The following is a 57,671-nucleotide window of genomic DNA, read 5'->3' as shown; positions in this document are numbered from 1 at the left end:
CCGCCATGTAAATTTACAAATGATTTAACAAGAGATAGTCCTATACCACTACCTTCACTTTTTCTTACCATTATATCATCTATTTGAGTAAATCTTTCAAATATATTTTCTAGATGTTTTTGTTCCATACCTATACCAGTATCTTTTACAGAACATGTAAGCATCTCTTTTGATTTTTGAACATTCACATATATATTTGTATTTTCTTTTGAAAATTTAATAGCATTAGACATTAAATTCAATACTATTCTTTCTATTTTATCTGGATCAACTGACATTATTACTTCTTCTTCATTAGTATCAAAAATAAGATCTATGTTTTTAGTTGATGCATATGGTACAACTGAATTTACTATACTTTCAATTAAAAATACTACATCTATATTTTTAGTCTTTAAATCCATAAATCCAGAATCTATTTTTGCTATATCTATAATGTTATTTGTAAGTCTAATCAATCTATTACAATTTTGTTTAATTATACTAGTTTTTTGTATATTACTTTCAAGATAATTGCTTTGTTCTTTTCTTATATTCAAGTCTAATAATTGATTCGAGGACATTATAACTGCTATAGGTGTTCTTAATTCATGACTAATATTTGATATAAAATTATTTTGAGCTTTATTTGTATTTTCAGCTAATTCCTTTGCTTTTACTAGTTCCTTTTCATAGTGAAGTCTTTTTATCACATACATTATAAGTACTATTATGACTATTATAAGGCTTATTAATAAGACAATGGTTGCAATGACAACTTCTTTATAGTCTTTTAATACATCTATCGGATCATTATATATTTCACTTTTTTTTGGTATATCCCATTTTTTGATATTATGCTTTTTCATTGCGTTATAATTAAATGTATAGTGATTTATAGCATCTCCATTTACAATCTTCCTTTGTGGCTTTTGACCTTCAAGCAAAGATTTAACCATTTTCCCTGCTTCTTCACCTTGATTGATGTGGCTAATAGTTCTTCCTCCTATAAATCCTTCTTTTACATGATAATCTAGAACTCCGTATACAGGAACATCAGTATGCTCTAATATAAATTTTGATGACGCTTCTATTCCCAATACATTTCCCTCTTTATCTCTGTATGCATAAAGAACTAATAGTACATCATCATCCGTTAATTTCATTAAACGTTTTTCAAAATCTTTATATGTAATTTCTGCTAATGATATATGTTCAAAATTAAGACTTTTATATTCATTTTTATAGTTATAAAACTCCTTTATCTCAGTGGCTACTTCAGTTGGATTATCAGTTATAGCTATTATATTCTTTCCACTATGTAGTTTACTAATCAAGTCTATATTTTCTTTTATAGATGGGAATTCTGTAACTCCGTAAGTATCCTTTTCTTCATTTGCTTTACTTACTAATTTAATTTCACTTACTCCTAAATATACTATCGGTATATCTTTAAATAACTCATTCCTATGCTCTAATGAAAAATTTAAAGCTCTATCATCTCCGCATATAACAACATCAAATTTTTTATAATTTTTTATTTTATATTTTATTGAATTATAAAAATTTTCTTCATTTTTTTCACTATAAAATGTTTTTGTATCCATGTATTCAATTTGTAGTACTACATTGTCACCAATTTCTTTTTTTATTCTATTAACTTGATCATCAAATGACACAAAATTTGGATTATATGAACTGATATATAAAACATGTTTAGATTCATCTCTTGAATCCGCAATTACATAATTGGTGATTGTTATAATGCTAATAATTAATACTATAATTCCAAATATGAATCGAAAGCTTTCCCCTACTTTTGTACTTTTCATATAAAATTCCCCCTCGTATAATTTTACAAATTATACGTTTTCATTTTGATAATATTATATCATTTTAAGTAAGAAATTTAAATATTGTAAACTAATTTAACATTTTTTTAATTTTTTTAATGGTTAATGTATTTTGCCGAAAATTTATTTTATAAAAAAAGTATTTTAAATTTATAATATATAAATTTAAAATACTTTTTTATCTTAAAATTTCAACAAAATTATCTGTTGATATCCTAAAAATTATTTTGTTATTTATTTAAGTTTTGTTTTATAATTATCTAATACAATAAATATATCTATCATAAAAACCAAACATAACAATTACTATATACGGAATCATTATACACGCAAACAACATAAATTGATTTTGCACAGTTTTTGACTTTCCAATTATTTTTTTTCTAAACTCAGGAATTGATTTTTTTAAGCAACTGAATACTAGATAACCTAGTATTGTACCAAAAGTATTAAGTATTAAATCATCTATATCCGTAGCTCTAACTAAGAACAACTGCGTAAATTCAATAAATAATGATATACAAAATCCAAGTATTGCAATTAACTTTAAATTATCTAGTTTATTAAATAATATTGGTGCTAAAAATCCTATTGGCATAAACATTATAATATTGCCTAAAATATTTATCATTGAATGAAGCGTTCCCCCACCTTTAACCATTTCAATCATCCCAATAAAAGGTATAATCTCTATATCATGTATATTTATAGTAGTATTAAATCCACTAATAGGTGAAACTCCTGTTAGAGAAAATACCATAACCATAGTTATACAAAGCAGTGTAATTCCTATTTTATATGTAGAGCTTAATTTGGTTTTTTTGCAACTTATATACATTATGATGATAACAATTAATAAGCTTATTAAAATATCCCTTCCTAATATTTGCATCTAAATGCCCCCTTGTTAAACAAACTTTATTTAACTATATATTTATATTTCATCATTTGTTAATATGTTTGGTGAAACATATGTTGTTGAGTCATTTCTTATTATTCCTGAGTATAAATTTTTCTTAGTATTTTTGTCTATAACGTATAAATATTGTCTATTTAATGGAGCACTTGGTCCTGTTTTCTCTGCATACTCACTAGAGTCAATTATTAGATATAATTTATTATCTATATATCTCATGCTTGTTATAGATATTCCATCTTTATTATCATCTACACTTATATTGTATTCTTCATTTTGATTTATCCATTTTTTATTTTTTAAATCAAATGTAGATAATTTCATAGATAATTTATTTTTATTAACAATATCATTTGTTAATAATATTACCTTATCTCCCTCAACATAAAAATTACTTATATTATTATTAGCTTTCATATCAAAAGGCATTTTTTCTGAATTAAACTTATTATTTTTAAAATCATAACTCATTAATTCAAATTTTCTCTTCATATTATCTTTATTTGAATCATCTATACTTTCTTTTATAAAATAAAGTGTATTTTCATATTTAAATGATATGTCACTTAGTGAAGCTAGATCTTCTTTATCTGCTACTACTCTACTTGCTACAAGCTCCGATGATTTATTTTCTAAATCTAATTTATATATATTGGCTAAACAACCTTTGCTAATTGAAATTGTTTCTTCTTCATCTAAGTACCCCGGACTTTTATCTATTCCAACTAATACATATAATTCATTATTATATACTATCGTTTGACTTACTGAATTATTGTCATTATTATTTTTAAATTTATAATTAAGAGGTATTTCATAATAATTATCTTTTTTAGATTTTAAATCTCTACTTGTCACATTTGCATATAGCTCTCCATAGTCACTAGTCTTATAATCTTTTGATGCATGTATCTCACCTATGCTGTTTTCTGTCTTATACATATTTTTACTATCATTAACTGATTTAAATATATCTCTATTTTCTCTATATTCTTTTTTAAGTGGAAGTGATCTTACTGAATCTTTTGAATGTTTTTTTACATCTATATTATCTTTTGATATTTTTACTTCTGATGTTTTATAATATCCATTATGCTCTTGGTATACTACATTTACATTATCTAAAACACTTCTATTTCCACTTATATCTTTAACTTCATAATCTTCCTTATTACTTATTCCTATGCTTACAGTTGTTAAAAGCATAAGACCTACTGTTGTAACTAATACTATTTTTGATGCTTTTTTATTCATCCTAAATCCCCTCCTCTATATATATACTTTTTTATTTAAAAGTGTATATGATAATCCTACTGATACTATAAACAGTCCTATAAAGTAAATTATATGTCCAATTAAATTTCTATCCGAGAATGGAGTTATTGAACCTATATATGAGAATATAACTATTGATGCATATACGTATATAATTCCTAGTGCTATTCCTACTGTTTTAATTTTGAAAGACTTTTGAATCATAACTGCTGTAAATATTACTAAAACAGCAAGTATAACACCTATTATATCTATCATTATAAAATCTATTAGATATGGTTGTATTAATGTTAAATTTCTAATAACACCATTTGTATTGAATGCAAGATCAAATATTTCTTTCATGGGTATACTTGTTACTATTTTTAATATTAAAATATCAACTCCCCAAAATAACATTTGCATTAGCATAACTCCAAATATCATAACTACTATAGTTATAGCTTTTGCTATATAAACATTAAATTTATTGTTTGGTAACATAAATAATGTATATCCTGTTTTATTTTTTCCTACAAAATCTCTATACCATATAATTAGTGCATACACTAAACAAATTAAAACTGCTAAACCTAATAACAAGGTTGTTGACTCATATATATTATAAATATGTGTCTCGTATAAGTATTTCTTTGCTTGTTGAAGTTTCATTAAAGCTAGGCTTTCTTTTGATTTTGTATCACTTGCAACTGTCATTATTATATTTCTAATATGTTTTGTAACAACACCTATATTACCAACTAGTAAAATTGATAATAGTGCAAGATACCATTTATATATTCTTTTTAATTCTATATCGTATAAATTTAATATATTATTCACCCTTATAAACCTCCCTCATCTTGTCAATTATAGACATTCCTTTATTTTCACGAAGTTCTTCTGCATTGAACTTTTCTACTAGTTTTCCATTATTTATTAGGATTACATCATCTACTATCATTTGAATTTCAGCAATTTCATGAGTAGTTATTACTATACTTTGCTCATCATTCATATATTTTGCCATAATTCCTATAAATTCTTCTCTTTTAAATATATCTATTCCTGAAAAAGGCTCATCTAAAAGAATATATTTTGCATCTTGTGCAAATCCAAGTATTATCTTAACTCTTGCTTTGTTTCCTTTTGATAGTTTACATATACGTCTGTCATCAGTTAAATCAAACATTTTAAGCATTTCATATGCTTTTTCTTCATTCCAATTTTTATAAAAGTCCTTCATAAATTCAAAGCTTTCTTTTATAGTCATCTGTGGAAAATGTATATCTATATCTGGTACAAAAGCAAGTTTATTATATGTATTGTAAGTTAATTTTTCTCCGTCTATAAGTATTTCGCCACTATCTAATCTAACTAATCCACTTATGGCTTTTAATATTGTTGATTTTCCAACACCATTTATACCTAATATGCATGTTATTTTTCCTTCTTCAATAGTAAATGATATATCATCAAGTGCTTTGACTTTTCTATATCTTTTACTTACATTTTTTACTTCTATCATAACTTTTCCTCCTAGTAAGACTCTTTTATGATTTTAATAATTTCTTCTTTTTCAACATCTATTGCTTTCATATTTGATATAAATAATTCCAATGATTCATGTATAAGATCTTTTCTTATTTTAGATATTATTTTTTCATCAGTAGTTATTTTACTTTGATGTGTTCTAACTGTATTTATTACTCCCATCTCTTCCATCTCCTTATATGCCTTTTGCACAGTATTTGGATTTACCTTTATACTTACTGCCATCTCTCTTCTCGATGGTACAGGGTCCCCTGGCTTAAGCTCTCCTTTTACTATTTGTTGTCTCATATATCTTATAATTTGAAGATATACTGGTTCTCTATCATTTGCGATAAAATTCATATATACACCTCCGTGTCACTGTATTATTAAAGTAATACACATTATATCTGTATTATATATGTAATACACTTTTATTTGCAAGTGAATTTTTTATTTTTTTGTAAATTTTATTATTGCTTTATCACTTTGCTATTTATTGGTAATTTATATATAATTAATTTGAGTACAATATTTTTAATTTTATAAAGGAGATATTTATGTTTACACGAAATGTAAGCCTTGTTGATGAGGCTAAGAAAAGTAAAAAACTTCCCAATATAATTTGGGGTATAATATTGCTGCTTATTTTTATGTATGGCGGTAATTTTATCGGTCAACTTATTTTATTACCATTTTTATTAGCTTTTAATAACTCTGAATTTTTTATTTTAAATCAAGAGCCAATTATTTTAATGGTTTCTTTAGTTTTATTTGCATTTTCATCATTACTTGTGTTTTTTAGAGTTAAAGTCATTGAAAAAAGAAAAATTTCATCTATCGGATTTGCTAAAGATGCTTGGCTAAGAAAATATCTAATAGGCTTTTTAATTGGTATTATTATGATGGGTATAATTGTTTTAATTCTATATGGATTTGGTTATATAACAATTGATAAAAATCCAATTCAGCCTGTTGGTATATCTTCTTTACCAGTTATTTTAATATTTTTAGTTGGTTGGATTATTCAAGGTGGTACTGAGGAGATTCTTACAAGAGGATGGCTAATGAATGTATTAGGTGCTAGGTATAATATAGTGTTAGGCTTAATCATTTCTTCTTTATTATTCTCATTTATGCATTTATTAAATCCAAATGTAAATTATATTGCTGTAATAAATATAGCTTTAGTTGGTTTATTCTATGGACTTTGTGTTATTAAGACAAATGATTTATGGGCTGTTTGTGGAATGCATAGTGCTTGGAATTTTGCTCAAGGTAACTTATTTGGATTTGAAGTTAGTGGTAATAATGTTCCCGTTGGAAGTTTGATGGATTTTAAATTAATTGGTAGCGATTTTGTTACAGGTGGACCTTTTGGTCCTGAAGCTGGTATTGTTAGCACTATTATTTTAGTTGCTTCTATTTTAATTTTATTGCTTTTAGATAAAAAAGGATGTTTTAAAAAGTCCTCTATATTGTAGAATTATATAAAAAGCTCTTACGACTAAAATAGTCATAAGAGCTTTTATTATTTTTCAATCTTTATAAAATTTTAATCTGTTAACCTTTATGTTAACTTAGCTTTTACACAAACTCTTTTTTTACCGTCTTTTGTGCAAGTAATTATAGTCATTTCTTTTTTGCTATAATCTTGACTTAAAACATCAAAATCATCTGGTTCTATGACTTCTTTTTTATATATTTGATATTTAAATTCTCCATTTAATGCCTTTATAACTATTTCTGTTCCAATTTCAACATCTGCCAATCCTTTAAATACCTCGTTGTATAAATTATTTCTATGACCTGCTAATGAGAAATTACCAAACTGACCAGGCATTGATGTTTCTATAAAATGACCTACACTCTTTTTAATTTGATCTTCTTGTGTATCCTCTACAATTATGTGTTGTACTCCAAGGTCTTCTATTTCAATAACTCCTATTTTATCTCCAGGCTTTATACATTTGTATATTTCTTTTACGGATTTACTTTTTTTTGTATCGATAGTTGGTATGTCTTTTTCTAAAAATTTATTTACCTCTTGTTTACTTGATTGTTCAAATAAATATTTGCCACCAACTCTAACACCTACTATACAGCATCCTAATACTATAAGGGTTATTCCTATTATTTTTCTGTACTTGTTTTTCATGTTAATTTTTATTCATCCTTTTTCTTAGTTAATGCTGCTCCAGCCACTATCATAGTTGCTCCAAGCCCTGTTATCATAGCACCATCAAATCCAATACCTGTTTGTGGCAATTTAGGCTTTGTAGTTGTAGATGAATTATTATTGTTATTGTTGTTATTATTTGTTTGAGTTGAATTTTCACTTTCAACTTTTAAAGTACTCTTAATTAATTTTACATTATATTCTATATCTTTCTTTTTAATTTCTACATAGCTTTTTACTTTTATATCTGCATATATATTTGGTATTTCAAATTTTATTCTCATTCTACCTTTTGCTAAGTGACTAGATATAGTTTCATATGACACTTGTTTGTCATTAACATCTATTCTTATATTTGAATCTGATGCTACTGCATCTATAAAATCAAATATAGCATATGTTTTTCCATTAACTTCTTCTATAAATGTAATATCATTTAACTGTTCACTACCTAATGCTTTAGCTTCTTCACTTAATGCGATAATATCATTTTTTATAGAACTTAATTTTCCACTTGTTGATGGTTTTTGTAGTATCTGACCACTACGAGTATATGTCTTATTTGTAGGATTTAGATTATTAATCGTATTATTATTAGCTGAATTTTCTACGTTATTTACTTTTACTGTGTTTTCTATTGAACTCAGTTTCCCTATATTAGATTTAATATTTTTCACTTGAGATGTTTGATTTTCTGTTTTTTCTAGGTTTGCTTGTTCATTTTTATTAGCTTGAATATTTTTATCTACTGGCTTTGTATTATTATCTTGTGGCTTATTTGTATTTTCTTCTTTACTTGTAAATTCTTCATTTACAGATTCTTTAACTAATACAATGTCATATTTAGTTTGCGTATTTAAATCAGTTATGTTCTTTTTAACAGTTATTTTATCTTTTAATGAACTGACTTCAAATTTTACACTTGTATTATCTTTGTTTAGTTTATTTTCTATTGTTTCATGATTTACTACCTTATCATTTACTAGTATCTCTAAATTGCTTTTTTCATCAATTTTTTCATTAAAGCCTAGAGTTACATATATCTTTCCTTCTTTTTCTTCTACATGACTAGTCTCACTTAGATTTTCTCTATTTAGTTTTTTTTCATTTTCTGATTCATTTTCTATTATTATTTTATTTTTAAATATATATGTCTTTGTTTCTTCATTGTTATGTTGTTTTTCTATTTTTAAATTTTTCTCATTATTATTTATAGTTTCATTTGCACTAGCTAATAGTATGTTTCCTCCAGAAAAAACTACTGTAAGCCCTATAGCTAAGCATTTATTTTTCATTTTTTTTAAAGCCATATTTCATCCTCCCAATTGTTTACCACTTAAACTTTGTTTTATCCATAATTAGTCCCTATAGTCTATATTATATTATATTTTTACTACCATATGTTGTAATTTAATTCATTTACAATATTTCCAAAAATACTATTTTTTAAAATCAATTTATATGTTTTTGTGAATTTATAAGTTATCATAATTTACTTATCTGTAAAAAAGTCGCTTCGCTTAAGCCACTGCGTGGGCGATACACTTCCTATAGCCAACGACTTCGTCCGTTGCTAAAAAATATAGAGCCATTGAGTGAAATTTATTTTTCACTCAATGGCTCTATTATAATTAGATTATTATTTAAAATTAATTTGATATTAAATTAAATATCTTATCTACCATATTATCTAACATATCATTTATTGTTTGCTTTATGCTAAGATTACCTTTAGACTTATAATCTTCAATATAACTAACATCCACATATCCATCGACATTATCATCTTTTATCTTTATCCATCCTGGCTTAGTTGATCCATCTATAATCGCATTTACCTTTTGCCCACTTTTTAATTCTTTAATTATTTTTGCATTTAAAGAAGGAGTTTGCCTCATATACAAAGTATCAACATTGTCTACAACTTTTACTTTTTTACTTAGAGTGTTTATGTTTTTTATATCTTTGACAAAGTCTCTAGAAACATATCCTATATTGCCATTGTATCTTATTTTTAACCATTCATTAGGATAACTAGCTATTACATCTAATACTGCATCTTTACGTACTTTTGAAATTCTTTCATATGTTGTGTCAGGTCCACTTCTCATATTTAAAGTATGTATATTTGCTATTACAAATTTACGTTTTTTTTCATCTAAATTTTTAATACTATCATCATTTACTTTTATATGTTTTTTTAACACATAGCCTACTTTACCTTCATAATTAATTTCATAATACTCGCCTACAGCTCCTATTATCTCAACACTAGAACCTGTCGTAAGGTTTCCTAGAACATTATCTGTATCTTTAGCACTACCCCTTACATTTAATTTATCATAGCCTACAGAAACTTCTCCCAATGTACTTGCATATCTATCTATTGTTTTTATATATTTTTTATCACTATAGCCTTCTTTATCTTTGTACTTTATTTTGCACCAAGTATCATTTTCTTGTACTATTTCTATTTCAGAGTTTTTTTCTATCGTAGTTAATACTTCAGATTTAGCATCCATTACTGTCCTTAAATTAACATTTTCAGTAGTTAGGGCTTCTTTAGATGCTGCATCTACATTTATAACTGTTGTACCAATCAAAAGTATAGTTAATACTATTTCCTTAAGTTTATTTTTAAATTGTAAAAATGTTTTGCTCATAGTTATACTCTCCCATTTGCTGCTATATAATATCATCTAAATACTATTATACACGACATATGCTAGTTTTAAATATTATATTCTACATTGTTTGTGCTAATTAATGTTATATATCCCTTTTGATGCTAAATTGAATAATTTAAATGATTTAAAATTCTTACAAAAAAATACTTAATTTATTAACTTTCATAAATCAAGTACTTTTATATCAATTTATTTTATTTAAGCATTACAGAAATTTTTATTAACTTCTATAGGAATAACTATTTTATCTTCTAGTTTATATTCTTCACCATATATACTAACATTTATTGACTTATTACTTATATTTGATATTTTAACATCTTCTTTATCAACTTCAATCTTCAATAAATTATCTCTATAATTTATATTAAAACTATATCCATCCCAATTTTGTGGTAGTTTTGGTGCAAACCTAAGACTCTGTTCAAACGTTTGCATACCTGCAAATCCTTGCACTATTGAAAGCCATGCCCCCGACATTGAAGTTATATGAAGTCCATCTTCTGTGTCATTATTATAATTATCTAAGTCAAGTCTAGCTGTTCTTGAGTAAAGTTCATAAGCTTTTTCTAAATTGTCTATTTCACATGCTATTATAGAGTATATACTTGGTGATAAAGATGATTCATGAACTGTATATGGTTCATAGAAATCAAAGTTGCTTTTCTTCTCTTCTTTACTAAATTTATTGCCAAAATAGTACATTCCTTGTAATACATCTGCTTGTTTTATAAAGCATGATCTAAGTATTTTATCCCATGACCAGTTTTGATTTAATGGTAGATTTCCTTTTGGTAAATCTTTAACTTTTATAAGTTCTTTATCTAAAAAATCATCATGTTGAACTATTATATCTAACTCTTCATCATATGGTAAATACATTTTAGAGCTTATTTTTAACCAATTTTCTAATTCTTCTTTATTTACATTATTTCTATTTACTGATTGTATATTTTCTTTTTCTAACCATTTTATATTGTTAACTGCGTATTCTAAACACCATTTTGCTAGGTAATTAGTGTACCAGTTGTTGTTTACGTTATTATCATATTCATTAGGTCCTGTAACACCATGAATCATATATAAATTACGTCTTTTGTTTAAATGTACTCTACTAGCCCAAAATCTTGCTACTTCTACTATTACATCAATTCCTTTTTCTTTTATATATTCAAAGTCACCTGTATAGTTTGTATAGTTATAAATTGCATATACTATACTTCCATTTCTGTGTATTTCTTCAAATGTTATTTCCCATTCATTATGGCATTCTTCTCCATTGAATGTTACCATTGGATATAGTGCTCCACTTAGCCCTAATTTTTTAGCATTTTCTATTGCTTTGTCTAATTGATTGTGTCTATATACTAAAAGATTTTTTGATACTTCTTTTGGTGCTACTCCTAAATAAACTGGTAAACAGTATGCTTCTGTGTCCCAATAAGTTGCACCTCCATATTTTTCTCCTGTAAATCCTTTAGGTCCTATGTTTAATCTAGCATCTTCACCATAGTATGTTGAGAATAATTGGAATAAGTTATATCTTATACCTTGTTGTGCTAATGTATCACCTTCTATTTTAATATCAGCACTTTTCCATCTTTTATTCCAAGCATTCATATGCTCCTTTAATACTGTTTCATAGCCTTTGATTATTTGATTGTTAAGTATCTCTTTTGACTTTTCTATTAAATGAGCTTCGTTATGATCTCTTGTAGTAGTTATTGCAACATACTTTTCTATAGATACACTCTCATCTTTTTTAATATCTAATACTATTTTATTTTCACTATAATATTCTTTGTTCATATGAGTATTTTCTTTTGGTTCTTTATTAGTTTTTATACTCATATTTGCGCATATTGTAAATACTTCTGTATTAAATGGATTATCTTTAGTTCTTGCAACTACATTCCCATGTTTTTCACTAGATTCAGTGCTTACATTAACCCAAAAAGCTTCTTCATAATTAGAATCTTCATTTTTCACATCACTATTCAAATATGGTGTAAACGTTATCTCTCCATCAAAATTTAATGCTTTAACTTCATATTTTATAACACCTAATTCTTTAGTTTTTATACTTAAAAATCTAGTTACTGAAGCTTCTATTTTCTTTCCATTTATATCGGCTACAAACTTACGAGTTAGCACTCCATTTTCCATATCTAATTCTCTATAAAAATCGATTACTTTAGCTTTTGCTAAGTCTAATATTTCACCATTTATATATACATCTATTCCTATGTAGTTTACACTATTTGGAACTTTTCCAAAGTAATTTGGATATCCATTTTTCCACCAACCTACTCTAGTTTTATCTGGATACCAAATCCCTCCTATATATGAACCTCTATGACTATCGTTGGTATATGTTTCTTCATAATTACCTCTCATCCCCATATACCCGTTACCTAAACTCATTATAGATTCTGCTAGTCTATTTTCATCAAATTCTATTTTATCTTGAATTATCTTCCATTCATTTATATTATCAAATAAACGTCTCATAAAAAATCCCCCTGAATTATTCATATTTATATATTTGTTATATACTTACAAGCCTTATATGAATTTACTATTTGATTGAAATCTATATTTTGTGTATTTTCAAATACTATATTTGCTTTACTTAAAGAATCTTTATCTCCAACGCCTACTGAGTACATGTTGGCACTGTTTATAGCATCAATACCTGCCATAGCATCTTCTATGCCTATGCTATTTAGTGGATCTACATCTAAGCCATTTGCTGCCATTATAAATATTTCTGGATTTGGCTTACTATTTTTACACTTTGCTGCATCTGCTATAAAGTCAAAGTAACTATTTAGTCCTAGGTTATTTAAAACCATAGTTGCATTTTTGCTAGCTGAGGCTAGTCCTATTTTTATATTATTTAATTTTATCTCTTTTAATAAATTTTCTATTCCCGGTAATATATCTTTAGGTGAAATATGCTTAATTAGCTCAACATAATATTTATTTTTATCATTAGCTAAATCTTCTTTTTCTTTTAAAGTAAACTCATTTTGTTTATTTCCTTTAATTAATATTCTTTCTAAAGACTCCATTCTACTTATGCCTTTTAAGCTTTCATTAAACTCTTCATCTATTTCTATATCTATTTTTAATCCCAACTCTTTCCATGCTAAATAATGAAATTTAGCAGTGTCTGTTATAACCCCATCTAAATCGAATATAAAAGCTTCTATCATTTATTATCTCCCCGTTTAATCTTATTTGTTGCTAATAAAAGACTTTCTCTCAACAAACTCAGTATTCACAATATAGTGAGTAGTATCACTATCTTTATTATCTTCTAATGTTTGTATAAGTAACTTAGTAGCTTGATATCCTAGCTTATCTGCATTTATATCAACAGATGCTAGCGGTGGTTTTTGATGCTGTGCTAATTGAGTATTATTAAAACCTACTACTGCTATGTTTTTAATTTTTTGTCTTTTAAGCTCTTTTAAAACTCCAAATGCAAGTAAATCATCTATTGTTACAATGGCAGTTATGTCTTTATTTTCTAAAAGATATTTACATGCACTTTCTCCTTCATATTCCTTAAATTCGTCTTTGTGTACAACTAAACTTTCATCAAATTCTATATTATTCATTTCCAATGCTTTTTTATATCCTTCAAATCTATCTCTAGACATGTTTAGATTTTTCATAGCTCCTGCAAATCCTATTTTTCTATGCCCTTTTTCTATTAGCTGATTAACAACTTTGTACATAGCTTGAAAATTGTTATTATCCACCCATAAAACTTCATTAGGATATTCGGGTCTTCCGACTACTACAAATGGAAACTTTTTATCTTTTAAATATCTTACACTTTCATCATTTTCTCTTACCCTTAAAAGTATTACTCCATCTACTAAATTGCTACTTGTCATTTCTTTTATATTTTCAACTTCATTTTCTTCATTTTTGCTAAAAGCATAAGTTATATAATAGTTTTTACTTTGTGCATACATACTCATACCCTTCATAGCATTTATAAAAAATGGATTTGCAAGTAAATCATTAGCATCACTTGGAAGTACTACCCCTAATATTCTTGTTTCATTTTTTGCTAGACTTCTAGCTATTGGATTTGGTTTATAATTTAGCTTTTTTATAGCTTCATTTACTCTTTTTTTAGTTTCATCACTTATTCTTGGATTATCTGATAATACTCTAGATACCGTCGATGTTGCCACATTCGCTTCTCTAGCCACATCTTTTATTGTAACTTTCATTTTTTCCTCCCATATAACAGTACTTAATAATTAATAAGCTCTACTGATATTTTCATCTTATATTAATTAAAATCTACTAAATACTTATATTAACCATTTTAATTTTATTTTAGGCAATATTAAATAACTCTAAATATATTAAAAAGTATTCGTAATTAGGATTTATAATTTTTAATTTTTTGTTAAAAATTATGGCATCTTCAAGTTTACAGTATTTCCACAGAATTTCAATACAACTAAACCATTTTTATCCAATTTGTATATATTAATTACTATTTTTCTAACTATGCTAGCTAAATGTGTATACAAACAATTAAAAACTTATGCTGGAAGGTGATTTTTAACTAGCATAGCTATATTAAATATATGAGTTAACTTTGCCTATTTTATACTTCCTGATGTAACACTCTTTATTATGTGTTTTTGTGCAAAGAAGTAGAATACTAATACTGGTATTATTGTTAAAACTAATCCTGCAAGTGCTAGATCCCATTGCTTTGTATATTGTCCAAAGAAGAAGAACATTGATAAAGGTATAGTTCTAGTTTCTGGTGTGTTAATTACAAGTGATGGTAATAAGAAGTCATTCCATATCCAAACAGTGTTAAGTATTGCAACTGTTATAGATATAGGTTTTAAAAGTGGGAATATTATATATCTAAATGTTTGCCACTTACTACATCCATCTATTAATGCAGCTTCATCAAGCTCTTTTGGAATACTTTTTACAAATCCATGATATAAGAATATTGCTGAGGCTGATCCAAATCCTATATACATAAATATAATTCCTGGTACATTAAGAAGGTTTAATTTACCCATTATATTTACAAGAGGTAACATTATTGATTGGAAAGTTACTAACATTGAAGCAACTAAAATAACTAATATTATATTACATATCTTTGAATTAGTTCTTTGTAACATCCATGCTGCCATAGATGCAAATAATATTATAAATAAAACACTTATAATCGTTATAAACAATGAGTTTCCTAGTACTTTTATAAAATCTAGCTTTTCCCAAGCATTTGTATAGTTATCTATGTTTGCTGCTTTAGGTAGAGCTAATGTACTTTCAAATAATTCTCCTTTAGATTTAAATGAGTTTACAATTACTATATAAAAAGGAGATAAACAAATTATTGCTAATATAACTCCTAAAATATTCATTCCCCATTTTGATACTTTGTTTTTCATTATGCTTCCACCTCACCTTTTTTAGTAATATATACTTGAACCAAACCTATAACTGCAACTAATACAAAGAATATTACAGCTTTAGCTTGTGCTAAATTTATTTTATTAAGTGAGAATGCTGTCTGATAAATATTTAGTGCTATCATTTGAGTTGCATTACCTGGTCCACCGTTTGTTAGTGCTAAGTTTTGATCAAATAATTTAAATGAGTTAGAAAGTGTTAAGAATAAACTTATTGTAAATGCTGGTCTAACCATTGGTATTGTAATATTTCTTAGTCTTTGCCACCAGTTAGCTCCATCTATTTTTGCAGCTTCATTTAATTCTGGTGGAACATTTTGTAGACCTGCTACATATACAACCATAACGTATCCTGCCATTTGCCAAGCTACTATGATTACCATTCCCCAAAATCCTGTTGTCTCGTTAGATAACCACCCCATAAGCCACTGTTGACCTAAAGCTTCACCTATTCCATTGAATACATTTACAAATATGAATTGCCATATAAATCCTAGAATTAAACCACCAATTAAATTTGGCATAAAGAATATTGTTCTTAGTAAATTACTTATTTTCGATTCTCTAGTTACTAGAAGTGCTAATAAAAACCCTATAACATTTATAACTATTACTGATGCTACAGTGAATTTAGTAGTAAATATGAATGAGTTTCTAAATGACTCATCTGAAAAAGCTTTTATGTAATTTTCAAATCCCACGAAATTTATTTCTGAACTGATCCCATTCCAGTCAGTGAATGAATAGTATATACCTAATACTAAAGGTATAAATATTACTAACGCAAATGCAAATAAACTAGGTCCTACAAAAGCCCAATATGCTAGGTTATTTTTTTTACTTCTTTTAGACTTCGTTTTTTTATTGTTCATTTTATTAGTAGCTTTATTTTCATCCTTAACTACTTCAGTGTTAACTGACATTACGTTTCCCCCTTAATGGATTTTTTAAACTCCGATTATATTTAACTTCTCTATCTTACTCTTATTTCTATAATTTTAAGATAAGGGGCTACCTTAAAGTACAAGTACAAACTTACTCTAAAATAGCGCCCTATAGTTAATTTCTACTTATATATTATTTTCTTTCATCTGCCCAAGTTTTTTGTGCATTTTTAACTAAATCATCCCAGCTCATGCTTCCATCTATGTATTTTTGAATATCAGCACCAACTACATTTTCTCCCCATCCACTTGGATATCCCATGAATACCCATGGCATAGTTTTTCCTTCATTAGCATATTTTAATACATCTGCTGATAATGGATCTTTTGGTTGTAGTGCATCGCTTTCATATCCTTTAAATGCTGGTATAAATTTGAAGTCTTCTATTATCATTTTCTTACCTTCATCTGAAGTGTATAACCAATTTAAGAATTCCTTAGCTGCTTTCTTTTCAGCATCATCTTTATTTTTATTTATAGACCAATACATTGGAACACCTACAGGTATACAATCTTCTTTAACACCTTTTACTGGCATTGGTAATATTCCAGAATTAGCAGCTATATCTTTGTTAACTCCTTCTATTCCTCCATATGCCCAGTTACCCATTTGTACCATTGCAACTTTTCCAGTTGAATATTTTTGTTCTATTTGCATAGCATAGTCAACACTATTTATAGATCCATTTTTTCCATCTGGTTTGAAAGCATATTTAACTTGTAAGTCTAATAAATCTTTTAATTCTTTGTTGTATTTAAATCCTAATTCTTTAGCTTCATATGCTTGTTTTCCACTTTCAAACTCATTAGCTAAAGCTGTATTTAATAAGTGAAGTCCTGTAACCCACTTTTCTTTACCTGGTACTGCAAATACTGAATCAAGTCCTAAATCACCTTTTTTAGAATCTAGAGTTTCAACAGCTTTTTGTAGTGCATCATAGCTTGTTATTGTAGCTGGGTCTATTCCAGCTTTTTTAAATATTTCTTTGTTATATATAAATCCATATCCTTCTTGGTTAAATGGCATACCGAATATTCCATCATCAGTTGTAACTGAACCTAATGTTCCATCAAATGCTTCTTTTACCCAAGTCTCATCTTTTAAATTTTCTAGCTTTCCATCCCAGTCCTTAACATCTTGTGGACCACCTACGTTAAATATTGTTGGCTCTTGTCCTGATTGGAATTTAGATCTTAAAGCCGCTCCGTAATCATTACCTCCACCAACTGTTTCTATGTTTATGTCGACATTAGGATTTTTTTCTTCATAAACTTCAGCTGCTTTTTCTAGAGCGTCCTTAGCCTCTACTTTAAATTGGAAAATATCTACTTTAACTTGATCTCCTTTTGCGTCTTTAGATGTATTACCTCCACTTGAACTACATCCTACTACACTCGATGCTACTAACATTGTTACCGTAACTAGACTTAATATTTTCTTTAGTCCCATGTGAAAAATCCCCCTATTTTTTATTTTTTAGACAATCGCTTGCATCGTCTTTATAATTGAATTGTAGCACGAGAAACTTTTTTGTGCAACCGTTTTCTAGATAAATTTTTTATAGTTTTTATTAAATCTGTATAGCTATTTATTAATATACAAAAATATCCTCCCTAACAAAATGTTAGAGAGTTAATCTTAGCTATTTATTATAAAAAGAAGATATACTCCAATTATTAAATAAATAGCTATTAATACAAATTTTAGCATCTTTAATTTTAGGTACAACTTTTAAAATAATATTTAGGTATTAAATTATATTCTTTTTATGACCCTAGGTGTATATTAAAATATACTACAAAATCAATATTATACTCATTTAACTAACTCCAATTAGCCATTTATTTTTAAGCCTTCTACTATACTTAATTTTACTAATTTGTTTGTAGATAAATATGTTGCTAATATGCAAATTATTATTGTAACTATGCCAAATTGAAGTATTTCATTTATTGGTATACTATAAGACAGACTATTTTCTGCTCCAATTACTTGAGCCCCTGCTGTATTTATCATATATGCAAATTTAAAATTACTTAATGTTGCTGATATAGCAGATAATATTGTACTAAATATAGCATATATAATACTTTCCTTAGTTATCATCTTTTTAATATCTCTTATACTCATACCAATAGCTCTAAGTGTTGATAGTTCTTTTATTCTAATCATAATATTAGCTTTAATTATGCAAATTATATTTATTACTGATATTATAAGTGTAAGAATTACTGATACTAATACTTCTTTTTTATTTTGTTGTGATTGTTCTATATCATATTTCTGATACTTATATTTACTTTCTATTTCTTTGAACGAACTATTTTTAACTAATTTTTCTAACTCTTTATGTACTTTTTTATTGTCTTTATTATCTAATTTTACTGATACTTTATTGTAGTTTTCTATATTAGTTATACTTTTAAAATCATTTTCATTTAATATCACTTGAAATAAAGAATCCATACCTCCATCTTGAGTTACTACATAATCTTTGTTTAATAAACCAGCTACTCTTACTTTTTGATCTTTATACTTTAAATTTCCATTTTCATCTACACAAACTTTAACTTGTATAATATCTCCTACTTTTATTTTCTTTAAAACATGTGTATCATTTGAATATTGGTCTGATGAGTAAAAATGATTTGAAATTAGTGCACTAGGATAAGAATCATTTTTATCTATATATTCATCATTTATATTAAGTCCAGATTCTATATACTTTTCAAGGCTTTTTATAAAATTTTTATTATATCCTTTTATACTCATATTTACTTCTAAATTATCTTTCTTTTGTGATATTAGTGATTTAGCCTCATCTGTAATACTATTTATATTAGTTTTTAAATATGCACTCGTATTTATACTAGGCATAACTTCTCTAATATTATCCATCTCTGATATATTATCAATATAACTTTTATTATAATTAGCATAAAATTCATTTGAATTATTACTATTATGTTTTAAAATAACATCAGTATCTCCCATTGATATTATTGGCAAGCTACTGTTATCCAAATTTTCATCATCATTATAAAATGCCATCTTGCTAATAAAAAGCGAACCTGCAAGGCTTATAGAAAGTATTGATAAAATAGTTTTACTTTTATCTCTTAAAATATTTTTAAAAGCCATTTCACCTGTTAGTCCAAATATTTTTTTAATTAGTCTATGATAAAATCTATCCTTTTGATTTTTTGTGTATCTATTGGTAGTTTTCATAGCTTCAACAGGAGATATTTTTGATGCTTTATGTGTTGATAGTATACTACAAATAAAAACTACTATAGTGGCTAATATTAAAGGCTCAATTATACTTTCTTGGCTTACATAGATACTTTTATTTTGTCCATAAATACTATTTATACCTATCAAAGACACTACATATCCTACGCCAAATCCTATAACTAGTCCTATAATAAGAACTATTAAGCTTTGAACAACCATCATATATTTTATATTTTTCTTTTTCATACCAATAGCTCTAAGAACTCCAATTTGATTGGTTCTATCAATTAATATAATATTAAATATATTGTATATAACTAATCCTGCTGATATCATTGGAATTAGTTTATTAGTTATACTAAATTTAGTCATTTTTCTATCCTTATACTCATTTAGAACATTACTAAGACCTACATTTAATTCAAAGTCACGTATATTTAATCTATACTTTCCTATAAATTTATTTGCCATAGTCATACTAGGATTTTCGGTGTTAAATTTTAAAACTCCACTATGAGATAAAAGTTCATTTGGTGTTATATCTTGACTAGTTGAAAGTTTAGTAAATCCTTTTACACTAAAAAATTCATTGTCCTTATAATAATCCTCTGGCTTTTGTATTATTCCAACTACTTTAAATTTATTAGGTTTAGTGTAAATTTGATTTTCATTATTCTTATCTACATATTTTTTAATAACATTAAAATTAATTTCTTGATTTAATTCATTGCTTAAATTCATTTCTCTTAATGCTTTTTCTTCTATTACTATTTCATTATCATTTTTAGGGAAAGATCCTTTTATCATTTTGTATCCATAAGCATCTAAAAAATCTTTATTATAAGAATTTAAATTTATAGAAACTCCATTTTTATCTACAATATCACCAAAGTTTATTACATCATAAATTTCTTTTATTTCTTTCTCATTTTTTAGATTGCTACTTACATCATTACTTAAATTGCTATACTCTACATGATAATCACTAAAATTTTTATAGGCTTTATCAATATTTATCTTACTTTGAGTCTCTGGTATAACATTTAAAGTAAATATAAGCATTACAGCCAAAGATATACTAGTTATAAGAGCTAGAGTTTTTCCCTTTTGACTTATTAAATATGCTACTGCTAACTTAGTACTAACTTTCATATCTACCTCCCAGTTATTTCTATAAAATTAAAGGGCATTACCTTTTATATTTAAAAAGATAACACCCTTTAACTTCGTACTCAATAGATATAACGCAACTGGTACTTTAACCGTTGCAACTGTCATGTATTTTATTTAAGTTGTATATATATTGTAGTTGTAAATTTATTTTCATCAATTTGAATATCTACTTCTCCATCATATTTTTTAATTGATGATTTTATACTTTCAATGCCAATACCATGTAGATACTTGTCCTTTTTACTAGTTAATATCTTATGATTTTTTGATATAACTTTATTAGTTTTGCTATTTTGACACCTTAAAATATAATATGATTTTACGATTGTTCCTCTTATATTTATATATTTTTTGTATTCTTTATCTTGGATTTTTTCACATGCTTCTATTGCATTATCTATTAAATTCGAAAATATACTTGATACATCTATCATCTCTATAAAATTACATTTTGAAAAATCTATATTACAGGATAAATCTATATCTTTTAACTTACACAATTTACTTTTTTCATTTAGGATAATGTCTAGTATTATATTTCCCGTATTATATGTATTTTTAAAATCATTTATTTCTTTATTTATACTATTTATATAAGTATCTCCCTCTTTATTTTGATTTTGAATTATATTAATATTTGTAATATGATTATTTATATCATGATAAAGCCTTCTTACTTTTTCTTGAGATTCTTTGATATTTAAATAATAATTATACTGCATATCAATTTTTTCATTAAGCACTTCAATCTTAGCTTTTTCTTGAGTTGATTTTAAAAATTTTATAAGTGAAAATATAAAGATTATATTACTAGCAACTATTATATATGGTAATACTAAATCTCCAAAATTGATAAATGGCATACATAATTTTAATTGCTTTATATTTATCTTATTATTAGTAACTACATTATAAAGTTCATATATATTATCAGATGCTTTACGTAAAAATAATATTATTAGAGCATTTATTATTATTGTTATTGTAGTATAAAGGTAACACTTCTTATTGATAGATAAATTTTTAAGTCTATTAAAATGATATGCAAGTAATAAAATGGTCAAATTGATTATTATAGTATTTAAAATATCAAATTCAATATCCCATCTAAAATTAAATATCTCTGTCATAATGATATAAATATCCAATATAACAATATCAAGAGTAACTTCTATACCTTTATATATTAAGCTATATAATACGGAATAAGATAAAGCTTTTTTTAAGCTAAAAGAATATGAAATCTTGCAAATCAAAACGAATAAAATTATCGATTTTATTATAGCTTTTGATATAACATAATATTTTGTTTCAATCTTTATTAATAAAACCACTAAAATAATATTTATTATATTAAGAAATATACCTTTCGCTTTATATTTATATCCCATTCTTTTTATCATAACAAAAAGTGATAATACAAAAAATATACTGTTAACTAGTTGTATAGCTGAGTAAATTTTAAGTTCTAGCATAATTTTTCTCCCATAGATCGAAAGAATTTAATTTTAAAATCTTTAAATCTATGTCTGCTAATAGGAATTTCTTCTTTATTTTCAAGTTTTGCAGTGTATTGTTTTATAGTATCTACATATTCTATATTTACTAAAAAGCTTTTATGACATCTATAAAAATTGTGACTTTCTAAACTTTTTTCTATCTTATTCATAGTACTTTTAATTTGATAATTTCCTCTAGTCGTATATATAGTCAAATCTCTATTTTTTATTTCTATGTATGTTATTTCATTTACTTTTATCTTTAAAGCATCACTTTTATTATCTACTAATATATATTTATTTTTATCAGTTATCTCATTTATACAGCTTGTTATATGTTTTTTTAAATCTTCATATTTTAATGGCTTTAATAGATATCTATACGCTCTTACTTCATATCCTTCTTGGATATAATCAACTAATGATGTAGTAAATATTATCTCTGCATTTTTATCATCTATTTTTCTTACTTTTCTTGCAATATCCATCCCATTTATTTCATCCATTAATATATCTAGTACAAATATATCTACATCATTAGGATAATTATCAAAAAGCTCTTCTCCTGAGCTAAATGTAATTATTTCATATGACAAATTAATTTCATCTAATATTTTTGTTAAGTAGTCTTTTATCAACTCTCTTTGATCTTTTTCATCTTCACATACTGCTATTTTTAGCATTTACTTCCTCCAATGTTGCTTCCCCTTTATACTTGCCATATTAATTATATATCAATAATATAGTATAATTCTAGTTATATGCTTTATAAATTTACAATAAAAAAGCCTGAAATGAAATTTCATTCCAGGCTTTTTACTTTATTTTTATATAATTTCAACTATATAAATAGGTTTAATCCAGAATCTTCTGTTGCTCCTAAGTATGCAGCAACTCCTCCTAATTCTACTCCATCTATAAATTCTTCTTTTTTAATTCCCATTAAATCCATACTCATAGAACATGCAACTACTTTAACACCCATGTTTATAGCGTTTGTTATTAATGTATCTAAATCATCTACATTGTGCTTTTTCATTATTTGCTCTATCATTTTAGGACCCATTCCAGCCATATTCATTTTAGATAATGGAAGTTTTCCTGTATGAGATGGTAACATTACATCAAACATTTTTTCCATAGTATCTTTTGATACTTTAGGTCTATCTTTTCTCTTAAGTATATTAAGTCCCCAGAATGTAAAGAACATTGTTACTTCTTTACCCATTGATGCAGCTCCAGTTGCTATTATAAATGATGCTATTGCTTTATCTAAGTCACCACTGAATACTACCATTGTTGCTCCATTTTTTTCTTTTGCTTCTATTGAACAACTAGGATTGGCTGCTATATTTTGTGAACCTTTTTTTATTATTGCAACAAATGCTTTTTGATTTTTATCAAACTCAGCTTTTATTAATGTGTTTCTTGTTTTTTCACACCAAGCACTTATATCTTTGCTAAACCCTGGATCACTAGCTTTTACTAATAGCACTTGTCCTTCTTCCATTTTATTTATTTCTTCAAATACTCTTCTTATCGGACCTGGGCATTGAAGTCCACATGCATCTAGTGTAACATGTGCATTTATTTCAGTTATATCTATATTTTCTAATTTCATAGCTGATTTCTCATCCTTTATTTCTAATTTTTTATTATTATTTTTATTTTGCTTAGACATACTTTCTTCTGCTCTTTTTACAAATTGATAAGTTTTTATTCCTCCATCAATATTTGTACATTCTAATCCATGTTCTTTTAAGATTCTACATGCAATGTATCCTCTTAACCCAACTTGACAAGTAACGTATAATTTTTTATTTGTTGGTATTTCACTTAATCTATTTCTTAATTGTCCTAATGGTATGTGTATAAATTGCGGCATTGTACCTGTAACTAATTCAAATTCTTCTCTGACATCTATTATTACACCACCAGCTTTAATTATTTCATCAACTTCATGCCATTGTACAGTATCAACCATACCTTCTATTATATTTTCTGCATAATATCCTAACATATTGACTGGATCTTTTGCTGAGTTGTATGGTGGAGCATAACAAGGCTCTATGTCTTGTAAATCAAATACTGTAAGCCCACCCTTTATAGCTGTGGCCATAACATCTATTCTTTTTTCAACTCCATCCATCCCTACTCCTTGTGCCCCAAATATCTTTCCTGTTTTAGGGTCAAAAGTCATTTTCATAGCTATAGGAAATGATCCTGGATAATATCCTGCATGTGATCCTGGATGTATATGAACTACCTTATAATCAATTCCAAGTCTTTTTAATGTTTTTTCATTGTTTCCTGTAGTTGCTACTGTATAATCAAATACTTTCGCAACTGAAGAACCTAGTGTTCCTTTATATTTTTCATTTTTACCACATATATTATTAGCAACTATTCTTCCTTGTCTATTTGCTGGCCAAGCTAAAGGTATCATAGTTGGCTTTTTGTTAACAAAGTCCATTATTTCTACAGCGTCACCTAATGCGTATATATTTTCATCTGATGTTTTCATATACTCATCAACTACAATTGCGCCTCTTTCATTTAGCTTAATATTAGCATCCTTTGCAATAGTTGTTTCTGGTTTAACACCAATTGATAATATTATCATGTCAGTAACGATTTCCTTACCACTAGATAATATTACTTTTTTTCCATTATCAGCAAATGAATTTACTCCATCTTTTAGTATTAATTCAACATCTTTATCTATTAAATGGTCATGTACTATACTTACCATTTCTATATCAAGAGGAGCCATAACTTGTTCACTTGCTTCTACTAATGTAACTTTCATACCTAGTTCATGAAGATTTTCTGCCATTTCAAGACCTATAAATCCTCCACCTATTACTACTGCATGCTTTGGCTTTTTATTATCTACATATGCCTTAACCTTATCTGTATCTGGTATATTTCTTAATGTAAATAAATTATCACATTTATCTATACCTGGTATTGGCGGCTTTATAGGATTTGCTCCTGGAGATAACACTAATGTATCATAAGTTTCTTCATATGTTTCGCCACTTTTGTGGTTTTTAACTACTACCTTTTTTTCTTCTTTATTTATTTTAACAACTTCACTTAAGTTTCTTATATCTAAATTAAACTTTGAGCTCATAGCTTCAACAGTTTGAACTATTAATTTTTCTCTTTCATTTATTGTTCCCCCTATATAATACGGAAGACCACAGTTTGCAAAAGATATATATTCACCTTTTTCAAACATTATAATTTCTGCATTTTCATCTAATCTTCTAAGTCTAGCTGCAGTTGATGCCCCACCTGCTACTCCACCTACAATAACTATTTTTTTAGACATAATTTCTCTCCTATTCCAAATATAAATTATATATTTTAATAATTATATTGTTTGTTAATTATCTTTCTTAATATCTCAAAAATGGTAATTAATTATTTAACATATTCACATTATATTATCTATAAAAAAATAGTTCTGTAACTTTGTCACATAAAAATGCCATACTTTAATTACTTAAAGTATGGCATTTATTAAAATCTATAATTTATCAATGATCTGATATATATAATTTTATTTTTGTTTGTAAATATTTCTACTAACAACTATACTATTTCTTTTCGAAAATTCACGTTTTAAATATTCATAATAAGTACCAGGTGTTATTATACCACCGATACCAAGAATATCTGTTCCTGAATTACCTATTACACTATCTGCTAATAACACACAGTTTGTGTTTAATCCGAAATAAGTTTTGAACTTTCCTGATTTGAAATTGAAAAACTTTGCTCCAGTCGATTTATATAACATACTTGCATAGTCTTTATAATCGTCTATATTGTGTTCATCATCAGCTAAAACAACAGGAGGTTCCCATTCTACTAAGTTCGATTTTATTTCCTTTATTTTATTTTCTATATTTTTTCTTTGTTCATCATTTAATTTTAATCCATAACTAAATAATGTCTTCTTCGAATAACTTGTGCAAAAATTGATATACTTAGATTTATCACAACTAAATAATGTCCCTTTTCCAACTATTCCAAATAACTTATACGAAGATTCATCATAATTTCCATAAGATATTATCTCACCATTATAATATAAGTCCACATGACCTACTACACCAACTCCATTAGGTGTCACATGTATAAATACTTCTAAGTCTATATCCTCTTCATTTTTTTTGTCATTTTCGTCTACAACATTATTATTAACTTCAAAATACTCATTTACCTTCTTTAAAACCTTATGTGGTATTAATGCTACTAAAAAAACAGGTAATGTTATTCTAATTTTTCTTTTTAATTTCGTCTTTGTATTTACGGGTAGTATTTCTCTTATAAAATCTTTTATAAAGTTAATTCCAAATAAAATAAAGTAAATAGCTATAATTACAAGTACTGTATCTAAATGCATTAATGGTGAAAATAAAGATGTAATTCCAAAACCAAAGTATACTATACATTCAATTATTAGTCCTAATTTTATATTAATTTGATTTTTAGCGTATATATATATTGAAATTAACTTAACTGTGCCATTTAGTATTAAATATAATGCAAATACGATAGGCAATAAAGATAAAGATATATTTTTTAAATAAAATATACCAAACCCTAAGATTAAATTTAACATAGATTGTCCAATTGTAACATTTTGGCTTATATTGTCTTTTCTTTTTACAAATCTGCTTATAATTTGAGAAGTTCCATTTATAATTAATGCAATTGCAATAGCTTTTATAATTATGTTTAGGAAGTTAGTCTTTCCATATAAAATAATAGCGCCTATAATCATTAATGAAATTCCTGTGAAAATTAAATTTCCTCTGTTAACATATGATTTATTTATAGATATTTTCATTTTTTCCTCCCCCCCCCATTTTAAATATCACATATAAATTAATTTAAATTATTTCATCCATATTGTAACATATTTTTTTAATTTATTACATATTTTTAACTATGAGGTAACAAACAATTACTATAAAATAAAAACTCACCCTATAAGGTGAGCTTTTATTATATATCTAGTATTTCTTTTTTATTTAAGTTTAAATAGAAATTAGTCATTGTCATCTCATAGTATGGCATATACCATATAAATCCTATTCCAAATGAAATTATACTTAATATAAACCATCCTAAGAAACTTAGATCCAATATAAATAATTCCATTTTATGTCCTTTCATCATAGATGCACTTCTTGATAGACATTCTACAAATGATAACTCCGGATTTTCAACTAATATATAATATGATTGCGAAAACATTAAAGCTACTATAATACCTGGAATTATAAATAAAATTGTACCTAATACTACGGCTAAATTAATTACTATTGACATTAATAATAATTTAAAGAATAACTTAAATTGTGAAAATAAATCACTAAATTTAGCACTCTCTTTATCTTTAGCTAGATTAAGTGTAAATCTTGCAAGTCCTGCTGTTATTGATCCATATAATAACCAGCCTATTATATTTAAAGTTATGAATATTTTATCTGTATGTTGTACTAAACTTGAGCTTGTAGATGCAGTGGCTGATTGAGTTATAAATGTATATATTATACAAACAATTATAGCTAATCCCCATTTTCCTTTTAGTTGCTGTTTTGCATTACTTTTTAAGATTGCTCTTGTCACGATTTTATCTTCCTTTCTTAGCTTCCATTTTTTTGAAACTATTTATTAGTATATATCGTCCCTAACTATTATTCAATTTAATTTTACAATATAAATATAGATTTTTTATCTATTTTATAGTTATATACTTATAATATCCTTAACATTTAAATTTTATTGATTAATACTATATTTTTATATAATATTTAATATAATTTTCATATTTAATAATTAAAAGGAACATATCTATCTTTTGTTGTATAGATGCTAATACAATTTTTTTCTGTTTCAAAAAATAAAATTTCATCTATCGTTATATTATATATAAGACAATATAAAAAGTGTGTACTTTTATATTTATTCAATATCTTTTTTTCTGTTTAGTAAGTATAATACAATAACTGATATAGCTCCCACTATTATATATATACCTATTCCTTTATCTCCAGTTGCAGGTGAAACTAAACTTTTATTTTTTTCTAAACTATTATTAGTTGAATCTGATTTATTATCAACTTTGCTATCTACTTTATTACTTAATGACTCTATTTTATTGGCTAGATTTTTCTTTTTATCATTGTATTTATTCTCTATATTATTTTTATCAGCTATAATATTTTCAACTATAGTTTCTTTTTTATTTTCACAAGTAACTTTAATTTTTTCATCTAGTTCTTTTATTTCAAATTGATATTCCTTATAGTCTATTTCATATCCATCCGGTGCAAATATCTCTTTATATGTGTATTTCCCATATGTCAGGTTTTCAAACTTTACTATACCATTTTGATCACTTGTTTCTTTTCTTACTATAAAACCATTTTCATCTTTTATAATAAACATTGCCTCTGAAAGTGGTTTTTTATTTTCTTCATCTACCTTTGTTATTTCTAAGCTTCCTTATAATAGACTTATTTACTACTTTTTTTTTCAATTAATACGTTGTTATTACTTATATTAAAATATTGTTCTTTATTATCTATAATATATCCTTTTAAACCTAATGCTTCTTGATATGTGTAGCTACCTTCTTTTAGTTGAAATTGTGCAACTCCTCTTCCATCAGTTAATTTACTTTCTATTATTTTTCCACTATTTTCCTCCTGTTATTTTTTTGTGAGTCTTATAATCTCTAATTTCCATGTACTCTGGTAAGTCTTTAAATGAAAATTCTCCTTTATCTCCTGTTGTATATAGTTTATCTGTATTCCAGTTGTTTTCTTGTTTAGAAAATTCTAATTTTCCAATTAAATCAAGATCTCCTTGTTTAAAACTTATCTATTTTTGATAATTTTAATAAGTCATTATAGTAATTAGCCATTCTCTGATTTATCCTATCATATGGCTTTAATTCATAGTCTGTATTTTCTGTTATATCCCATATTAAATACTGAGTCATTTTCATGGCTTCATATTCACTTAGTCTATTTTTTTGTATAAGTCCGCTATTGTCATTTGGGTATCCTTGATATAATACAGATGCTATTCTTTCTTTTTTATCTTTTCCATATTTATCTGCATAAGGATCATTTGTATTTAAGTAACTATCTACTCTTGTATAATATGTTTTGTGCTCTTCATATCCTCCACTTATGCTTGGATATTTATTGTTCCTATCATAGCAATACACAATATTATCCTTTCCATCATGACCTTTTCCATCTACCACCCTTATACTAACTCCTATATCATTATTTTCGCAGTAAGCTAGATATAGTTTTTCACTTTCTTTATTCTCTGTATTCATAGCTCTTGATAGTGATGGATTTATAAAAAATGCTATTACCATTATAATTGATATAAGTTTTTTTAAATTTTTCATATTTCCTCCTCTTAAATAACATTTATAAAATTATAAATGTTAATACAAAAAAACCGGCTAAATAATTAGTTATTTAGCCGGTTGTACCATTATCCCCATATACCCAAGGCAACCACAGTAAGGATATATTTCATAGATTCTAAAAGTAATATATAACATTTTAAATTAAAGTTGTTTCGCAATTAAACATTTTAATTTAAAGTATATATAAGTTAATTTGTATTTTATTTAATCATAATTAAGTTTTATAATCAATATTTTTTACCATATTTTAACATTAAATATTTTTTAACTTGTATCTATAAAAATTTATATGCTATTATTGTAAAAAATAATAGTAAAAACTTTGAGGAGAATTTAAATGAATAATATAAGAAAAATTTTAAATATAATTTTAATTGGTATTTTGCTATTTAGCTCTTATAAAATATTAAATAAATCTATACAATATAAAAAAGCTGATAAAGTTTATACTCAAATAAAAGAAATAAAGAAAAATATTACTTTAAATAACAATAATAAAACAAATAAAAAAGCATTAGATTTATCTAGTATTAATTCAGATTATAGGGGTTGGATAAATATAAATAATACAAATATTGATTATCCTATACTTCAAGCTAAAGACAATGAATATTATCTAAAGAAAGATATTAATAAATCAAATTTAGCTTCAGGTTCTATATTTTTAGATTTTAGAAATAATAAATTTTCAGATAAAAACACTATAATTTATGGGCATTATATGAAAAATGATACAATGTTTGGTGAGTTAAAGTATTTTAAAAATCCTAATTTTTTTAATAAAAATAATAAAATAATTATAACAACTTCTAACAACAAAGTTTTAAAGTATCAAGTGTTTTCTGTTTATGTAACAGATGCTAATGATAATTATATACAGACTAATTTTGAAAATGATTATAAATATGAAGAATTTTTAGACAAGATAAGTAATAAATCATTATTTGATAATAACTCAAATGTAAATACTTCAGATAGAATCCTTACGCTTTCTACTTGTAGTTATGAGTTTGAAAATGCTAGAATGGTTATTCATGCAAAGCTGCTATAATAAAAATTTCCTTTTAATTAAGCCACTGCGTTTATGCTACACTTCATGTATCCAATGTAGTGGCTTTAAATATAATGTTTTTGTTCTATTTTTAATTTCCATAAATTGTAAACATTTTAAATAACATGTATAATATAATAACTATTAATAATACCTATATATTAGAAATACTTTAAGAATAGGGGGATTTTTATGTGGACTAGGGAAGAATTAAAAAAAAGAGCAAAAATTAATTTTAAGAGACTGTATAAACAATCTGTTATAGTATGTATCATAGTATACTTGTTAGGTGCAGTATTTGATGGTGGATATAACTCAGCAAGTAATCGTGTTGAAGGTTCAATTAATTATAATCAATCACAAGATTCTGGTGACATAACTGGTGAGATCTATGAAAATGATGAATTTGATCAAGAGTTTAATTTAGACAATAAAACCAACAGTGCTTCTGAATTTGCTGAAAAGTATTCAATTGGAGGGGTTATAGGTAATTTTATTGAATTTATATTTAACTCTATATACAATTTATTTTCAGGTGTTTCAGTTCTAATAGTTATTTTAATCTCAATATGTGTTGCCCTTATAGGTACTGTCCTTAAAGTACTTGTATTTAACCCTATAATAATAGGCAAAAACAACTTCTTTATGGGAATTAGAGAAAATGACCGTAAAGTAGGAGATATATTCTTTTTATTTAAAGAGTCTAAGTTTATAAAACCTGCAATAACAATCTTCTTTGTAGATTTATTTACATTTTTATGGACATTATTGCTTATTATACCTGGGATTATAAAGCATTATGAATATTATATGATTGAATATATACTTTCAGAAAATCCAGATATTGATAGAAAACGTGCATTTGAACTTAGCAAATATATGATGGATGGTCAAAAGTTGGATACTTTTGTTCTAGAGTTATCTTTTATTGGATGGGATATTTTATCAGGTATCACATTCGGATTGGTAGGAATTTTTTATGTTAATCCTTACAGAGAATCTACATTCGCTGAACTATATGCTACGCTTCGTGAAAATGCAATACAAAATGAATTTACAGATGTAAATGAATTACCAGGTTTTAAAACTTCTTTATAAGTAAAAATAAGTATAGTAGATAAGTTTGTATTAATAAAACTATATCTACTATACTTTATTTGTTTAGTCTTTTATGATTTGAAATATCTAATTTATTTATTTTCTATCTCTTTACATTGTAGTTTTACAAATACATTCAATTCGTTCTCTTTAATATTCTCATTTACATCTTTATCAGATAACAGACCTAAATCTGAATATAAAATACCCTTATCGCCTTTTACCCCATGAAATAAATATATGTCATCTCCAAGTTTTATTTTTTTACCGCTAGTAAAGTAATGGTATGATAATTGTGATATATCTTCTTTTATATCAAGGCTCGCAGAAGCACCACCCTCTTGGCATCTTATTTTATTATCTTGCATATTTATAGCTACAGTAGTGTCTTCTAATTTTTCCTTTGTTGGCTCATACCATGAACTCAGTATCTGCTCTTCTTTTACTTTTTTACCGTCTTTATAAACTTCATATACTAAATTTAATTGATAATTTTTGTCATTAGGTAAATTTTCTAAATTGTATCTAAAAATTCTGTTACCTGTTAAATTTATTATTTCTTCTTGCTCTTTAGATAAGCTATTGTATTCTATTTGAAAATCCTTGGTTTGAGTGCATCCTGTTATGGTCAATGTTATTAGCAATATAGCTAAAGTTATTAGTTTCTTCATATATCCCCCCTGATATTTACTATATTTCCCAATAATAGTAACTAATTATAGTATATATTAGTATTTATTACTTTTTCAATTAATAAAAAGTTACAAATGGTTCTATTTTAATTTCATTAGCTAGTCTAAAATACTTTTAAACTGATATTATATTTATATAGTGCTAGATTTTATGATATTTCTTATTTGAACTTCAGTCATATTAAATTTTCTCGATAAACGTTTATAATCTCCATTAAAAGAACTTCTTATCATTTTATCTCTAACTGGCTTTGTTAATTTTTTTTCACTAGGTATGTATATAGTACTTCCACCAGCTAGCTTTATTAAATTCTTCAAGCTTTGTAGCCCTATTGCATCAGCTATATCTTTTAATGAGTCTGGTAGTTGTTCATACGTTAATTCTTCTAACATATTTTAGCTCCTTGATAAAATATTTGTTAAGTATATTTTATCACTTAATTAGCAGTTTTTTTATTGTGTCATTTTTACATTTTTCAACATTATAATATTTCGTGGTGACAGCATGGATAATGCTGATATCTTTGATATGGTTTATCATAAAAACAACTGTACCTTAGCAATTTCAATATTTAGCTATAAGGTACAGTTATTTTTATCTTTTATATAGATATTTTTTTTAATATGTTATTTTATAAAACCAACTAAAAAGCTGCCTCTAATCCAGTACACAATTCCAAAGCCAGCTAGATAAAATAGTCCCTCTAAAGAAATACGACTTCCCTTTATTTTTTTAATTTTTAGTCTCACATTTTCTACTAATTCATTATAAAAATCTAGATCTTTTATATCTCTACAATCTAAATTTATTTCTGTATAACTATCAATATGTATAGTTTTACAAAGCTCAGTCAAATATATATCTGGTTCTGTTGTCTCATATTTTATATTTTTTAATTCTAAATAACTCTCAATAATGTTTATTATATCCTTTTGTTTTGCATTATGAATTGAGTATATATGCTTATTACTTTTATATCCCCACCAAAATATTAATAGTATTACTATAATAGATATTATTATAAAGGTTATACTGAACTCGCCTAACATATATCCTTCTATAAGATTTGAAAATGGAGCATACATTATAAGTAAAAATATTATTGATTTAATGTATTTATTTTTAATCATTATTTTTACTCCAGTTAATAAGATAACACTAAATATAAGTAAGCCTATCATCATTAAATCAATTGCTAACATTATTGTCCTCCTGTATAATATGCAATATTTTATTTAACTATTTCAAGATAGTTTTTTAATTGTAGTTATTTTAAGTTTTTGTTAATACTTACTATATTTAATTATATCACGTATATATTTTTCAAATTTTACCATTCAAGTCTGAAATATGACCATTTACGCAATTATTTAGGTTTCACACTCAAATTAAATAACCATGCTCTCCATTTTTCTTCAAACTCAACTTTGTCTTCTTTAATAAAGCCTATAACATCACTACTTCCGCAGTTTCTCATTATATTAAGTACTTCATCAAATCCACAAGTATCATTTATATACTTAACAAGAGTCCATCCCCAATCATATGAAAGCATAACATCATCAATTATATCTGAAATTTTAGGTATTTTATTATTTGCTATTCCATCAATTACAGGTTTATTAAATTCATCTTCATACTTATATTGCTCTGATAAATATACAGCTAAACCTTCACTAAACCATCTCGCTATATTCTCCATATCTACACTTAAATGTTCATGAAACATATGAACCATCTCATGCATTAAAAGTCTTTTGTACTCTTCATAGTCATACTTATATATTGAATCAGTTTGGTATGCTGATGGGCATAGAAGAATTAAATCAATTCTTTGAGGCTGTGCAATTCTCCCTTTACTTGTGGGCATTTTTATATTAATTTTCAAGATATTTGGTACAAGATATTCAAATTCATTTCTATTCGGTGCTAGATATATATTAATTTTATTTTTAAATATATCTTCTTCTACTAAAAGTTCTTTATATAATTTATTTATACATATCTTAGCGTTTTCTAAAGTTTCTTTAGCAAATACATCATTGTTATAAAATACAACTACATTTTCATCCTCTACACTATTGTATTGAATATTATTAATCATTTTAATAGCTCCCCAACTCCTTTTTATTCAATTGTAGCAGAAATTTTTAATCTAACAATAAAATATCATGTATTTATCACAAGTTAAATAAAAAAACAAATATCCATAATTCTATGGTTATTTGTTTTTTATAATTTATGTACCACTTATCAATCTTATTTAAACATCTCCTACATATCTGCTTGTTATAATACCAGTACTTATTTAATATTAGTAACCCTAAATTTATTACTACAATGAAGCAATAAATATAACGAAGGTAATGCAATCCAAATAAAATGACATACTGTTTTAACATTATTAGCATCAAAGTAAAAACTTAATATAATCATTAAAATTCCAATTAAAAATGATAAATATGCAAAGCCTTTACCTGCATATTTCCAAATTTTTTCATCCCCCATTGCCCAAGTATTGCTTGCACATATGTTTTTATAAATTTGTAACTTAGGTAGTGAATTTCCAAAATACATAATTATAGCAGCATTTATTATAACTAATATTTTATCAGTAGCTCCAGAAGAAAATATATCGTCTAGCCCTATTGATAGAACTATAAAGCTACCTATAGCAAATATTAAAAATATTATTTGTAGCTTTTGAGCAGTTTTAACTTTAGGATTATCTTTTGAAAGCCCTAAAGTTTTTGGTGCATTTATACAGTTTATAATTGATAATGTTGCAAGTAATATTAAACCTACAATTTCCATAATACCCTCCTATACTTTTTTAAAAATATCTAAAAAATTTCCAAGTACTTCTTGAAGAACTGATAAATTTATAGAATAAATTAAAAATTGTCCCCTTTTTTCTGAGCTAATAAGCTCAGCTTCTTTTAAAATATCTAGATGTTTAGATATTGCAGGCTTAGACATATTAAAATGGCTGGCTATTTCTCCTGCATTCATATCTTTTTCATTAAGTAACTTTAAAATTTCTCTTCTAGTTTGATCACTTAATGCTTTAAATACTTTTACCATAGTGTCCTCCTTGCTATAAATATAAATATTTAACTAATTAGTTAAATATTTATATTTATAGTATATACATTAATGTTAAATAAACCCACTATTTTTATAAATGTTTTATAAAATAATGAATTTATTCTGATAATATAATTAACAGTTATATATATCTGCATTATATATGATACCTGCTTTTTATAAATTATATAATCTTACGTATATTATTTGATAGCCATTCTTCAAAAAACTTTAATTGTTCTTTTGTGTGAAAATAATGTTCCCCTTCATCCATTACAGCTATATTACACTTAAATTTTTCTACAAACTCAAATATAAAATTTATTTCACATAAATCATCTTTTGATCCATATAATATGTTTGTTGAATTATTCCATGTATCAATTGGATTATCTTTTACATAACAATAATAGTCCCAATATAGCTTTTGTCCTATAGGCGTTTCTATTATTTTTTGATTTTTTAATTGTTTCTCATCTATATTAAACCATTTCATCATGTTATTTATAATTCTTTCCATATTCACAACTGGTGAAAGAAATAGTACTTGATTTATAGGTTCATTTTTATATGCTAGTAAGCTAAAATATGCCCCCATACTACATGCAAACAAGCTAATATTATTCCAATATTGTTTTGCATAACTCATAATTAAATCAAGTTCTCTTACACAGTTCTGTACTTTACATGGTGTTCCTTCTTTATCTCGTTCACCATGCTCAGGTAAATCAAAACTAATCACTTGATATCCTAATTTCACAGCTTGTTCTGCAAATATGGAAATGACATCATCTTCTTTGTTTGACATATTTCCATGTACTGCTATAAATATATTTTCTGAACTTTCTCCCCATAAAATTGCAGGTATTTCTTCTATTTTAAAATACTCTTTTATCATCATATCCTCCTGTATTGTAGAAGTTTTATCCTCCTTTTTAACCTATTTCTTTCTCAAATATTATTTGATAACAATATGGACAATACATTCCATTACTATCTACTGGTGGAACAACTATTTGCTTTAATCTCCATCCATTTTTTGCTTCTTCATTAATAATATTTTTACATTTTTCAAAATGATCGCCTTTTTTTACTTTAAATCCTTGCTTTAATGGCACTTCTATAAATTTATATTCAAACATCATATCCCCCTCTACGAAAATTGTACTACATAATCATATTTATAATATATAAAGATTTTTCACAAAATGCACTCTACAAATTGGACTCTACCTTTATATCTTCTGATTTTAACGATTTGATTGAGTTTTAATTCTATGATTGATTAAACCATTTAAAATAGCAAATAAAATCACCATAAAACCAAGATATCTTCCTGATATTACTTTTAACATTACTAATAGCCCCATTATTGCATAAGAAAATCCAGTAACTAAATCTATAAATAATTTAATTTTATTATATTTTCCTATACATGTTTTATCATATTCTACTATAGCTACAATAACAGATGAAATTCCCAAAATCACCAATGATACACTTAAAAATTTTATCATCTTTATTTCTCCCCCTAAATTCCTATTTATCTATGTAATATCAAAGGTTACGTTACTTCACATTATATAACAATTGTGCACTTTAATTATACAACTAAATAATATTTTTATTTTGCTGTCTTAAACTATTTAAATTTAAAAAAAGCAAAATACATAATTAATAATATTGCATATACATGCTGAAGAATAATATTAATAAATATATACTTTTTAGTACTTTCACTTTCGCTCTTATAATTTAAATATTTCAGAGTATATTTGCCTCTAATCCATTCAGATGTTAAAGCTACTATAATCATTAATACGCTTAAATACATATTTATCTCTAAAGATATAGCGATGGCAATAAAAATTATTATGTTTGATATAAGATTTTTTCTTGAAAACTCTAAATCTTCAATTTCCTCTAAAAGTTCTTCATTTGGCTTAAGTTTCTTTTTTAATAAATCATCTGATAAAGTGATAATTATTAAAAGTAAAACAATAATAATAATATTCATAGTGTTTCCCCCAAACTCATAACAAATAATATCCTCTGTATAATTAACTAAGTAAATAGTATCATACATATTTTTATTTCACACTATATAATAATTTTGAACTTGTTTTCATTACAATACTTACTAATTATCCACTATATAAATACCAAAACCTTTAGCATACCAACAAATAAACGCCATAAAAGGATATAGTAACATTATTGTGTACCATATCACATATAGCTCATAGGATTAAATCCTGTAAAAACAACAGTATACATATGATAATTAACTTTGATTATACTATCTATTATTATATTTAATCTCTTAATTAAAAAGTATATAATATATTTGCTTACTGTGAAAATACACCATTTATATATTTGAACACAATAAAAGCATCTATTTTAAAGATGCTCAATTACCTTTTTAATATATCCTTTATAAATCTTATAACTAAATATCAAATTATTCCTCTGTAATACTCCTTACTTTTATGTTTTCAAATTATATAATAACTATGAACTTACTATATTGAAGTCGTAATAAAAATGAATATTCCTATTATACTAAGAATAATAACTTCTAACTTTTTTCTTCCTAATTTATAAGAATTATATGCTAGTACTAATAATTCTAATGCCATAACCGTAATACAAAAACCTATCAATTCAAAATTAGGAATAACTCCCATTCCTGATAATATTGATATAATAACGACTATGCAACTCATAGATATAACTAAATATTTAATCAGTTTATTATAATACATCTTTTCCCCTTTTTAAAATTCATAATATATAACAAATTTGAATTTATTTTTATTATCATATTTATCCAATTACCAAATCTATAAATGTACTCTCTTTTCACTTTTTATTTTAATGGATTTATTGATATAAATTTAATATATAAGAATTCTATTGATATAAAATTCACTTAATAAATTGTAATTTATATATCTTATATATTCTCCGAAGCCATTCTTAGTCGATAGAAAAATTGAAGCCATTCTACTTGATTTTCTAACGATTCTTTAATATTAATAAGAGTCCTTTTACCAATACGTCTATCTAATATAGCAAACATTCTTTCCAACGGATTTTCAGAATTTATACTATCTTGAATACTCTGATTTCGATAGTTTTCAAGAGCTTCACAGAATTCATTATCAGTATATTCAGGTCGATATTGCATAGAAATAGTATCCATAAGCTCCCAAAATCCATCCCAATATCCTATGATGCCAACAGTATTTGAGTCTTTTTTATGATTATTTTTAATGAAATATGTATTAACTGTTTCCCAAGAAAATTGTTTTATCAAATTGTTATCAATATAAATTTCAAAAATACGGCATCCATCCATACCAATATATGAAGTACAGTTATATCTAACTCGTCCATTCAAACATTCAGCAAGCATTTCTTTTTCAAGATATTTACGCATACTACTCCAAGAACCTAATATTTTACCCATTCAACTCCCCCCTATCAATTCTTATTTATCTATTTAATCTTAAAAGTTACGTTACTTCACATTATATAACACTTGTGAACTTTGATTATATTATACATAATATTGAATTATTTTCCAATTATAGAATAGTTTCATTGATTCGAAGTAGTAAAAACTACAACCACTGATTACGATTTAAGATTGTATTCTCATTAATAATTATTAATGGTAAAATATTCATAAATAAATGTACTTTTACTATTAAGAAAATATAATATCTAGAAAGGAATTCAAATGAAAAAAAACTTTAAAATAATATCTGTAATATTACTAGTCATTGTATCAATTAATGTATTTTTCTATGTAAGGTACTTAAACCTTGATACTTATACATGGAATACTGATGGTACACTGTTAATATTAGGAGAGAAACAATATAAATGTGAGCCATTAGATAATTCAGTAGATTTAAATCTCGATAAGCAAATAGGTAAGATTCAGGACGAAGACTCTTCCTTTAGGGTATGCTCTATTAAGGGAGAAAGTATCAATGATCGTATAGCTATTAGAGGCTTTATGTTTCCTGCAGAGGCATATAGTCGCATTGATACGTATATAAAAAAATAGCAGCATATGCTCCTACATCTTGATTCATAATATCTTAAATGACTAATCTTTTTATTTCACATTATATAATAATTTTGAACTTATTTTTATTATTATATTTACTAATTATCTACTCTATAAATATACCCTTTTGGCTTAAACAATCAGCTCACAGCGGCACAGCTCGACGAATATGAAAAAGTAGTGAAATACCAAGTGTTTATATGATCTTTAGCAGACTTGAAATATAGTCTGCTATTTTTATGTGTTGACGATATGGTATTAATTGCCTATAATGTACTTATACAATAAGTACACTATATTACGAAAGGAGATGCCATGTGGAAATTATAATCAGTAGTAATACAAGTAAGCCAATCTATGAACAAATAACATCACAAATGAAAGCTATGATTATGAGTGGAGAGTTAAAAACAGGAGACCCAATCCCTTCTATGCGTTCACTTGCTAAAACAATTCATGTTAGTGTAATCACGGTTCAAAAGGCTTATGAAGACTTAACACGAGATGGTTTTATTGAAACCACCGTAGGAAGAGGAAGCTTTGTAGCTGCTCAGAATAAAGATTTCATACAAGAAGAGCAGCAAAAACAAGTTGAAGAGCATTTAATGATAGCCGCTGATATTGCTCGCACCAATGGTATTAAGTTAGAAAAAATAACAGAACTACTTAAAATATTCTATGAGGAGGATTAATAAATGGATTACGCTTTAAAAGTTGAAAATCTTTGTAAGGTTTATGAAAATACGGATTTCAAATTAGATAATATAACTTTTAGTATTCCTAAAGGCTCCATTTTGGGGTTTGTGGGAAAAAATGGTGCTGGAAAAAGCACCACAATCAATTCAATTTTAAATATTATTAAAAAAGATAGTGGAACAGTAAAATTTTTTGGTTGCGATATGACTGATGATGTCACTTATATTAAAGAAGACATCGGTGTTGTGTTCGATACAGTTAATTTTCACGAAGATTTAACGGCAAAGAATGTGGAAAAGATTTTGTCAGACATCTATACAAATTGGGATAAAGATTTATTTTTTTCTTATCTTGAAAAATTCAAAATTCCGAGTGATAAAAAGATAAAAACATTTTCTCGTGGTATGACTATGAAATTATCAATCAGTATTGCTCTTTCTCATAAAGCTCACTTTCTAATTTTAGATGAAGCTACAGCCGGTCTTGACCCGGTTGTAAGAGAAGAAATTCTGGATACATTTTTAGATTTTGTGGAAGATGAGAATAACTCTATTTTAATATCATCTCATATATCCAGTGACCTTGAAAAAATTGCTGATTATATTGCGGTTATTGATGATGGTAAAATTATTTTAACAGAAAGTAAAGATACTTTAATTTATGATTATGGTATTGCCCGTATGAAACAAAATGATTTTGATAAACTTGAAAAATCTGAATATGTTTCTTACAGACAAAGAGGCTTACAGATTGAGGTTTTAATTTCGGATAAAATTAGTTTTTCAAAAAAATATCCAAATGTTACTTTAGATGTAACAAGCATTGATGAAATTTTACTACTTATTACAAAAGGAGAACAAACAAAATGAAAGGTTTAATAAGAAATAATTTCTATTCAGTTGGCAGTGCTTTAAAATGGACAATAGCTTTTTGCATTATTGTAAATTTTGCAGTCATAATTGGAGCAGTGCAATTTTCTAACAATGACAGCTTTTTAGCAATATTGATACTTGGACAAATAGGCGCTTTTACAGGTTTAACTAGCACTGCGCTTCAAAAGGATAACACTTCAAACTGGAGCAAATATGAAAGAACTTTACCAGTAAAAATACGTGATATTGTAATGGCAAGATACATTTCCTTCCTAATTTTTTCTTTTATAGGAATTTTACTTGCCACACTTACTGTAGTGTTATTATCTGTTATTTCAGCTCAACCAATGAACCTAGAAAGAATAGGCTATGGATACAGTTTTGGAATTATATTTGCTCTTTTAGTTCCAGCATTTTTGTATCCATTAGTATTAAAATTTGGATCAGATAAATCAGAGATAATGCTACTTATTTCCGTTGCAATTACCCTATTTTTATTTAATGGTGGAAGTGTAATTTTAACACCATACTTGATTAATCTAAACAATGCAAATATAATTTATAGAATATCTTGTATTGCTATTAGTGTGGCAATGTTTATATCTTCTTATTTTATCTCTCTTTCTATATATAAGCGAAAAGAATTTTAATTTATTATTATTAGCACACCATCATATCAAGCCAAAACAAGAAAATCGAATAAAATCTTAATAACAAAGTGCCTACCGATGTAACAGTTGATAGGCATTTATTTTTTTGTACCTAAAAAAATAAGTTGATGTTACTTCACTACACCGCAATTTAATTAACATATCTATAAATCACTCTATAATTACTACCTTAATATATAAAATTATTTCCTAAATAATTTTAATATAACATATCTTATAAACTTCCTATACTTATCTCAAGAAACAAATAAAACTTAAGGAGGTACAAACATGGCAATAGCTACTAAGAATCCATCAGGATTAAAACTAAAATTCCAAATAGGAACAGATGAATTAACAGGAAAAGCAAAGGTAAAAACAAAAACTTACTCAAACTTGAAATCATCAGCATCAAATGATGAGGTTTATGCAGTAGGAGAAATATTATCAGCTCTACAACGCTACACATTATTAGAAGTAGCAAAGATAGACAACACAACACTATCAGCATAAAATAAGATCAATGAAACTATGATTTACACCAACTATATATCTAAATGATATGTATTTGTATAAAATTTACTTTAATTAAAAAATGGGGGTATTTATTATGGAAATAAAAAAGAAATTAGTTATGAACTTTAAAACAGTACTAGGAAAAAAAGTTGCTATATCAGTTGATAATCCTAGAGAAAATTTAAATGAAAGTGAAATAAAAACTGCTATGGAAAACATATTAGCTAAAAATATATTTACAGCAAATGGTGATGATTTGGTTTCATGTGTTGATGCTAAAATAGTAGAAACTGGAACTACTGATTATGATTTAGGATTATAATCTAAGTGATGATTATTGATGGTAATTTACAAACAATCATAACTAATATGGGTTTTCCAATAGCTCTTTCTATGTATTTATTAGTTAGGATAGAAGGAAAGCTAGCTAATTTAACAGATAGTATCAATGAATTATCTAAAAACATATTAAATATAAAATAAGGTAGGATAATGTACGTCACCCCAATTATTGGACAAAAAATCTAATAATTGGGGTGTTTTTATAAGGCTAAATACTTTTTATATTCTTTAAATTATTATAATTAATTAACTCATTTTACTTGTTAAGTATAATCATAAAAATATATGTTTTTCAAATATTAAAACAGAGTGCTACTGCTCTACTTTAATTACTACTTTTTAAATACTGTAATATTTTATAACCATCACTTGTACAACCAACGTAAGGTCTAAAAGAATACTTTATAGGTAAAATAGTTATTAAAAATTCAAATGCACTAAATAAAAACAACCCATTTAATGATAACATTAAAACATATGGTAAGCTTGAATTTATTAGATAAATATATAGCGAGATTGAAATTAATAGTGTTGTCAATGGACCTCCTAAAATCATAAAAATCAACTTAATTCTATTATCTATTGGTGTCAAATTTACATAGCCATAAGACACATCTAGTAAAGACTTATATCCATTTAGATTAATTACCAATCTATTTAGTTTTATTGTCTTATTTAAATTAGAATTTCCTATGTTAATAATTACTTCTCCTTTTGTAAATATCAATGCTGGAATAGTATGGCCTAACTCGTGGAGTAGAGTTAGTAAAGGCATAAAAATAATATAAACTAATGGGTATATTATAAAATCTATAAAATACATAAAATCCCCCCTTGAAAGTAATTATATTAACTTTATACAAAATATATAATTACTTTTTTAAATATATAAAATTTCCTATACTTATCTCAACAAAAAATAAAATTAAATTGATTATAAATCTAAAATTTCATAAAATAAAAATACAAGAATGTGCTTATTCATAGTATAATACCTTTTTTAGATACAACAATTAAAGGAGTATTAAAATTACTATAAATATAAATTGGAGAAAATATGATGTTTAAAGCAAAGAAAAGAAAAATTATATTATTTATAGCTAGTGTTAGTATTGGGTTATTTACTTTTTTTAGATGGCAAAATAACTCTATAACTATAAGTCAAATAGTATTTAAAAGTGATACTATTCCAGAAACATTTAAAGGGTGTAAAATTTTACAAATATCAGACCTTCATAACAAAGAATTTGGAAGTAAGCAAAATAAAATATTAGCAAAAATAGAAAAAATAAATCCAGATATAATAGTTGTTACAGGAGATTTAATTGATTCAAATAACACAAATATTAATACTTCAATGGAATTAATAAATAAAGCAATTAATATTGCACCAATCTATTATATTTCTGGAAATCATGAGGCTTGGTCTGGTTCATATGAAGACCTTAAATCTGAGTTAGAAAACAGTGGAGTTGTAGTTTTAGATAATAAAAAAATTAAGTTTTTTAATAGTAGTGATTCAATCGATATAATAGGATTGGCTGATACTTCATTTATAAAATCTAATTTGTTAGAATATGATAGCAATATTGAAACTAAGAACTTGTTAAACAAGTTAACTAAAGGTAGTACTAACTTTAAAATATTACTTTCTCATAGGCCAGAATTATTTGATATATATTCAAATAGTAGTGTAAACTTAATTTTCTCTGGACATGCTCATGGAGGTCAATTTAGGCTTCCGTTTATAGGTGGATTAGTTGCTCCAGACCAAGGTTTTTTCCCTAAACTAACAGAAGGTATTCACTCAAATAATAATACATCTATGGTTATTAGCAGAGGTTTAGGAAACAGTATTATTCCATTGAGAATATTTAATAAACCTGAACTTATAGTTGTTACATTGTCAAAATAATATTGACTTAATTTTATGGGCATTTTAAATTATATTGTAAATATTTAAACGTTTATTATTAAGTTAGTTAAATGTATTAATAAAAATATATGTTTTATTGAGCACAAATAAAGTATCTCAATTAGAGATACTTTACTATCTTTTAAATATATTTTTTATAAACTTTATACCAATATAACAAACTCCAATTATAATTAAACTAAATATTATTATATTGCTCCATGATATCCCTATTAGTGGCTTAAACTCCATATTTCCCCCTAGTTGCTAATAGTATAAATTTATCTACTTTCTAAATTATTAACTTTTTTCTCTAAATTAGATATTCTATTTTTTATTAATTTTTTATTTCTTCTATGTTTTTTTATAAATCCATATATAGCAATAGGAATCAATATCCATAGTATAGTATTTAATATTTGAAAGAAAAATTCATATGTAATAGACACAGCTTCACTCCCTTTATATGCTTAATTTGCAACATTATCTATCCCATTATAACATAATTAATAGTTTTTTACTGTCCACTAAAACAGATGTTTTCGTGAACACGTATCGTTATAATCATTTATAGTTTACCAAATATCTAAGAACTGTTTTTAATTTAGAAGCTTCCGCTTTTCTAAAATCTGAAAGATAAATTTCTTTATGAGCTAAAGTTTTTATTTCTAGATTATTTTCAATACAAAACTCTTTCATAACTGAAAAAGTTCTTGGTTCATCATCATATGGACCAACATGAAGCATTTGAACACAAAGACCTTCTTTGATTGATTCAAACTCTACTTTTTCTAATAATGGATGTGGTTTCTTCTTTTTAACTATTTCCATAGCTGTTTTTACAATTTCTTCTGTTACAAAATCAGGTTGTCTAATCATTAATTTATAAACAAGCTCGTCTTTATTTAAAGTTTCTTCTAATCTACCTTCTTCTGTTAAATCCCATATTCCTTCTAAAGGATATACTGTATATTCAAAATATCCATCTGGATTTATTCCATTTTTAGGCATCATCCTGATTGCATAAGACAACGAGTATAATACGCCTATACATTCTTTGAAGGCTTCTGTATTTGGGTTCCCTTGTCCTTTTAATGTGAAATACTTAAATTCTGGTATTTCTACTAACTGTGGTTTTTCTTTTGGTATATAATATTCCTTTTCTTTTTTTCTCCACTCATATTTCATAATTATTCCTCCTTAGTTATTAGGATTTCTATTTCTGCAATATATAATATAAATAACAATACCACATATATATAAGGAAGAATAGCAGTATTAAATACATATCATTTAGTACTTCCACTCCCACCCTTATCATTTAAATATTTCAAAGCATATTTACATATAAAAAAGTTAGGACTAAAGATATTTTTGACATCATATAAATAAATAGCATCTTAGAGATTTGATTTATAATATTAAACTCGAGGAAGGTGAAATTTAATTGAATATAAACAATTTAATAGATAAAGATTTTAGTGGAGTAATACGTATAAAAAAATGTGAAAATATCATTTTAGAAAAAGCACTTGGATTAGCAAATATTTCATATAATGTAGATAATGAAATTGATACAAAATTTGCTATAGCTTCAGGAGGAAAAGTTTTTGTTGCAGTTGCAATTCTAAAATTAATAGAAGAAAAAAAACTTGCCTTTGATGATTGTATAGGTAATCTTTTAGATATAGATTTAAAAGAGATTGATCCTAAAATTACAATCCACCAATTATTAAATCATACTTCTGGAATTCCAGATTATTTTGATGAATCTGTTATGAAAGATTATGATGAACTATGGAATGATTATCCTAACTATAAAATAAGAAATTCTATAGATATATTGCCACTTTTTATAGATAAGCCAATGATGTATCCAAGGGGGGAGAAATTCCAATATAATAATACTGGATATGTAGTTTTAGGTCTTATTATTGAAAAAATTTTAAATATTCCTTTCGATAAATATCTAGAGGATATTATATTTAATCCTTGTAATATGTTAAATACAGGATATTATGAACTTGATAGGCTACCATCAAATTGTGCTACAGGATATATTTATGATGATGAAAGAAAGGAATTCTATAGTAATATTTATAGCATAGATGTAAAAGGTACTGGAGCAGGAGGTGTATTTACAACCATTTCAGATATTGATAAGTTTTGGGAAAATCTATTAAATAGAAAAATACTTTCAGATAATATGTTTTCTAAAATGCTCTCACCACAAGTAGATGAGCAGTGTTATGGTTATGGAATTTGGTTAAAAAAGGTATCAGATGATATATTTACTCCGTATTTACAAGGATGCGATCCAGGAGTTAGTTTTCTAACATCTTTTGATAGACAGAGAAATACGTGTATTATACTAATAAGTAATTTTGGTTCTAATGTATGGAAACTACATAAGGATATAATAAGTGAGTTGCTGTAATAAATTATATAAATAATCACATCTTAATATATTTAAAATATCAAGATGTGATTATTTACATTACCATAAAGAGTCCAACTTATGGGTCTCAGTACAAATATCCTACCTTATTATTTTACATATACTCCAGATACATATGCGTATCCATCTTTGTATTTAATTTTATGCCAATCAAATTTAGTATCTATAACTTCAACCTTAGTACCTTTTTCTAAAGTTCCTATTGTATTAAAGTTGTTACCTCTACCGCTCATAACATTTACATCATTTAATACAATTTTATTACCATTTAGTACTTCTTTATCATTATTTGTATGGTGATTTTTATTATCATTTTTATCTTGGCTACTTGAATTATTTGAATATAAATAATCTTTTATTCCTTCAACTACTCCATCAGCTACTTTTTCTTGATATGCTTTTGTACTTAAATTATATCCTTCATTATTATTTGATATAAATCCACACTCTAATAATATAGAAGGCTTTTGATTATCTCTTAATACTTGAAGGTTTCCTTTTCTTACATATCTATCTTTTGCCTCAGTATTTGCCAATACATTTTTATGTATAGACTTTGCTAACTTTTTGTTTGAATTCCCCATATAATAAGTTTCTACACCATTAGCATTTGAATTTTCAGATGCGTTTTGATGTATTGATATGAATAAATCTGCATCTGAATTATTTGATTTGATTGCTCTGTTTAATAATGATACATATGTATCATCATCTCTTGTCATTTCAACAGCTATTCCTTCTGCTCTTAATTTGTTGCTTACTTTATTTGCAATTTGTAGGTTTATAGAATCTTCTATATGTCCACTGTACGCACTTCCATTATCTTTGCCTCCATGTCCAGGATCTACAATTACTTTATAGCCACTTGCATTTGCTATATTATAATTTGAAACTATCATAGTTGATAATATTGATAACATTGCTATATTCTTTAGTGTCCTTTTTCTCAAAATGTCTCTCCCTTGCATGTATATATTTTTTCCTTTTTATTATATATTTGTTATTCGCAATTTTCAACTTTTTATGACACTATTTTTCATTTTTAGATATTATTTTGAATATATTCTATAATTTAATTTCTTTCCTTTTATAGTTATCAAGTAATTTTTACTCATTTCAATCAACCTGCTACCAATAGCCTCATCAATATCTAAAAGCTCCTCAAAAGACTTTTCCGTACTAACAATTATAGGTAAATTATTAAAATATCTATGGTTTATAAGTTCAAAAACAATATTTATATCACTGTTTGTAATATTTCCTTTAAACAAATCATCTATTAAAAGTACTTTGGCATTTTTATATCTATTCATAACCTTATGATAATAAACGTCATCCATAATGTTTTGTTTTATACTTGTTAAAACATCTCTATAGCCCATATATACAACACCAATTTGATTTTCCATAAGTTTGTTGGCTATAGCTAATGATAAATGAGTTTTTCCGGATCCTACTTGCCCCATAAACATAATAGAATTATGTCTAGTATCTAATATGTTTTCAAAATCTTTAACATATTGTTTTGCCTTTTTATATGCATCTATAGTTTGCATACTATGTGAGTAATCGAAATTATCAAAGGTTTTACTTCTAAATTCTTTACTTATCCCGCTTTTTTCAAGTATTGCTTGTGCTTCTCTCATTTCTCTACATTCACAAGGATATGCTTCATTGTCTTTTATAATAAATGTCATATCTCTACATTTAGAGCATATGTATTGTATATTTTCATTTTGTAAGTTCTTCAAATTCTCTTCTTGCTGCTTGTAGTTGTTCTTCTGTTGGTTTTTGATAAAGTCCATCATCCTCATCTTCAAGTGATTGGGCATATTTAGATTTTGAATGCTTGTGTTTATATTCTCCATTTTTTCCCCCCTTATTTTTTATTTGATATTCATAGTTTTTTAAATCATTTATATTTTTTATATTATTTTCCGTCCATTTTTTAATTATTCCACTTATATATCCTTTGTTCATCTTGCCTTTATTTGTGGCTATTTCTATGGCATGTTTAAATAATTCATAGTCTATTTCTTTGTATAATTCATATAACCAAGTCTCTATTAGGTTATTTATAATCCCTATATTTTGTTCATATAAAATTTTATATTTATCTATTTCTTCATTATAATTCCCTTTATTATTTATATTTGCTTCTTTTGTCGTTAATCCTTTTACACTTTGCTCGTTTATATTTTTTTCTATAACTTGAATTTCTGGATCACTTAAATTATTTTCATCATTTGTTGTTAGTTCATCTATATTTATTATGTAATTTTCAGATTTACATTGTTGTAAAAATAAGTTTATAAATGACTTATTCTTAATTTTTGATAATTCATTTTCTATACATTTTTTAACCTTTGGGCTATTTATTTTATTGTATCTTAGCCAGTTTTTCACATATATTTCTTTAGTTTCATTGCTATATACTATTTTCCCATAGCTTTCAAACCTTTCTAAAAGCTTTTCTACACTTTCTCTGTTATACCCAGTTTCTGTTTCTATTATTCTCTTTGGTAATTCGTATATGCCACATTGGCTTGTTTTACTATTTGTTAGTAAGTAAATGTAAAAATACTTTTCTTCTGGTGTTAAATCTAGTATAAATCCATCTTGCCAATAATCTATTTGAATGTTTCTATAAATTGCCATATTCTCCCCCATAAATTCATTTTATATAAATCTGTTATTAAATCCTAAACACTCTAGTATTTGTAACTTTCATATATTTTGCTGCTATTTCTGGTTGTTCTTTTTTAAGTAATTTTGTATCTATCGTAGTTTTACTTTGATTTTTCCAAGTTATTTTTCTATCTCCTATATAAGCTAATTCATATTCTTGTATTTGATCTTTTAAATATTGTTCTATAGCTTTTTTCTCTTTTTCATATTTTTTTATATCTTTATGTAGCTCATCATATCTATTTAAAATACTTTCTTTCTCAAACAATATTAATGTATCTTCTTTGCTGTATTTATATTTATTATTTAAGTAATTAGAATATTCAAAGCTTCCATCTGTCATAGGTATTTTATCTCCTATTATGAAGTCATTCCAAAAGCTTTCTTCTAATTTCATAATATCTTTTATAATATTTTCTTCTCTATCTATTTTATGAATTATTAATTCTTCATTTCCTATAAGTGCTGCTACATAAGCATGAGTAGCTCCACTTACTGCCATATAGTGATAGCATTGAATTTTATATTGTAGTGGTACTTCTTTTATCCATTCTTTTTTTACAAAGCTATTTGTAACTACACATTCTAAAAATGCTTTTTCTCCACTTACTGCTTTGTCTATATTAGCTATGGCAAATGGATATTTATCATTTTTTAGTATCCCATTTACACTTCTAACTTTTTTTCCTGTTTTTAATGTAAATTCACGTGCTACGAAGTTTTCTAATTTGTTACCTAATTCCATTTTGTAATTTTTAGACTCATCATGATTTTTATATAACGATGAATCTAAAATATTATTACTTTTATAGTTATTATTTAAACCATTTTCTTTGATATCATTATCTATTTTATCTAAGTAAACAGTTATAGCACTTTTATAAGGATTTGCTCCAACTACACTAGCTGCATCACTACCTCCTATACCTTCTTTCCTAGCTTTTAGCCAATCATTTTTACTCATATCTTTTGTTTCATAAATTACATTTGCATCTAAGTACTTTCTAGATTTTAATTTTTTTGTTTTTAATATTTTATCCTTTTGATTATTGGTTTTAATGTCACAATCTGTGACTATTATATTTTCTACGTTATCTGCCGTTACATTTTCATTTGTTATTGTTTTTAGTATTTTGCATAATTCAATTTTTGCTAAGTATTCATTATTATTTTGTAGTGTTATAGTTATTTGGTTCATTTCTTTTCCCCCTGTTATTTAATTCGTCTTAAATATATCTTCATAATTGCAATCAAGTACATTTTTAATTTTTACTGCAACCATATGTGATGGATTTCTATCACCACTTTCGATTCTATTGTAATGAGTTCTACATATTGATACTTTGTCAGCTACTTCTTGCTGAGTCATTTTTTTCTTTTTCCTTTTTTGTATAAGGTTACTTTTCATAACATATCCCCCTTTTTACGTGCCCTTTAGTGACGTTTTATAATTACAGTATAGTGTCGTATAGTAACTAAATCAAGTATTTTTTACAAATTTTGTTATTTTTATCACTAAATGTTTACTAGATGACACATTTTATAGTAAAATGTAATTAGGAAGATACTTTTTTAAAAATGAATTTGTTTAAATTAAATTTTATATTTTTAAATTTATATAAGTTACGTGTATTTTAAATTTAAGTAGGTGGTGATTTTATGTCATTTGGTTTGAGATTAAAAGAGCTTAGAACAAAACGTAATGTAACTCAGCAACAACTGGCTGATTATATTGGTGTTGGAAGAACTGCTATTGCAGGATATGAAACAAAAGACAAGTGTCCTGATTTTGATAAGCTTAGACTTATTGCAAAATTTTTTAATGTTACTACAGATTACTTGTTAGAAATTGATGATAATGAAAAAAGATTATACAATAGTGATACCACTATTGCTACTCATAGAGTGAATTTTGGTGAAGATTTACCTGAGGAAGCTTATGAGGAATTGGAGTCAATTTTAAATTATATAAGGCATAAATACAAAAAGGATTAATTTTTTCAGGGGGATTTTGGGGATTATGGATAAGTTAGAAGAATTGTTCAAGTTATGCGAAAAAGAAAATATAAAAATTGAGTACGTTACTTTTAGTTCAAGTGTACTTGGTCTTTATGTAAAAGATATAGATACTTATCCTGTTATATTGTTAGACAAAAGTTTATTAAGTGATAGGTTAAAGTCTATGGAGGTACTGTCTGAAGAAGTTGGGCATTTTTATACTACTACTGGAAATCATGCTATTAGATTGCTTCATTATAGCAATAGATTGTGCTTAAATAGTGTAGAAATTAAGGCTTGTAGATGGGCGTGCAATTTCCTTATTGATGATGAGGATTTAGTTAAGTGTGCTCTGTGTTCTACTGATTTCTATGAACTTAGTGAAATGTTAGATGTTCCTCATGTGATGCTTTTACATAAGATTAAATTTTTAAGCTTAGAAAAGGATTTTATAACTTCTAAATGTGGTCATACGCTATATATAGAAAATGGGTCTAGGTTGTACTTTAAATAGTTACATACCTTACCCATTTTATTTTTATATTAATTATTTGACTCTCTTGAACATTGGATGGTTTTCACTAAACTCTATTAAATCCCATAAGTTACCGTATAAATCCTTAAATACCGCAACAGTTCCATAATCCTGTTCTTTAGGATCTCTGACAAATTCTATACCTATATCTTTCATCTCATTATAATCACGCCAGAAATCATCAGTTCCTAGGAAAAGAAAAACTCTTCCACCTGATTGATTTCCTATGAAATTCTCTTGTTCTGGTTTAGATGCTCTTGCAAGCAGTATTGCTGTCCCATTTGAACCTGGTGGAGATACCACTACCCATCTTTTATCTTGTTCTGGTTGATATGTATCTTCTATTAATTCAAAATGAAGTTTATTTGTGTAAAAATCAATGGCTTCATCATAGTCTTTTACTACTAAAGCAATATGTACAATTGACTGAATCATAAAATTTCCTCCTTTATGCATTCTAACTATCTATCTAAAAAGATTATCACAACTACTAGTCCTATTATATCATGATTAGTATACCAGATTATGATATAATGCTAAGATTAATTATTCTCTTTTTATTAATATAAAATTAATATTTATACTCCAAATACACAAAATCTTATAAAATCCACAAAAGCATGTGAACCCATGGCCGATACTAAATTAAATTTTCTTTGCATCAAAGCAAAAGGGATACCAAATAAAATAGAAAGCATAATCATGTTTGAAATACTGAAATTTTGAAGATTGAAGTGAATAAGAACATGTGGGACAACCATAATTATATAGCATAAAACATTTTGAAATTTTGAAAGCTGTTGATTCTTAACTAAATGAATGCATAGCGCAAAGAAAAATAATCTAAAAAATATCTCTTCAAACACACCTGCTCTTAAAGCATCCAAAATCCACTTAATTTTAAAAGATACATTGATCGGTATAGAATTCTTTGCTAAAAAAACATTAATAAAACCCAAAATCCCTCCAATTATGAAAATCAATGCTAAGGTAATTAAAAAATTATTGTTTTTATTATTTTTAAATAAATAAATTTTAATATTACTATTTTTAAAAATCATCATAGAAGCTATATATGGTAAAACTACAGAGAATCCCATAACAGGACTTGATGGAATACATAAAAGTCCAAATATAATTCCCATTGTAATATCAAATTTATTAAAGCTTTTGTAACTATAAATTATGTAAATGGCAATCAAATTTATTATAATAAACCATAAAAATACCATGTTTAACATGGCAGATAAAAACCATAAAGTAATGAATGAAGTTAGAAGTGAAAATAACTTTATAGTATTTCTTTTCATAACACCCCTCCTAAAAAATATTAATGCAATTTTATTCTCCCTTCAATATTTTGTAATTAAACTTAGAAATCTCAAAAACATTTTCAAATGGTAATATAACTACTTTTTTTATTAAAGACAATTCATTATAACTTAGATTTCCTGATTCATAATAAAACTTTTCTAATTTAGTAAGTTCAATTTTAGTTAGTATTGAGACAGTCTCTAACGAAAATTTATAATCATCAATAAAATGATATAATAATTCTAAAAAACTTAATGTGATTTCATCATTTTTTTTAAATAAAGGTTTTTGTGCTATATCTTCATTAAATTCCATGTAATCACCTACCTATTCTATTTTTTATTTTTTAAAAAGGTTGGTTTTAATAGTAATTTTCCTGCTATTATAAAAATACACATAGCTATACCTAGTGATGCCATGTTAGAAAGGTTACCTGGTAAGCTTTTAAATACAGGTTCCATTAATAAAATCACTCCAAGTACTGCCATCGCAAGACCTAAATAAGAAAGTAATCCATATCCCTTGCTATACTTTCCATGCTTATAATGTTTTACAAGAAAATAAATTCCTAAAAGGAATGTTAAAATTCCACCACAAACCAAAATCCTTAATATCATAATTTCCTCCACCTTTAAAAACTATATTTAGGCCTTTTTAATTAACCTTTCCAATAAACTCCATTTGGCAGTCTTTGCAAATATCCCTTAAATTTTTCTCTTACTTTACCTGTATTTGCATTCCTTACTATTACATTTTCATGATACTCTGGTTCATCTTGCCATTCACAGAAATACAAATCTTCTCCATTTCTAAATAACAAGCTCTCTGTTTTACCTATATCTATCTTTTTATTTTCTGGCCAAACTATCTCAAATACTCCATCTTTTCCATCTCTGTAAAGCATGGGTGGTGATGATTTTAGAATAAGATTGTAGCAATCTTCAACTATATCTAGTGGCAAAACTTTAATTGTTTCAAGTCTTTTTTCCTCTGGAAAATAACAACTTATGTAAATTAGCTTTTCATCAAAGTCAACACTTAAAAAGAATAGCTTACCATTATCCCAAACCGGACTATCTATATATAAATTTTCCCTAAGTTCAAATGGACTATGAACAAATCCATCCGGAAAATGAATTAAATTACAATTCATTCCAGGAAATTTTTCACCAGATTTAATCATCTCCTCAGCATCATATATATCGCAAAATATATCTTTAGGTTCTTTACAAGAATACCACTCAGATGTTCCTTCAATTTGTTCAGGACAACATTCTGTTGATATATCTATCTTTATTACATTCATCTAGTATCCTCCTATGTATATAAAAAATTGATATAGATTCTACTTTATATAATATTAAATACATTTTCTATTATTTTGTGTTTTTGATTATTTATTAGAATCTATTATTTCAACTAGTTTTTCATATGTTTTTTCAGTATCACTACTATTTTTATCATTATAAATAAGCAATCCATTTTCTAATTCAATTCTTATATATGGACTTTTATTTTTATAAATGTACACACTAGCATCTTGCTTATACCCTTCTATTTTACAGGCTCCCCTTATGTAAGTTCGTGTACCTGTCCCTTTTATTCTATGTATATTATTAATTTCATCTAAGAGTTTAACATTTTTAATATCTGATACTTTAAATGAATCTGCTCCTACTTTTACTATATTGTCTTTTACAGTTAATTTGTGAGGAGAAATATCTACCGTACTAAATATAATAGCAGGTATTGCTATTATTATTAAAAGTACTAATACTACTATCCTTTGGTACTTATCTACTTTCTTGTCAGTTTCCATAAAAATCCCGTTATCTACTCTTTCATTTATTTTTTTCTATATTTTCCCTCAATATTTATTGTATAAATAGCCATTGCTATAATAAGTTCAAAAATAACACCTATTGATGGAATTATTATAAGAGGTGAGTTTTCATCTACTAGTAATGGTAATCCTAGCAATATAAAGAAAAAACCATATGAGCACCATAGTTTGCCTAAAGCTTTATTGTAAGCTTTTACATTTTTTACTTCTATGGGAGCTGTTTTTGAATTTGACCAAAACCCAAATGCTACTTCTTTTTTAGAGTTGATGCAATAAATTCCTCCAACAATAAATAATATTCCAGCTAACGCCCATATTATAAACCCCATTATTTTACCACCTTTTTATTAATTTATTTTCTATTTTCCCCCATAATTTCACAAAAAGAAATAGTCTATCTCTTTGAAATGTATTTAATATCCCACTTTTTATTTTTATGAACCAAATCAGCCGAATAATTTGCGCGATTAATATTTCGTTGCAAATTATTATACATTTCATCCATATCAAGAAACTTTCCTATAGTATAAATTGGGACTTCAATTGATTTATCGCACTTAGAAAAATTATTAAAATCTATCAATAATCCATCATTGGCTAGATTTAGCAATTCTTTTTTTACATCATCTGAAAATGGATATATTTTTCTTCTCTTTGATGTTGATACTGTATCAATTATTTTATTACATATTATCTCTTGAAAATCGGAATATTCTTTACAGTATAATCTACAAAACCATCCATCATCATGTGCTAAATAAGCATATCTATTTTGAATTTTTTCAAAGAAAGGACTATTAATTGGCTTAAACATATGTCCGAGATAAAGTAATTCTGCAAGTTCCGTAGGTTCTAGTTTTTCTAGATTTTCTCTATTGTCAAAATCTACCCATGCAAAATCACCATACCCGTAGATATCTTCACCTAAAAACTCTTCCATTTCATCATTTTCAACTGCATGTAATTTCACTTTCGAACTAAATCCTCTTCCAAAATATTCACCCTCAAGAATTAATAATTTATTAATTTCTACAGGATTATATTTAATAAATTCATTTAACTGCATTCCATAATATACCAATTCATTATTCTCTGGAAACGCATTAATTAAAATACATCTCTTAATCTTCTCATTTAACACTCTCCACTATTATTTTTTTATCGTCTGTTTAAAACCATTTTTCAAAATCTATATTGTTTTTATTTAAAATAATCTCAAGTTCTATATCTCCACTAATACAAAGTCCTTCATGTACTACTGTATATAGCACACATGCATCATTATTATAAAATGATATATCTATCTGTCCATTACACCCAAAAGTATCATAATATCCAGTATTATCTTCTACTCTATATTCAAAAAATTTTTTATACTCTTTAAATAACTTTAAAGTTTTTTTATTGCATAAATATGTTCTAATTATGGACTTAGGTGCCTTTACCATGCCTGGCCATTTTTTAACTTTCTCTTCTCCTATACAAAATGCCATTAATTCATCAGTAAATTTTACTTTTTCAATATTTTTTATATCTTCATACATATTTACAACTTTGAATCGATAACATATTTTAAATAAATAATTTATTATTGTATAGTAATCATCTTTGCTTTTAACATTTACCGACAT

General features: G+C 25.9%; 67 protein-coding genes and 1 riboswitch (1 of these 68 running past the window's edge). Of the genes, 14 read left to right on the top strand and 53 right to left on the bottom strand.

From position 1 onward, the window contains the following. The 6 genes from NWE74_RS00330 to NWE74_RS00305 form a co-directional block, all read right to left on the bottom strand. Nucleotides 1-1,811 carry the 5' portion of a sensor histidine kinase gene (locus NWE74_RS00330; RefSeq protein WP_258241266.1) on the bottom strand. The gene continues 163 nt to the left of window position 1, outside the view, so only the first 1,811 of its 1,974 coding nucleotides appear in the window; it begins with the start codon at nt 1,809-1,811; the stop codon falls past the left edge of the window. 277 nt (nt 1,812-2,088) lie between these two features. Beyond that, nucleotides 2,089-2,724 (bottom strand): VanZ family protein, encoded by a 636-nt coding sequence (locus NWE74_RS00325; RefSeq protein WP_258241265.1) that lies wholly within the window; start codon nt 2,722-2,724, stop codon nt 2,089-2,091. A 42-nt stretch (nt 2,725-2,766) separates the two neighbouring features. Further along, nucleotides 2,767-4,002, bottom strand: a complete 1,236-nt coding sequence (locus NWE74_RS00320; protein WP_258241264.1) for a hypothetical protein — start codon at nt 4,000-4,002, stop codon at nt 2,767-2,769. Nucleotides 4,003-4,017: 15 nt separating this feature from the next. Next, nucleotides 4,018-4,845, bottom strand: a complete 828-nt coding sequence (locus NWE74_RS00315; protein ID WP_258241263.1) for a hypothetical protein — start codon at nt 4,843-4,845, stop codon at nt 4,018-4,020. Next, nucleotides 4,838-5,530, bottom strand: coding sequence for an ABC transporter ATP-binding protein (locus NWE74_RS00310; protein WP_258241262.1), 693 nt, complete (start codon nt 5,528-5,530; stop codon nt 4,838-4,840). Before NWE74_RS00310 ends, NWE74_RS00315 begins: the two co-directional genes overlap by 8 nt. An 11-nt stretch (nt 5,531-5,541) precedes the next feature. Beyond that, nucleotides 5,542-5,898, bottom strand: a complete 357-nt coding sequence (locus NWE74_RS00305; RefSeq protein WP_092722163.1) for a GntR family transcriptional regulator — start codon at nt 5,896-5,898, stop codon at nt 5,542-5,544. 197 nt (nt 5,899-6,095) lie between these two features. Between NWE74_RS00305 and NWE74_RS00300 the strand changes: the two genes are divergently transcribed. Beyond that, nucleotides 6,096-7,019, top strand: a complete 924-nt coding sequence (locus NWE74_RS00300) for a CPBP family intramembrane glutamic endopeptidase (RefSeq protein ID WP_258241261.1) — start codon at nt 6,096-6,098, stop codon at nt 7,017-7,019. Nucleotides 7,020-7,105: 86 nt separating this feature from the next. On the opposite strand, the gene NWE74_RS00295 is transcribed toward NWE74_RS00300, so the two are convergent. From NWE74_RS00295 to NWE74_RS00215, 18 genes are all read right to left on the bottom strand, one after another. Next, nucleotides 7,106-7,693 (bottom strand): class D sortase, encoded by a 588-nt coding sequence (locus NWE74_RS00295; protein WP_258241260.1) that lies wholly within the window; start codon nt 7,691-7,693, stop codon nt 7,106-7,108. 8 nt (nt 7,694-7,701) lie between these two features. Then, nucleotides 7,702-9,024, bottom strand: coding sequence for an LPXTG cell wall anchor domain-containing protein (locus tag NWE74_RS00290; RefSeq protein ID WP_258241259.1), 1,323 nt, complete (start codon nt 9,022-9,024; stop codon nt 7,702-7,704). Nucleotides 9,025-9,363: 339 nt separating this feature from the next. After that, the gene (locus NWE74_RS00285) at nt 9,364-10,377 is read right to left on the bottom strand and encodes an SH3 domain-containing protein (protein ID WP_258241258.1); all 1,014 of its coding nucleotides are present in this window, start codon (nt 10,375-10,377) and stop codon (nt 9,364-9,366) included. 222 nt (nt 10,378-10,599) lie between these two features. Then, complete coding sequence (locus NWE74_RS00280) at nt 10,600-12,912, bottom strand: glycoside hydrolase family 65 protein (RefSeq protein ID WP_258241257.1); 2,313 nt, start codon at nt 12,910-12,912, stop codon at nt 10,600-10,602. Nucleotides 12,913-12,938: 26 nt separating this feature from the next. Continuing rightward, nucleotides 12,939-13,619, bottom strand: a complete 681-nt coding sequence (pgmB, locus tag NWE74_RS00275) for a beta-phosphoglucomutase (protein ID WP_258241256.1) — start codon at nt 13,617-13,619, stop codon at nt 12,939-12,941. A 21-nt stretch (nt 13,620-13,640) separates the two neighbouring features. Further along, complete coding sequence (locus NWE74_RS00270) at nt 13,641-14,654, bottom strand: LacI family DNA-binding transcriptional regulator (RefSeq protein ID WP_258241255.1); 1,014 nt, start codon at nt 14,652-14,654, stop codon at nt 13,641-13,643. A gap of 381 nt (nt 14,655-15,035) precedes the next feature. Further along, a complete protein-coding gene (locus tag NWE74_RS00265; RefSeq protein ID WP_258241254.1) occupies nt 15,036-15,854 on the bottom strand; it encodes a carbohydrate ABC transporter permease in 819 nt (272 codons plus the stop codon). Further along, nucleotides 15,854-16,747: a sugar ABC transporter permease gene (locus tag NWE74_RS00260; RefSeq protein ID WP_258244398.1), complete on the bottom strand. Its 894-nt coding sequence runs from the start codon at nt 16,745-16,747 to the stop codon at nt 15,854-15,856. The genes NWE74_RS00265 and NWE74_RS00260 overlap by 1 nt, the downstream gene beginning before the upstream one ends. A 205-nt stretch (nt 16,748-16,952) precedes the next feature. Then, complete coding sequence (locus NWE74_RS00255; RefSeq protein WP_258241253.1) at nt 16,953-18,269, bottom strand: ABC transporter substrate-binding protein; 1,317 nt, start codon at nt 18,267-18,269, stop codon at nt 16,953-16,955. Nucleotides 18,270-18,653: 384 nt separating this feature from the next. Continuing rightward, nucleotides 18,654-21,206: an ABC transporter permease gene (locus NWE74_RS00250; RefSeq protein WP_258241252.1), complete on the bottom strand. Its 2,553-nt coding sequence runs from the start codon at nt 21,204-21,206 to the stop codon at nt 18,654-18,656. 131 nt (nt 21,207-21,337) lie between these two features. Then, a complete protein-coding gene (locus NWE74_RS00245; RefSeq protein WP_258241251.1) occupies nt 21,338-22,702 on the bottom strand; it encodes an ATP-binding protein in 1,365 nt (454 codons plus the stop codon). After that, entirely contained in the window at nt 22,696-23,409 is a 714-nt protein-coding gene (locus tag NWE74_RS00240) for a LytR/AlgR family response regulator transcription factor (protein ID WP_258241250.1), read from the bottom strand. The genes NWE74_RS00245 and NWE74_RS00240 overlap by 7 nt, the downstream gene beginning before the upstream one ends. 158 nt (nt 23,410-23,567) lie before the next feature. Next, nucleotides 23,568-26,063 (bottom strand): CoA-disulfide reductase, encoded by a 2,496-nt coding sequence (gene cdr, locus NWE74_RS00235; RefSeq protein ID WP_258241249.1) that lies wholly within the window; start codon nt 26,061-26,063, stop codon nt 23,568-23,570. Nucleotides 26,064-26,294: 231 nt separating this feature from the next. Continuing rightward, a complete protein-coding gene (locus NWE74_RS00230; protein ID WP_258241248.1) occupies nt 26,295-27,590 on the bottom strand; it encodes a DUF308 domain-containing protein in 1,296 nt (431 codons plus the stop codon). A 158-nt stretch (nt 27,591-27,748) separates the two neighbouring features. Continuing rightward, nucleotides 27,749-28,375, bottom strand: coding sequence for a DUF975 family protein (locus NWE74_RS00225; protein WP_258241247.1), 627 nt, complete (start codon nt 28,373-28,375; stop codon nt 27,749-27,751). 336 nt (nt 28,376-28,711) lie between these two features. Next, entirely contained in the window at nt 28,712-29,242 is a 531-nt protein-coding gene (locus NWE74_RS00220; RefSeq protein WP_258244397.1) for a prealbumin-like fold domain-containing protein, read from the bottom strand. A 23-nt stretch (nt 29,243-29,265) separates the two neighbouring features. Continuing rightward, on the bottom strand, nt 29,266-29,436 hold the full coding sequence (locus tag NWE74_RS19260; RefSeq protein ID WP_420330204.1) for a SpaA isopeptide-forming pilin-related protein: 171 nt from the start codon (nt 29,434-29,436) through the stop codon (nt 29,266-29,268). Between the two features lie 185 nt (nt 29,437-29,621). Continuing rightward, a complete protein-coding gene (locus NWE74_RS00215; RefSeq protein WP_258241246.1) occupies nt 29,622-30,176 on the bottom strand; it encodes a thioester domain-containing protein in 555 nt (184 codons plus the stop codon). A gap of 68 nt (nt 30,177-30,244) precedes the next feature. Then, nucleotides 30,245-30,326, bottom strand: a riboswitch (cyclic di-GMP riboswitch). Between the two features lie 211 nt (nt 30,327-30,537). Between NWE74_RS00215 and srtB the strand changes: the two genes are divergently transcribed. Together srtB and NWE74_RS00205 are read left to right on the top strand one after the other, a co-directional pair. Continuing rightward, nucleotides 30,538-31,251, top strand: coding sequence for a class B sortase (gene srtB, locus NWE74_RS00210; RefSeq protein ID WP_258241245.1), 714 nt, complete (start codon nt 30,538-30,540; stop codon nt 31,249-31,251). 192 nt (nt 31,252-31,443) lie between these two features. After that, a complete protein-coding gene (locus tag NWE74_RS00205) occupies nt 31,444-32,349 on the top strand; it encodes a DUF975 family protein (RefSeq protein ID WP_258241244.1) in 906 nt (301 codons plus the stop codon). A 92-nt stretch (nt 32,350-32,441) separates the two neighbouring features. Here the strand turns inward: NWE74_RS00205 and NWE74_RS00200 are convergent, their stop codons facing one another. The 12 genes from NWE74_RS00200 to NWE74_RS00145 form a co-directional block, all read right to left on the bottom strand. Continuing rightward, complete coding sequence (locus NWE74_RS00200; protein ID WP_258241243.1) at nt 32,442-33,020, bottom strand: hypothetical protein; 579 nt, start codon at nt 33,018-33,020, stop codon at nt 32,442-32,444. 153 nt (nt 33,021-33,173) lie between these two features. Further along, nucleotides 33,174-33,434 carry a Mor transcription activator family protein gene (locus NWE74_RS00195; RefSeq protein ID WP_258241242.1) on the bottom strand — a complete coding sequence of 87 codons (261 nt, stop codon included), beginning with the start codon at nt 33,432-33,434 and terminating at the stop codon, nt 33,174-33,176. A 234-nt stretch (nt 33,435-33,668) separates the two neighbouring features. Then, nucleotides 33,669-34,244 carry a hypothetical protein gene (locus NWE74_RS00190; RefSeq protein ID WP_258241241.1) on the bottom strand — a complete coding sequence of 192 codons (576 nt, stop codon included), beginning with the start codon at nt 34,242-34,244 and terminating at the stop codon, nt 33,669-33,671. Between the two features lie 164 nt (nt 34,245-34,408). Continuing rightward, nucleotides 34,409-35,146 (bottom strand): hypothetical protein, encoded by a 738-nt coding sequence (locus tag NWE74_RS00185; RefSeq protein ID WP_258241240.1) that lies wholly within the window; start codon nt 35,144-35,146, stop codon nt 34,409-34,411. Nucleotides 35,147-35,346: 200 nt separating this feature from the next. Next, nucleotides 35,347-35,856, bottom strand: a complete 510-nt coding sequence (locus NWE74_RS00180; protein ID WP_258241239.1) for a hypothetical protein — start codon at nt 35,854-35,856, stop codon at nt 35,347-35,349. Nucleotides 35,857-35,865: 9 nt separating this feature from the next. After that, nucleotides 35,866-36,126, bottom strand: a complete 261-nt coding sequence (locus NWE74_RS00175) for an autorepressor SdpR family transcription factor (protein ID WP_258241238.1) — start codon at nt 36,124-36,126, stop codon at nt 35,866-35,868. A gap of 187 nt (nt 36,127-36,313) precedes the next feature. Further along, on the bottom strand, nt 36,314-37,027 hold the full coding sequence (locus NWE74_RS00170; RefSeq protein WP_258241237.1) for an alpha/beta hydrolase: 714 nt from the start codon (nt 37,025-37,027) through the stop codon (nt 36,314-36,316). Nucleotides 37,028-37,064: 37 nt separating this feature from the next. Beyond that, nucleotides 37,065-37,271 carry a DUF4177 domain-containing protein gene (locus NWE74_RS00165; RefSeq protein ID WP_258241236.1) on the bottom strand — a complete coding sequence of 69 codons (207 nt, stop codon included), beginning with the start codon at nt 37,269-37,271 and terminating at the stop codon, nt 37,065-37,067. A 108-nt stretch (nt 37,272-37,379) separates the two neighbouring features. Then, entirely contained in the window at nt 37,380-37,646 is a 267-nt protein-coding gene (locus NWE74_RS00160) for a hypothetical protein (protein WP_258241235.1), read from the bottom strand. Nucleotides 37,647-37,771: 125 nt separating this feature from the next. Beyond that, nucleotides 37,772-38,146, bottom strand: a complete 375-nt coding sequence (locus NWE74_RS00155) for a hypothetical protein (RefSeq protein ID WP_258241234.1) — start codon at nt 38,144-38,146, stop codon at nt 37,772-37,774. 508 nt (nt 38,147-38,654) lie between these two features. Further along, on the bottom strand, nt 38,655-38,897 hold the full coding sequence (locus NWE74_RS00150; protein ID WP_258241233.1) for a hypothetical protein: 243 nt from the start codon (nt 38,895-38,897) through the stop codon (nt 38,655-38,657). Between the two features lie 191 nt (nt 38,898-39,088). Next, nucleotides 39,089-39,604: a hypothetical protein gene (locus NWE74_RS00145; protein WP_258241232.1), complete on the bottom strand. Its 516-nt coding sequence runs from the start codon at nt 39,602-39,604 to the stop codon at nt 39,089-39,091. 273 nt (nt 39,605-39,877) lie between these two features. Here NWE74_RS00145 and NWE74_RS00140 point away from each other — a divergent pair, with 273 nt between their 5' ends. From NWE74_RS00140 to NWE74_RS00110, 7 genes are all read left to right on the top strand, one after another. Then, nucleotides 39,878-40,210, top strand: a complete 333-nt coding sequence (locus NWE74_RS00140) for a hypothetical protein (RefSeq protein ID WP_258241231.1) — start codon at nt 39,878-39,880, stop codon at nt 40,208-40,210. Nucleotides 40,211-40,530: 320 nt separating this feature from the next. After that, nucleotides 40,531-40,905 (top strand): GntR family transcriptional regulator, encoded by a 375-nt coding sequence (locus NWE74_RS00135; RefSeq protein WP_094369153.1) that lies wholly within the window; start codon nt 40,531-40,533, stop codon nt 40,903-40,905. 3 nt (nt 40,906-40,908) lie between these two features. Further along, the gene (locus tag NWE74_RS00130) at nt 40,909-41,778 is read left to right on the top strand and encodes an ABC transporter ATP-binding protein (RefSeq protein WP_258241230.1); all 870 of its coding nucleotides are present in this window, start codon (nt 40,909-40,911) and stop codon (nt 41,776-41,778) included. Next, a complete protein-coding gene (locus tag NWE74_RS00125) occupies nt 41,775-42,431 on the top strand; it encodes an ABC-2 transporter permease (protein ID WP_258241229.1) in 657 nt (218 codons plus the stop codon). The genes NWE74_RS00130 and NWE74_RS00125 overlap by 4 nt, the downstream gene beginning before the upstream one ends. 291 nt (nt 42,432-42,722) lie before the next feature. Beyond that, on the top strand, nt 42,723-42,944 hold the full coding sequence (locus NWE74_RS00120) for a DUF1659 domain-containing protein (RefSeq protein WP_258241228.1): 222 nt from the start codon (nt 42,723-42,725) through the stop codon (nt 42,942-42,944). Nucleotides 42,945-43,041: 97 nt separating this feature from the next. Further along, entirely contained in the window at nt 43,042-43,269 is a 228-nt protein-coding gene (locus tag NWE74_RS00115; RefSeq protein ID WP_258241227.1) for a DUF2922 domain-containing protein, read from the top strand. Between the two features lie 14 nt (nt 43,270-43,283). Then, complete coding sequence (locus NWE74_RS00110; protein WP_258244396.1) at nt 43,284-43,430, top strand: YvrJ family protein; 147 nt, start codon at nt 43,284-43,286, stop codon at nt 43,428-43,430. 184 nt (nt 43,431-43,614) lie between these two features. Here the strand turns inward: NWE74_RS00110 and NWE74_RS00105 are convergent, their stop codons facing one another. Next, on the bottom strand, nt 43,615-44,112 hold the full coding sequence (locus NWE74_RS00105; protein WP_258241226.1) for a hypothetical protein: 498 nt from the start codon (nt 44,110-44,112) through the stop codon (nt 43,615-43,617). 237 nt (nt 44,113-44,349) lie between these two features. Between NWE74_RS00105 and NWE74_RS00100 the strand changes: the two genes are divergently transcribed. After that, the gene (locus NWE74_RS00100) at nt 44,350-45,204 is read left to right on the top strand and encodes a metallophosphoesterase (RefSeq protein WP_258241225.1); all 855 of its coding nucleotides are present in this window, start codon (nt 44,350-44,352) and stop codon (nt 45,202-45,204) included. 281 nt (nt 45,205-45,485) lie between these two features. Here the strand turns inward: NWE74_RS00100 and NWE74_RS00095 are convergent, their stop codons facing one another. Next, nucleotides 45,486-45,653, bottom strand: a complete 168-nt coding sequence (locus NWE74_RS00095; RefSeq protein ID WP_258241224.1) for a hypothetical protein — start codon at nt 45,651-45,653, stop codon at nt 45,486-45,488. A gap of 115 nt (nt 45,654-45,768) precedes the next feature. Further along, entirely contained in the window at nt 45,769-46,392 is a 624-nt protein-coding gene (locus tag NWE74_RS00090; RefSeq protein WP_258241223.1) for a GyrI-like domain-containing protein, read from the bottom strand. Nucleotides 46,393-46,651: 259 nt separating this feature from the next. On the opposite strand from NWE74_RS00090, the gene NWE74_RS00085 reads away from it, so the two are divergent. Further along, nucleotides 46,652-47,641, top strand: a complete 990-nt coding sequence (locus NWE74_RS00085) for a serine hydrolase domain-containing protein (RefSeq protein WP_258241222.1) — start codon at nt 46,652-46,654, stop codon at nt 47,639-47,641. Nucleotides 47,642-47,751: 110 nt separating this feature from the next. Here the strand turns inward: NWE74_RS00085 and NWE74_RS00080 are convergent, their stop codons facing one another. From NWE74_RS00080 to NWE74_RS00060, 5 genes are all read right to left on the bottom strand, one after another. Continuing rightward, nucleotides 47,752-48,612 carry an N-acetylmuramoyl-L-alanine amidase gene (locus tag NWE74_RS00080; protein ID WP_258241221.1) on the bottom strand — a complete coding sequence of 287 codons (861 nt, stop codon included), beginning with the start codon at nt 48,610-48,612 and terminating at the stop codon, nt 47,752-47,754. Between the two features lie 99 nt (nt 48,613-48,711). After that, the gene (locus tag NWE74_RS00075; RefSeq protein ID WP_258241220.1) at nt 48,712-49,413 is read right to left on the bottom strand and encodes an ATP-binding protein; all 702 of its coding nucleotides are present in this window, start codon (nt 49,411-49,413) and stop codon (nt 48,712-48,714) included. Further along, complete coding sequence (locus tag NWE74_RS00070) at nt 49,394-50,320, bottom strand: DnaD domain protein (protein ID WP_258241219.1); 927 nt, start codon at nt 50,318-50,320, stop codon at nt 49,394-49,396. The genes NWE74_RS00075 and NWE74_RS00070 overlap by 20 nt, the downstream gene beginning before the upstream one ends. A gap of 37 nt (nt 50,321-50,357) precedes the next feature. Further along, nucleotides 50,358-51,548 (bottom strand): YqaJ viral recombinase family protein, encoded by a 1,191-nt coding sequence (locus NWE74_RS00065; protein ID WP_258241218.1) that lies wholly within the window; start codon nt 51,546-51,548, stop codon nt 50,358-50,360. Between the two features lie 18 nt (nt 51,549-51,566). Further along, complete coding sequence (locus NWE74_RS00060; RefSeq protein WP_258241217.1) at nt 51,567-51,758, bottom strand: helix-turn-helix transcriptional regulator; 192 nt, start codon at nt 51,756-51,758, stop codon at nt 51,567-51,569. 251 nt (nt 51,759-52,009) lie between these two features. Between NWE74_RS00060 and NWE74_RS00055 the strand changes: the two genes are divergently transcribed. Both NWE74_RS00055 and NWE74_RS00050 read left to right on the top strand, forming a co-directional pair. Then, nucleotides 52,010-52,345 (top strand): helix-turn-helix domain-containing protein, encoded by a 336-nt coding sequence (locus NWE74_RS00055; protein WP_258241216.1) that lies wholly within the window; start codon nt 52,010-52,012, stop codon nt 52,343-52,345. Nucleotides 52,346-52,370: 25 nt separating this feature from the next. After that, nucleotides 52,371-52,862 carry an ImmA/IrrE family metallo-endopeptidase gene (locus NWE74_RS00050; RefSeq protein WP_258241215.1) on the top strand — a complete coding sequence of 164 codons (492 nt, stop codon included), beginning with the start codon at nt 52,371-52,373 and terminating at the stop codon, nt 52,860-52,862. A 33-nt stretch (nt 52,863-52,895) separates the two neighbouring features. Here NWE74_RS00050 and NWE74_RS00045 read toward each other — a convergent pair whose 3' ends face one another. The 9 genes from NWE74_RS00045 to NWE74_RS00005 all read right to left on the bottom strand — a co-directional run. Next, nucleotides 52,896-53,318 carry a VOC family protein gene (locus NWE74_RS00045; RefSeq protein ID WP_258241214.1) on the bottom strand — a complete coding sequence of 141 codons (423 nt, stop codon included), beginning with the start codon at nt 53,316-53,318 and terminating at the stop codon, nt 52,896-52,898. Between the two features lie 143 nt (nt 53,319-53,461). After that, complete coding sequence (locus tag NWE74_RS00040) at nt 53,462-54,193, bottom strand: type II CAAX prenyl endopeptidase Rce1 family protein (protein ID WP_258241213.1); 732 nt, start codon at nt 54,191-54,193, stop codon at nt 53,462-53,464. A gap of 31 nt (nt 54,194-54,224) precedes the next feature. Next, the gene (locus NWE74_RS00035; RefSeq protein WP_258241212.1) at nt 54,225-54,512 is read right to left on the bottom strand and encodes a hypothetical protein; all 288 of its coding nucleotides are present in this window, start codon (nt 54,510-54,512) and stop codon (nt 54,225-54,227) included. Between the two features lie 17 nt (nt 54,513-54,529). After that, nucleotides 54,530-54,814 carry a hypothetical protein gene (locus tag NWE74_RS00030; RefSeq protein WP_258241211.1) on the bottom strand — a complete coding sequence of 95 codons (285 nt, stop codon included), beginning with the start codon at nt 54,812-54,814 and terminating at the stop codon, nt 54,530-54,532. Between the two features lie 41 nt (nt 54,815-54,855). Continuing rightward, nucleotides 54,856-55,503: a hypothetical protein gene (locus NWE74_RS00025; protein WP_258241210.1), complete on the bottom strand. Its 648-nt coding sequence runs from the start codon at nt 55,501-55,503 to the stop codon at nt 54,856-54,858. Between the two features lie 87 nt (nt 55,504-55,590). After that, nucleotides 55,591-56,016 carry a hypothetical protein gene (locus NWE74_RS00020; RefSeq protein ID WP_258241209.1) on the bottom strand — a complete coding sequence of 142 codons (426 nt, stop codon included), beginning with the start codon at nt 56,014-56,016 and terminating at the stop codon, nt 55,591-55,593. A gap of 26 nt (nt 56,017-56,042) precedes the next feature. Then, the gene (locus NWE74_RS00015) at nt 56,043-56,369 is read right to left on the bottom strand and encodes a hypothetical protein (RefSeq protein ID WP_258241208.1); all 327 of its coding nucleotides are present in this window, start codon (nt 56,367-56,369) and stop codon (nt 56,043-56,045) included. Nucleotides 56,370-56,434: 65 nt separating this feature from the next. After that, on the bottom strand, nt 56,435-57,106 hold the full coding sequence (locus tag NWE74_RS00010; RefSeq protein WP_258241207.1) for a hypothetical protein: 672 nt from the start codon (nt 57,104-57,106) through the stop codon (nt 56,435-56,437). Nucleotides 57,107-57,209: 103 nt separating this feature from the next. Then, nucleotides 57,210-57,671: hypothetical protein (locus NWE74_RS00005; protein WP_258241206.1), on the bottom strand; the 462-nt coding region annotated here is incomplete at its 5' end.

It is taken from the genome of Romboutsia lituseburensis, from assembly GCF_024723825.1.
Classification (GTDB): Bacteria; Bacillota; Clostridia; order Peptostreptococcales; family Peptostreptococcaceae; genus Romboutsia_F; species Romboutsia_F lituseburensis_A.
The sequence above is the reverse complement of the archived record's forward strand: the minus strand, read 5'-3'. Positions and strand labels throughout refer to the sequence as shown.

Excerpts from the sequence above, each read along its gene's own strand:
- NWE74_RS00115 (WP_258241227.1), top strand. The coding sequence starts at position 43,042 with ATGGAAATAAAAAAGAAATTAGTTATGAACTTTAAAACAGTACTAGGA.
- NWE74_RS00295 (WP_258241260.1), bottom strand. The coding sequence starts at position 7,693 with ATGAAAAACAAGTACAGAAAAATAATAGGAATAACCCTTATAGTATTA.
- NWE74_RS00205 (WP_258241244.1), top strand. The coding sequence starts at position 31,444 with ATGTGGACTAGGGAAGAATTAAAAAAAAGAGCAAAAATTAATTTTAAG.
- NWE74_RS00010 (WP_258241207.1), bottom strand. The coding sequence starts at position 57,106 with ATGCAGTTAAATGAATTTATTAAATATAATCCTGTAGAAATTAATAAA.
- NWE74_RS00130 (WP_258241230.1), top strand. The coding sequence starts at position 40,909 with ATGGATTACGCTTTAAAAGTTGAAAATCTTTGTAAGGTTTATGAAAAT.
- NWE74_RS00195 (WP_258241242.1), bottom strand. The coding sequence starts at position 33,434 with ATGTTAGAAGAATTAACGTATGAACAACTACCAGACTCATTAAAAGAT.
- NWE74_RS00260 (WP_258244398.1), bottom strand. The coding sequence starts at position 16,747 with ATGAACAATAAAAAAACGAAGTCTAAAAGAAGTAAAAAAAATAACCTA.
- NWE74_RS00055 (WP_258241216.1), top strand. The coding sequence starts at position 52,010 with ATGTCATTTGGTTTGAGATTAAAAGAGCTTAGAACAAAACGTAATGTA.
- srtB (WP_258241245.1), top strand. The coding sequence starts at position 30,538 with ATGAATAATATAAGAAAAATTTTAAATATAATTTTAATTGGTATTTTG.
- NWE74_RS00215 (WP_258241246.1), bottom strand. The coding sequence starts at position 30,176 with ATGAAAAATTTAAAAAAACTTATATCAATTATAATGGTAATAGCATTT.
- NWE74_RS00255 (WP_258241253.1), bottom strand. The coding sequence starts at position 18,269 with ATGGGACTAAAGAAAATATTAAGTCTAGTTACGGTAACAATGTTAGTA.
- NWE74_RS00270 (WP_258241255.1), bottom strand. The coding sequence starts at position 14,654 with ATGAAAGTTACAATAAAAGATGTGGCTAGAGAAGCGAATGTGGCAACA.
- NWE74_RS00060 (WP_258241217.1), bottom strand. The coding sequence starts at position 51,758 with ATGAAAAGTAACCTTATACAAAAAAGGAAAAAGAAAAAAATGACTCAG.
- NWE74_RS00035 (WP_258241212.1), bottom strand. The coding sequence starts at position 54,512 with ATGGAATTTAATGAAGATATAGCACAAAAACCTTTATTTAAAAAAAAT.
- NWE74_RS00050 (WP_258241215.1), top strand. The coding sequence starts at position 52,371 with ATGGATAAGTTAGAAGAATTGTTCAAGTTATGCGAAAAAGAAAATATA.
- NWE74_RS00145 (WP_258241232.1), bottom strand. The coding sequence starts at position 39,604 with ATGGGTAAAATATTAGGTTCTTGGAGTAGTATGCGTAAATATCTTGAA.
- NWE74_RS00185 (WP_258241240.1), bottom strand. The coding sequence starts at position 35,146 with ATGATTAATAATATTCAATACAATAGTGTAGAGGATGAAAATGTAGTT.
- NWE74_RS00165 (WP_258241236.1), bottom strand. The coding sequence starts at position 37,271 with ATGTTTGAATATAAATTTATAGAAGTGCCATTAAAGCAAGGATTTAAA.
- NWE74_RS00020 (WP_258241209.1), bottom strand. The coding sequence starts at position 56,016 with ATGGAAACTGACAAGAAAGTAGATAAGTACCAAAGGATAGTAGTATTA.
- NWE74_RS00245 (WP_258241251.1), bottom strand. The coding sequence starts at position 22,702 with ATGCTAGAACTTAAAATTTACTCAGCTATACAACTAGTTAACAGTATA.
- NWE74_RS00280 (WP_258241257.1), bottom strand. The coding sequence starts at position 12,912 with ATGAGACGTTTATTTGATAATATAAATGAATGGAAGATAATTCAAGAT.
- NWE74_RS00090 (WP_258241223.1), bottom strand. The coding sequence starts at position 46,392 with ATGAAATATGAGTGGAGAAAAAAAGAAAAGGAATATTATATACCAAAA.
- NWE74_RS00025 (WP_258241210.1), bottom strand. The coding sequence starts at position 55,503 with ATGAATGTAATAAAGATAGATATATCAACAGAATGTTGTCCTGAACAA.
- NWE74_RS00310 (WP_258241262.1), bottom strand. The coding sequence starts at position 5,530 with ATGATAGAAGTAAAAAATGTAAGTAAAAGATATAGAAAAGTCAAAGCA.
- NWE74_RS00180 (WP_258241239.1), bottom strand. The coding sequence starts at position 35,856 with ATGGAAATTGTAGGTTTAATATTACTTGCAACATTATCAATTATAAAC.
- NWE74_RS00030 (WP_258241211.1), bottom strand. The coding sequence starts at position 54,814 with ATGATATTAAGGATTTTGGTTTGTGGTGGAATTTTAACATTCCTTTTA.
- NWE74_RS00200 (WP_258241243.1), bottom strand. The coding sequence starts at position 33,020 with ATGAAGAAACTAATAACTTTAGCTATATTGCTAATAACATTGACCATA.
- NWE74_RS00285 (WP_258241258.1), bottom strand. The coding sequence starts at position 10,377 with ATGAGCAAAACATTTTTACAATTTAAAAATAAACTTAAGGAAATAGTA.
- NWE74_RS00305 (WP_092722163.1), bottom strand. The coding sequence starts at position 5,898 with ATGAATTTTATCGCAAATGATAGAGAACCAGTATATCTTCAAATTATA.
- NWE74_RS00190 (WP_258241241.1), bottom strand. The coding sequence starts at position 34,244 with ATGTTAGCAATTGATTTAATGATGATAGGCTTACTTATATTTAGTGTT.
- NWE74_RS00300 (WP_258241261.1), top strand. The coding sequence starts at position 6,096 with ATGTTTACACGAAATGTAAGCCTTGTTGATGAGGCTAAGAAAAGTAAA.
- NWE74_RS00140 (WP_258241231.1), top strand. The coding sequence starts at position 39,878 with ATGAAAAAAAACTTTAAAATAATATCTGTAATATTACTAGTCATTGTA.
- NWE74_RS00155 (WP_258241234.1), bottom strand. The coding sequence starts at position 38,146 with ATGAATATTATTATTATTGTTTTACTTTTAATAATTATCACTTTATCA.
- NWE74_RS00040 (WP_258241213.1), bottom strand. The coding sequence starts at position 54,193 with ATGAAAAGAAATACTATAAAGTTATTTTCACTTCTAACTTCATTCATT.
- NWE74_RS00065 (WP_258241218.1), bottom strand. The coding sequence starts at position 51,548 with ATGAACCAAATAACTATAACACTACAAAATAATAATGAATACTTAGCA.
- NWE74_RS00250 (WP_258241252.1), bottom strand. The coding sequence starts at position 21,206 with ATGAAAGTTAGTACTAAGTTAGCAGTAGCATATTTAATAAGTCAAAAG.
- NWE74_RS00100 (WP_258241225.1), top strand. The coding sequence starts at position 44,350 with ATGTTTAAAGCAAAGAAAAGAAAAATTATATTATTTATAGCTAGTGTT.
- NWE74_RS00175 (WP_258241238.1), bottom strand. The coding sequence starts at position 36,126 with ATGGTAAAAGTATTTAAAGCATTAAGTGATCAAACTAGAAGAGAAATT.
- NWE74_RS00290 (WP_258241259.1), bottom strand. The coding sequence starts at position 9,024 with ATGGCTTTAAAAAAAATGAAAAATAAATGCTTAGCTATAGGGCTTACA.
- cdr (WP_258241249.1), bottom strand. The coding sequence starts at position 26,063 with ATGTCTAAAAAAATAGTTATTGTAGGTGGAGTAGCAGGTGGGGCATCA.
- NWE74_RS00045 (WP_258241214.1), bottom strand. The coding sequence starts at position 53,318 with ATGATTCAGTCAATTGTACATATTGCTTTAGTAGTAAAAGACTATGAT.
- NWE74_RS00320 (WP_258241264.1), bottom strand. The coding sequence starts at position 4,002 with ATGAATAAAAAAGCATCAAAAATAGTATTAGTTACAACAGTAGGTCTT.
- NWE74_RS00230 (WP_258241248.1), bottom strand. The coding sequence starts at position 27,590 with ATGAAAATATCTATAAATAAATCATATGTTAACAGAGGAAATTTAATT.
- NWE74_RS00070 (WP_258241219.1), bottom strand. The coding sequence starts at position 50,320 with ATGGCAATTTATAGAAACATTCAAATAGATTATTGGCAAGATGGATTT.
- NWE74_RS00015 (WP_258241208.1), bottom strand. The coding sequence starts at position 56,369 with ATGGGGTTTATAATATGGGCGTTAGCTGGAATATTATTTATTGTTGGA.
- NWE74_RS00265 (WP_258241254.1), bottom strand. The coding sequence starts at position 15,854 with ATGAAAAACAAAGTATCAAAATGGGGAATGAATATTTTAGGAGTTATA.
- pgmB (WP_258241256.1), bottom strand. The coding sequence starts at position 13,619 with ATGATAGAAGCTTTTATATTCGATTTAGATGGGGTTATAACAGACACT.
- NWE74_RS00325 (WP_258241265.1), bottom strand. The coding sequence starts at position 2,724 with ATGCAAATATTAGGAAGGGATATTTTAATAAGCTTATTAATTGTTATC.
- NWE74_RS00160 (WP_258241235.1), bottom strand. The coding sequence starts at position 37,646 with ATGATAAAATTTTTAAGTGTATCATTGGTGATTTTGGGAATTTCATCT.
- NWE74_RS00125 (WP_258241229.1), top strand. The coding sequence starts at position 41,775 with ATGAAAGGTTTAATAAGAAATAATTTCTATTCAGTTGGCAGTGCTTTA.
- NWE74_RS00240 (WP_258241250.1), bottom strand. The coding sequence starts at position 23,409 with ATGCTAAAAATAGCAGTATGTGAAGATGAAAAAGATCAAAGAGAGTTG.
- NWE74_RS00150 (WP_258241233.1), bottom strand. The coding sequence starts at position 38,897 with ATGTATTATAATAAACTGATTAAATATTTAGTTATATCTATGAGTTGC.
- NWE74_RS00120 (WP_258241228.1), top strand. The coding sequence starts at position 42,723 with ATGGCAATAGCTACTAAGAATCCATCAGGATTAAAACTAAAATTCCAA.
- NWE74_RS00170 (WP_258241237.1), bottom strand. The coding sequence starts at position 37,027 with ATGATAAAAGAGTATTTTAAAATAGAAGAAATACCTGCAATTTTATGG.
- NWE74_RS00105 (WP_258241226.1), bottom strand. The coding sequence starts at position 44,112 with ATGTATTTTATAGATTTTATAATATACCCATTAGTTTATATTATTTTT.